Origin of the sequence: Chryseobacterium sp. c4a (assembly GCF_009900745.1) — a bacterium.
Classification (GTDB): Bacteria; Bacteroidota; Bacteroidia; order Flavobacteriales; family Weeksellaceae; genus Chryseobacterium.
This window is the reverse complement of the sequence record NZ_WXVU01000010.1, coordinates 57672-115342: the sequence shown is the minus strand read 5'-3', so window position 1 is coordinate 115342 and position 57671 is coordinate 57672. Positions and strand designations below refer to the sequence as shown.

39 protein-coding genes, 4 tRNA genes and 1 pseudogene (2 of these 44 cut by a window edge) are annotated in these 57671 nt (G+C 36.3%); 36 read left to right on the top strand and 8 right to left on the bottom strand.

What is annotated here, in order from left to right; genetic code table 11:
- Positions 1-190: the start of a phosphoribosyltransferase gene (locus GTR01_RS14065; RefSeq protein WP_045494079.1), read on the bottom strand. Its footprint begins 365 nt before the window's first position; the window shows 190 of its 555 coding nt (coding positions 1-190); it begins with the start codon at positions 188-190; its stop codon lies off the left edge, out of view.
- A gap of 196 nt (positions 191-386) precedes the next feature.
- On the opposite strand from GTR01_RS14065, the gene GTR01_RS14060 reads away from it, so the two are divergent.
- Entirely contained in the window at positions 387-1976 is a 1590-nt protein-coding gene (locus GTR01_RS14060) for an ABC-F family ATP-binding cassette domain-containing protein (RefSeq protein ID WP_160138456.1), read from the top strand.
- 230 nt (positions 1977-2206) lie between these two features.
- Here GTR01_RS14060 and GTR01_RS14055 read toward each other — a convergent pair whose 3' ends face one another.
- The 6 genes from GTR01_RS14055 to GTR01_RS14030 form a co-directional block, all read right to left on the bottom strand.
- Positions 2207-2725 (bottom strand): HEAT repeat domain-containing protein, encoded by a 519-nt coding sequence (locus tag GTR01_RS14055; RefSeq protein ID WP_160138455.1) that lies wholly within the window; start codon positions 2723-2725, stop codon positions 2207-2209.
- Positions 2726-2736: 11 nt separating this feature from the next.
- The gene (locus tag GTR01_RS14050) at positions 2737-3000 is read right to left on the bottom strand and encodes a zinc ribbon domain-containing protein (protein ID WP_160138454.1); all 264 of its coding nucleotides are present in this window, start codon (positions 2998-3000) and stop codon (positions 2737-2739) included.
- A 244-nt stretch (positions 3001-3244) separates the two neighbouring features.
- Positions 3245-3925, bottom strand: a complete 681-nt coding sequence (locus GTR01_RS14045) for a helix-turn-helix transcriptional regulator (protein ID WP_160138453.1) — start codon at positions 3923-3925, stop codon at positions 3245-3247.
- A gap of 228 nt (positions 3926-4153) precedes the next feature.
- Positions 4154-4708: an AAA family ATPase gene (locus tag GTR01_RS14040; RefSeq protein WP_160138452.1), complete on the bottom strand. Its 555-nt coding sequence runs from the start codon at positions 4706-4708 to the stop codon at positions 4154-4156.
- A gap of 34 nt (positions 4709-4742) precedes the next feature.
- Positions 4743-5675: an alpha/beta fold hydrolase gene (locus GTR01_RS14035; RefSeq protein ID WP_160138451.1), complete on the bottom strand. Its 933-nt coding sequence runs from the start codon at positions 5673-5675 to the stop codon at positions 4743-4745.
- A 21-nt stretch (positions 5676-5696) separates the two neighbouring features.
- Complete coding sequence (locus GTR01_RS14030; RefSeq protein WP_160138450.1) at positions 5697-6287, bottom strand: hypothetical protein; 591 nt, start codon at positions 6285-6287, stop codon at positions 5697-5699.
- Between the two features lie 223 nt (positions 6288-6510).
- Between GTR01_RS14030 and GTR01_RS14025 the strand changes: the two genes are divergently transcribed.
- The 24 genes from GTR01_RS14025 to GTR01_RS13910 all read left to right on the top strand — a co-directional run bounded on the left by GTR01_RS14025 (position 6511) and on the right by GTR01_RS13910 (position 25920).
- Positions 6511-7797, top strand: a complete 1287-nt coding sequence (locus tag GTR01_RS14025; protein WP_160138449.1) for an adenylosuccinate synthase — start codon at positions 6511-6513, stop codon at positions 7795-7797.
- A gap of 140 nt (positions 7798-7937) precedes the next feature.
- Positions 7938-8228, top strand: a complete 291-nt coding sequence (locus tag GTR01_RS14020; RefSeq protein ID WP_160138448.1) for a hypothetical protein — start codon at positions 7938-7940, stop codon at positions 8226-8228.
- 196 nt (positions 8229-8424) lie between these two features.
- Positions 8425-9270, top strand: a complete 846-nt coding sequence (locus tag GTR01_RS14015; protein ID WP_160138447.1) for an energy transducer TonB — start codon at positions 8425-8427, stop codon at positions 9268-9270.
- Between the two features lie 163 nt (positions 9271-9433).
- Complete coding sequence (locus tag GTR01_RS14010) at positions 9434-10207, top strand: ParA family protein (RefSeq protein ID WP_045494103.1); 774 nt, start codon at positions 9434-9436, stop codon at positions 10205-10207.
- A 69-nt stretch (positions 10208-10276) separates the two neighbouring features.
- Positions 10277-11167: a ParB/RepB/Spo0J family partition protein gene (locus tag GTR01_RS14005; protein ID WP_068941641.1), complete on the top strand. Its 891-nt coding sequence runs from the start codon at positions 10277-10279 to the stop codon at positions 11165-11167.
- Positions 11168-11806, top strand: a complete 639-nt coding sequence (locus tag GTR01_RS14000) for a DUF5683 domain-containing protein (RefSeq protein WP_160138446.1) — start codon at positions 11168-11170, stop codon at positions 11804-11806.
- Between the two features lie 58 nt (positions 11807-11864).
- Complete coding sequence (gene dapB / locus GTR01_RS13995; RefSeq protein ID WP_160138445.1) at positions 11865-12566, top strand: 4-hydroxy-tetrahydrodipicolinate reductase; 702 nt, start codon at positions 11865-11867, stop codon at positions 12564-12566.
- A 134-nt stretch (positions 12567-12700) separates the two neighbouring features.
- Positions 12701-14350 carry a signal peptidase I gene (gene lepB / locus GTR01_RS13990; protein WP_160138444.1) on the top strand — a complete coding sequence of 550 codons (1650 nt, stop codon included), beginning with the start codon at positions 12701-12703 and terminating at the stop codon, positions 14348-14350.
- 57 nt (positions 14351-14407) lie between these two features.
- Positions 14408-15025 (top strand): WbqC family protein, encoded by a 618-nt coding sequence (locus GTR01_RS13985; RefSeq protein ID WP_410492601.1) that lies wholly within the window; start codon positions 14408-14410, stop codon positions 15023-15025.
- Between the two features lie 80 nt (positions 15026-15105).
- Complete coding sequence (locus GTR01_RS13980) at positions 15106-16779, top strand: S8 family serine peptidase (protein ID WP_160138442.1); 1674 nt, start codon at positions 15106-15108, stop codon at positions 16777-16779.
- Positions 16780-17005: 226 nt separating this feature from the next.
- Positions 17006-17497: a lipocalin family protein gene (locus GTR01_RS13975; protein ID WP_045494128.1), complete on the top strand. Its 492-nt coding sequence runs from the start codon at positions 17006-17008 to the stop codon at positions 17495-17497.
- Positions 17498-17521: 24 nt separating this feature from the next.
- Positions 17522-18211 carry an OmpA family protein gene (locus tag GTR01_RS13970; RefSeq protein WP_160138441.1) on the top strand — a complete coding sequence of 230 codons (690 nt, stop codon included), beginning with the start codon at positions 17522-17524 and terminating at the stop codon, positions 18209-18211.
- Positions 18212-18319: 108 nt separating this feature from the next.
- Positions 18320-19207: a decaprenyl-phosphate phosphoribosyltransferase gene (locus GTR01_RS13965; protein WP_160138440.1), complete on the top strand. Its 888-nt coding sequence runs from the start codon at positions 18320-18322 to the stop codon at positions 19205-19207.
- Positions 19204-20523: an FAD-binding oxidoreductase gene (locus GTR01_RS13960; protein WP_160138439.1), complete on the top strand. Its 1320-nt coding sequence runs from the start codon at positions 19204-19206 to the stop codon at positions 20521-20523. Before GTR01_RS13965 ends, GTR01_RS13960 begins: the two co-directional genes overlap by 4 nt.
- Positions 20523-21248, top strand: coding sequence for an SDR family NAD(P)-dependent oxidoreductase (locus GTR01_RS13955; protein ID WP_160138438.1), 726 nt, complete (start codon positions 20523-20525; stop codon positions 21246-21248). The genes GTR01_RS13960 and GTR01_RS13955 overlap by 1 nt, the downstream gene beginning before the upstream one ends.
- Before the next feature lie 3 nt (positions 21249-21251).
- The gene (locus tag GTR01_RS13950; protein WP_160138437.1) at positions 21252-21839 is read left to right on the top strand and encodes an HAD family hydrolase; all 588 of its coding nucleotides are present in this window, start codon (positions 21252-21254) and stop codon (positions 21837-21839) included.
- Positions 21840-21863: 24 nt separating this feature from the next.
- Positions 21864-22340 (top strand): hypothetical protein, encoded by a 477-nt coding sequence (locus GTR01_RS13945; protein ID WP_160138436.1) that lies wholly within the window; start codon positions 21864-21866, stop codon positions 22338-22340.
- Positions 22341-22342: 2 nt separating this feature from the next.
- Positions 22343-23518, top strand: coding sequence for a cysteine desulfurase family protein (locus tag GTR01_RS13940; RefSeq protein ID WP_160138435.1), 1176 nt, complete (start codon positions 22343-22345; stop codon positions 23516-23518).
- An 83-nt stretch (positions 23519-23601) separates the two neighbouring features.
- The gene (gene trxA / locus GTR01_RS13935; RefSeq protein WP_027374941.1) at positions 23602-23919 is read left to right on the top strand and encodes a thioredoxin; all 318 of its coding nucleotides are present in this window, start codon (positions 23602-23604) and stop codon (positions 23917-23919) included.
- 131 nt (positions 23920-24050) lie between these two features.
- Positions 24051-24124 (top strand) — tRNA-Asp (locus GTR01_RS13930).
- Positions 24125-24157: 33 nt separating this feature from the next.
- Positions 24158-24231 (top strand) — tRNA-Asp (locus tag GTR01_RS13925).
- 33 nt (positions 24232-24264) lie between these two features.
- A tRNA-Asp gene (locus GTR01_RS13920) sits at positions 24265-24338 on the top strand.
- Positions 24339-24370: 32 nt separating this feature from the next.
- Positions 24371-24444, top strand: a tRNA-Asp gene (locus GTR01_RS13915).
- 252 nt (positions 24445-24696) lie between these two features.
- Entirely contained in the window at positions 24697-25920 is a 1224-nt protein-coding gene (locus GTR01_RS13910; protein ID WP_160138434.1) for a site-specific integrase, read from the top strand.
- A 24-nt stretch (positions 25921-25944) separates the two neighbouring features.
- On the opposite strand, the pseudogene GTR01_RS24620 reads toward GTR01_RS13910, so the two are convergent.
- A pseudogene (locus GTR01_RS24620) lies at positions 25945-26490 on the bottom strand (integrase core domain-containing protein); the annotation flags it as partial.
- Between the two features lie 370 nt (positions 26491-26860).
- Between GTR01_RS24620 and GTR01_RS13900 the strand changes: the two are divergent.
- The 11 genes from GTR01_RS13900 to GTR01_RS13850 form a co-directional block, all read left to right on the top strand.
- Complete coding sequence (locus GTR01_RS13900) at positions 26861-27367, top strand: UpxY family transcription antiterminator (RefSeq protein WP_160138432.1); 507 nt, start codon at positions 26861-26863, stop codon at positions 27365-27367.
- A 226-nt stretch (positions 27368-27593) separates the two neighbouring features.
- Positions 27594-28409: a class I SAM-dependent methyltransferase gene (locus GTR01_RS13895; RefSeq protein WP_160138431.1), complete on the top strand. Its 816-nt coding sequence runs from the start codon at positions 27594-27596 to the stop codon at positions 28407-28409.
- A gap of 189 nt (positions 28410-28598) precedes the next feature.
- On the top strand, positions 28599-29465 hold the full coding sequence (locus GTR01_RS13890) for an SDR family oxidoreductase (RefSeq protein WP_160138430.1): 867 nt from the start codon (positions 28599-28601) through the stop codon (positions 29463-29465).
- A 146-nt stretch (positions 29466-29611) separates the two neighbouring features.
- Complete coding sequence (locus tag GTR01_RS13885) at positions 29612-30301, top strand: 4'-phosphopantetheinyl transferase family protein (protein ID WP_160138429.1); 690 nt, start codon at positions 29612-29614, stop codon at positions 30299-30301.
- 182 nt (positions 30302-30483) lie between these two features.
- Entirely contained in the window at positions 30484-31077 is a 594-nt protein-coding gene (locus GTR01_RS13880; protein ID WP_160138428.1) for a hypothetical protein, read from the top strand.
- Between the two features lie 192 nt (positions 31078-31269).
- The gene (locus GTR01_RS13875; protein ID WP_160138427.1) at positions 31270-32559 is read left to right on the top strand and encodes a cytochrome P450 family protein; all 1290 of its coding nucleotides are present in this window, start codon (positions 31270-31272) and stop codon (positions 32557-32559) included.
- A 151-nt stretch (positions 32560-32710) separates the two neighbouring features.
- Complete coding sequence (locus tag GTR01_RS13870) at positions 32711-33382, top strand: MBL fold metallo-hydrolase (RefSeq protein WP_160138426.1); 672 nt, start codon at positions 32711-32713, stop codon at positions 33380-33382.
- Positions 33383-33895: 513 nt separating this feature from the next.
- Positions 33896-37189: an ACP S-malonyltransferase gene (gene fabD, locus GTR01_RS13865; RefSeq protein WP_160138425.1), complete on the top strand. Its 3294-nt coding sequence runs from the start codon at positions 33896-33898 to the stop codon at positions 37187-37189.
- Between the two features lie 144 nt (positions 37190-37333).
- Positions 37334-37924 (top strand): chorismate pyruvate-lyase family protein, encoded by a 591-nt coding sequence (locus tag GTR01_RS13860; RefSeq protein ID WP_160138424.1) that lies wholly within the window; start codon positions 37334-37336, stop codon positions 37922-37924.
- A gap of 6 nt (positions 37925-37930) precedes the next feature.
- Positions 37931-46210, top strand: a complete 8280-nt coding sequence (locus GTR01_RS13855; RefSeq protein WP_160138423.1) for an SDR family NAD(P)-dependent oxidoreductase — start codon at positions 37931-37933, stop codon at positions 46208-46210.
- Positions 46211-46619: 409 nt separating this feature from the next.
- Positions 46620-57671, top strand: partial view of an SDR family NAD(P)-dependent oxidoreductase gene (locus tag GTR01_RS13850; protein WP_160138422.1) — the 5' portion only. It continues 6714 nt past the right edge of the window; 11052 of the gene's 17766 nt are visible here — the first part of the coding sequence; it begins with the start codon at positions 46620-46622; its stop codon lies beyond the right edge, outside the window.

Genomic DNA, 57671 nt, shown 5'->3' with positions numbered 1-57671 from the left:
ATTCCCCAGGATAATATTTTAAAAGATCTGAGAAGAACATGATTACCCCATTCAGAACACCAATGAAAACAGGAACTTCGTCTTTGTAATCTTCATAAATTCTTAGCGCTGTCTCTTTTACAATTTCCTGAATTTCGGCATCCTTTAAATAAGGAACGAAAGTTTTGTCGTGAACTTTAATACTTTCCATAAAAATTTTTAGTAGGCGGCAAAGTTACGGATTTTTGATTTTTCATTAAAATCTTTTTGTGTTTAATCACAGATTTGTCCTATATTTGTTCTTTCAAAACCCATAAATACAGACATGTAGGATATAATTTCTTTCAGATTCAATGAAGCGGTGACCAATGAGTTGCCGGTGTTTAACCTTTATTAAGAAAGAAATCATGATTTTACTGCAAAATATATCCTTTGGGTTTCCGGGAGGAGATCTCCTTTTTAATTCTATCAATTTAACAATACCATTTCATACCAAATCAGCTTTGGTAGGAAGTAATGGCATGGGAAAATCTACCCTGCTGAAAATTATATCAAATGAAATACAGCCATTAAGTGGCACCATAAACGTACAAGGCGAAATTTTCTATGTCCCTCAAATGTTCGGAAATTGTAATCATTTAACCATTGCACAATGCCTGAATATAGATCAAAAGCTTTCTGCTCTTGAAAAAATTACCAATGGAGAAGTAGATGAACAATATTTTGAAACTCTGAATGACGATTGGGACATTGAAGAACGTTGTCAAAGCGCATTACAATATTGGAATCTTCAGGATTTTGATTTAAACCAAAAACTAGAAGATCTGAGCGGTGGTCAAAAGACCAAGGTTTTCCTGGCCGGAATTCAGATCAATCAACCCGATATTATTGTTTTGGATGAACCTACCAATCATCTTGATTTAGAGGGACGAAAGCTGCTATATGATCTTATTGAAAAAGTGAATGCAACCGTTTTGATGGTGAGCCACGACAGAACATTGCTGAATCTTGTAGATACAATTTTCGAACTAAGTAATCAAGGGATTGCTGCATACGGGGGAAACTATGATTTCTATGCAGAACAGAAAGAAGTGGAAGATGAAGCTTTACAAAACGATATTCATGCCAAGGAAAGAGCATTAAAAAAGGCAAAAGAAAAAGAACGAGAAACCATTGAACGTAAGCAAAAGCTTGATGCCAGAGGCAAACAGAAGCAGGAGAAGTCCGGTGTGGCCAGGATTATGATGAATACACTTCGGAACAATGCGGAGAAAAACACTTCAAAACTGAAGAGTGTGCATACTGAAAAGATCACTGGTATTTCAGGAGATCTGAGAGAATTGCGTTCTGCTGTAAGAAATTCCGACCAGATGAAGGTTAACTTTAATGATTCCGGGTTGCATTTAGGAAAAGTTTTAATAACAGCAGAGAACATCAACTTTAGCTATGGCGCAGAAAGGCTCTGGAAAGAAAATCTTGATCTTGAAGTACGAAGTGGCGACCGAATTTCCATTAAAGGAGCAAATGGATCAGGAAAAACAACTTTGATAAAAATGCTGTTGGGAAGTATCAATACGACTATTGGAGATGTCAATAGAACTGAATTTAATAGTATTTATATCGATCAGGAGTACTCCTTGATCAATAATGATCTGACAGTTTATGACTTTGTACAAACCTTTAATGACAGTGCGTTACAGGAATCGGAAGTGAAGACATTACTCTCACGATTTTTGTTCAGCAAGGATACATGGGATAAAAAATGTGGAGTTTTAAGTGGTGGAGAACGTTTAAGGTTACTTCTGTGCGGACTTTCCGTAAGCAATAAAGCTCCGGATATGATCATCCTTGATGAACCTACCAATAATCTGGACTTGCAGAATGTGGAAATTCTCACAAACTCTATTAAAGATTATAAAGGAACACTGTTGGTGATTTCACATGATGAAATTTTCCTTGAAGAGATCGGAATTGGTAGATATTTAATGTTGGAATGATTTATTTCTCGCAGATCACACAGATTTTGCAGATGTTTACGGATAAATTTTATCTGCTGGATCTACAGAATCTGTGAGAGATAATATTGGATATATATATAAATTCAATAGGAGCGGGCTTTAGCCCGCTTTACAATAAAAAATCAAAATTCAATGGGCTTTAGCCCAAACCTAAAAAATAAACTCCTGGAGATTGCTTCCAGGAGTTTTAAGTTTATAATTTTCAATAATTATTTCTTTGTTTTCTTAATCGCATCCAGATAAATCTTCTTGATGCTGTTTTTCTCTTCTTTTTCACTAATGTTCTCAAGGGCTGGAAGAAGAGTTTTATTATGAGGTGTTTGTAATTTCAGAATTTCTCCCAATGCAAAAGCAGCACTCCAACGAACAACGGTTCCTTCGTGTTCCGTGTTTGCGATGAGATTGGTAATGGCCAGATCCAGATGAGCTGGAAATAGCTGAGCCGTATTACCAATCACTTTGGCACTTTCCCATTTTATTCTAGGAGCTTTCTCGGTAAGAGTATTGGTAACAAATGTGAATACGGTTTCGTCTGCCAGGTGAGGATTTTGCTTGGTAGCATATTCCATAGCCTCTATACAGGTTCCTTTTACCGGATCTTTGGCTTTCTCGGCAAAGGCAATCAGTTCATCTGTTGGTAATGAAGTATCAATAATCCATTGGCTGATAATTGCTGTTTTTTCCTTGGCTTTGGTGGCTTTGTCTTTAAAAAGTTCTTCTATAGTCATGGTATTTGATTTTAATTTTTCCAGCGTTCTAATTTAGGAATTCCTTTTGAAAATAAGCCGGCCAGAAAACCAGGAAAGCCCATATCTTTCATTTTGTTTTTTACAAACTCCTGCATCTCTTTTGATGTAATGTCTGACTGTTTGAATTGTCCTTTTTCATAACAATAATCACAATACATTGTACTGATAGAACCGTCACTATTGGTTCCGCCTCCATTAGGTGATTTTTTCAGAGGCATCCCGCAGCTCTGGCAATTTTTGTATACTTTATCCATGTTATATTATATTTTAGACAAAAGTAAATGAGGCAACTGTCAACCCTATGTCAGTCTGTTTTTTTATTTAAAAGTTAGGAAGCTGGGGGCTGGGAGAGGGAAGTTATGGTTGTCGGGAAGGTTTTTTGCAGTTTATTGATTAATTTTTTAAGGATATAAAAATAAAAATAGCAATTTAGAATGATTTTCAGAAGTAATTGGCCTTAGAGAAACTTCCAGCATCCCTCTTCCAGCTTCCAACCCTCTACGTCAAAGAATTAATATATTCCTCAAGCGTAAAATGTACTTCTTTTTTAAATGGCTGAGCAGTATTCCTTAAATCCTGAATCTGTAAAACTTTAAAATCCCGGTATTCCTTTCTTTTCCAGCACCAGGCGATCAGATGCCATTGGTTGGTATAAAAGCTCATTCCGATAGGTTCGATTTCCCTTTCACTGACTTCATTGGAATTGTTGAGATAATTTATTTTTAAAATCTGCTTATTAACAATGGTATGTTGTATAATGGTCAGATAATCTTTACTGTGATCTGTTTCAGGGGAAACATAGATGCCAATTTTCTCCTGTAGCTGATCCGCTTTTTCCTTTTCGCCATATCGTAAGACCGATTTTATCTTGTCTATGGCATTGGAAACATTCTTCTGGGTCGTTTTGTCTGTATACCGCTCAGAAAGTTTGGATATCATAATTAAAGCATTGGCTTCATCACTTGTTAAAAGAACAGGGGGAAGGAAGAAACCCTGTAAAACGGTATAGCCTTTCTGAGGTTCATAATCAATAGGAACTCCAATTTCACCTAACGCTTTAATATCTCTGTAAACGGTTCTGATACTGATCTCATATTTATCAGCAATATAGTCAGCAGTTACAAACTTTTTAGATTGCAAAGTAGTAAGCACGGAAATCAGTCGGTCAATTCTGTTCATTGTTCTAAAACATGAGTCTCAAAAATATAAAATTATTAGGAATGTGACAGCCATTGCGAGTGAAGCGAAGCGAACTCAACATAGAAAAGCTCTCACAGATACTTTTCGTATAATTTTGAATCTGCTTAATCCGCAAAATCAGCGAAAGCTTATTAACAAATATCTATAGAGGGGAAAATAAGAATTTGAAAGAACTTTCACCCCATTGAATTATTTAAAGTTCTATCATTACAGCTGCAAACCTAGCTGTTTTATCTTATCTAAAATAGCTTTGATTTTATCCGGAACAGTATAATCACCTGAGATCTCAAGCAAAGGAATGTCAGTATTGGAGAGCCATTCCAGATGAGCTTTCAACGTTCTGTTGGCAATACCTGTATTATGATCATAATCTTTAGACCAATTCATAAATTCCTCAAATTTCTTTGCTCTTTCAGGATTGAGAATAATTTCGTCACCATATCTTTCATATTCTCTTTTCTTCAGTCTTTCCAATCGTATTTCTGAGGGTAAATAGAGAAATACAATCAGATCGAATTTCGGAAATACATCATCACCCCAATGAATGATGGAGCCTCCGAAAACCCAGTTTTGGGTTTGGTGAAGAATATCAGATGCTTTTTGATTCCTGATTTCTGGGTTTTGCTTTTCTGTAAAAGGAATAGAGGTTTTAAGCCAGAAAAAATCATCACTATCAAAATAATCGAGATTGAGTTGTTGAGATAATGCTTTTCCTAATGTAGTTACTCCAGAACCTGATGCCCCGAAAATATGTATCCTCATTCTTTAAAAATTAACTGTAAGAGAGTAATGAAACCTATTTGGAGTGTATTGATATCCATTCGTCAATATCTTTCAACACTTCCTCGCGTATCTCTTCATTTAAAATCTCATGACGCATTTCCGGATAAATATTGGTATCCACATCCTGAAATCCATCAGCCTTTAAATTATTGACCGTCACCATTACTCCCTTACTGAAATCACCAATCGGATCATTTTGACCGCTTACAAACAGAAAAGGAAATGAAGTAGAAATAGAAGTAGCCCAATTTCTTGAAGTTGCTCTTTTATAAACTGTAAATAAAGTATAAAAAGCATTGTGAGTAAAAGGAATTCCACACAATTCATCATGTTCAAAAGCTGTTCTGTTTTTAGGATTAATGCTGAGCCAGCTTGTATCACCAAAATCTTTATCCTTCTTAAAATGCTTATTATTCACCTTAGTAAAAACAGAATTTAAAAAAGTACGATGTCGTGGTGCGATCATATTAGCTAATGATAGATAACCTCTTAGTATATCAATTCCAGGCAGAGGCCCGCCAGTTCCGGTAATGATAGCTCCTGTAAATTTTTTACTGGCTTTCTGAAGCAAACAACGGGTAATAAAAGATCCCATAGAATGCCCCAAAATAAAATGAGGAACATCCGGATATTTTTCTGCAAGATGATCTGCCATCATTTCCGCGTCAGCAATCAATCTTTCATCCGGTTTCTCAAGTTGAAAGAAACCTATATCCTTTTTCTCTTTTACAGATTTTCCATGTCCAAGATGGTCATAGGTCAGTACTGCAATGCCGTGGTTTGCAAAATACTCAGCGATTTCAGCATATCTTCCGCTGTGTTCCTGCATGCCGTGAACGATGAGAAGGGTAGCTTTTGCGGTTTGTGGAGAGAATAAGGTGTGGAAAAGCTGGGATTTGCTGTTTGTATTCGATGGCAGGAATGCTGATTTTTGAGATGTAGTCATTAGATGTGTTTATATTTTATACTATTTTATCTTGATATCAGGAAGTTTGTAACTTCCTGCAGCTTCAATCAATTGATTAGGATTCGCTTTCAGGTTTTTGAAAAATTGATCCATATTTTCTTTATATGCTCTTTGACTTATTGCGAAAAGTAAAAGCCCATTGGTTGTACTATTGGTAATAAGTTTATAACGATAAACATTTCTTTCAGCAATTAATATTTCCTTTCCATCTTTTGAATTTTCACTAATCAGAAAATCTAAAATATATTCTCCATTATTTTCAAGAACTTGATAATTAACTATCGGATTAATTTTTTTCATTTCATCAAGCTCAGCTATTTTGTGGTCAATTACTTCTTTAAGTTTAAAATCCCCTTTTATAAAGTCAATCAAGACCATGCTGTTATATTTGTTCACGTTTTCCTTGGGTTCAATATATTCTTGTTTGAAGTAGACATCATTGGGATGTGAACTCCAAACCAAATTATAAGTCTTTTGTCCTATATTAATAGGGCCAGGTATTCCTAAATATTCTTCTACTTTATTCTTGCTTTGTGCTTTTAAATAAAACATAGGAGTGATCAGAAATAAAAATAGAATTTGAAACTTCATGTATATAAATTTATGGTATAGTAAATATAGACCATTTGGAACAAACATAAAAAAGGAATTTATCTTCTGAATGAATAATTCTGTGTTAACTGCGAGTTATCTATACTTATTTCAGGTTTCCAACTCCATGATTTTCACCCAACCCAAAAATAAGTTTCCATATAATTTGGCTGTCATTTTTTTTAAAAGTAATTTTGCACGAATCTTAAAACAAAAGTAAAATATGTCAACTTATGTAGTTGTAGGTCTTCAGTATGGAGATGAAGGTAAAGGTAAAATCACGGATGTTTTATCTGCAAAATCAGACTATGTAGTGCGTTTCCAAGGAGGAGACAACGCAGGTCACACGGTTTATGTTGGTGAAGAAAAATTCGTTCTACACCTTCTTCCTTCAGGAGTTCTTCAATGCAAAGGGAAATGTATCATTGCGAACGGAGTAGTGGTAAACCCTAAGTCTTTTATTAGAGAAGTTGGTCAGATCGAGAGCAAAAACTTGAGAACAGATCACATTTTTATCAGCAGAAGAGCGCATGTTATCATGCCTTACCACATCCTTTTGGATACTTACCGTGAAGAGGAACACGGCGGAACTCAGATCGGAACAACCAAAAAAGGAATCGGACCTTGTTATGAAGATAAAATCGCAAGAGTCGGAATCAGAATGGTTGACCTATTAAACCCTGAGATTTTAAGAGATAAAATTGAGAAAAACTTAAAAGTTAAAAACTCTCTTTTTGAAAAATATTACGGAAAACCAGCTTTAGATGTTGAAGAAATCTATAACGAATACTTAGAAATCGGAAAACAACTTCAGGATAGAATCGTTGATACTGAATTAGAGTTAAACGAAGCGATCAGAGACGGTAAAAACGTATTGTTTGAAGGAGCGCAAGCTTTAATGCTTGATATCGATTTTGGTACTTATCCATATGTAACTTCATCTTCTCCATCTACAGGAGGTGTTTGTTCAGGAGCAGGAGTTCCTCCAACATCACTTCAGAACTTGATCGGTGTAGCAAAAGCATACTGTACAAGAGTAGGAAATGGGCCTTTCCCATCTGAATTAGATAATGAATTAGGCGAGAAAATCAGACAGATTGGAGGTGAATTCGGTGCTACTACAGGAAGACCAAGAAGAACAGGTTGGTTAGATCTTGTTTCTTTAAAGCATGCTTGTATGATCAATGGAATCAACAATCTTGTTATTACTAAACTTGACGTTCTTACAGGAATTGAAAACCTTAAAATTGTTACACACTACAAAACTGAAGACGGAAAAATTATCGATTACTTTACTTCGTCAACAGAAAAGTTATACAACTATGAGCCAATCTACCAGGATTTACCAGGTTGGACGGAAGATATCACAAAAGCTAGAAGCTATGATGAACTTCCAGATAACGCTCAGAAATACATCGAATTTATCGAAAAATACTTGGGAATTAATGTATACTTAGTTTCTGTAGGTCCTGAAAGAAGTCAGAACATCATCAGAAAAGAATTATTCTAATATTCTTAGAACATACATATAAAGAGACTGTCAGTTTTGATGGTCTCTTTTTTTGTCTAAATATTGACATGGATGATAGTATGCTCTTAAAATGTTGGTATTATTGAAATCCTTATCTTTAATTTTTAATTTTGAATCAGATGGAAAAGAATAAAGAGCCCCAGCGTTTTCTAGACAATATTGTAATTAGCTTATACTGTACCATTGCATATGCTGTTTTACTAGGTGTTTATTTAGGCTTTCCAATAAATATCCATAGTGATTTTCTGCTGATGTTATTTGTTGTTTGTAGTTTGCTGTTGAGTGTTGCTGCAATATATTTTGCTGCTAAAAGCTATAAGGAGGTGAAGATTAGCTCAATCATTCTCATGCTGATCAATGCACTGGGATTATTAATACCATTGATAATGTTACTGATGATTTTTACGTAATCGAATACTTCTGTGGATTTTAGATGTATATTTTCAATAGTTAAAATGTTAAATTTTAAACATTTTCATAAAATTTTATAATATTATGTTGTTTTGCTAAAATTCTGGCAGATCTTTTGATATTGAAACATTGCTTATCGATAAGAACTAATAAAACTAATAATCATATTTTTTAACAGTTTAAATAGTAATAGTGATGAAACACCAGAATCAAAACCAGGAATTTCGTTTTAACGAAGTTCTTTTTGAGCACCGCAATAAAGAATACGGTGCCTATGTATTAAGAAACGAATCAGATAGAATATTAACCAAAGCACTTTTTATAGGAGTAAGCCTAATGGCTGCAGTTTCTATTACACCAGCTGTAATTTCTGCATTTAAATCAGACGTACCTGTCCAGAGAACCGGTGATGACGGAAAAAGAATCTTTCATGTGGTTGATGTACCAGAGAAAGATCCACCTGTAACCATTACACCTGTAAAACCAGCTACCGCTCCTGATACAAAAACATTTGACAGTACAGTGCCAACACCATCAAGAGATGCTCAGGATAATGTAAAGAATGATCCCATTCCAGATGACGCTGTAGCTGGCTTTAAAAATGATTTTAAAGGCGATGTAGTACCTCAAAATACCTATGTACCAACAACAGCACCTACTGGGCCGGTAATCAATACTCCACCGCCAGCCATTCAGGATCCTGTAGATAAAACTAAGATTGTAGACGCAGGCGATCTTGGAGTAGAAGCCAGCTTTAAAGGAGGTATAGACTCTTTCAGAAACAAAGTGATGAACAACTTCGATGGTTCAAGTATTGAATCAGAAGAACTAATAAAAACTACGGTTACATTCATTGTAGAAATGGATGGAACTATCTCAGGGGTAAAAGCTAACGGAACCAATGCCGATTTTAACAATGAGGCAATCAGAACAGTGAAGGCAATTTCAAACAAAGGAATCTGGATTCCTGCCAAAAATAAAAAAGGTGAATTTGTGAGAAGTTACTTCAAGTTTCCAATCTCCATGAAGTTTGATAATTAATATCAAAAATCAATTTTTAATAGTTATCCACAAAGAATTTTTTTTGTGGATAATTTTTTTTATAGTTAAATTGCTTATTAACAATATTTTAACTCAATTTTGATTTTCCCCATCTATCGGGAGCAAAGAAAAAAGTGTATTTTTGAAACTTAAAGTTCTAATAATGGCAAAAATCATAGGTATTGCTAATCAAAAAGGTGGGGTAGGAAAAACTACTACCGCTGTAAACTTAGCAGCAGCATTAGGAGTATTGGAAAAGAAAATATTGATCATTGACGCTGACCCTCAGGCCAATGCTACATCTGGCTTGGGAGTAGAAGATGTTCAGTATTCCACATATAATCTACTGGAGCATAGTGCAGATACAAGAGCTTGTATCAAAAGAACGGCAACGCCGAATTTGGATATTATTCCATCACATATTGACCTGGTAGCAGCAGAGATCGAATTGGTAGACAAAGAAGATCGTGAATATATGCTGAAAAAAGCTTTAGCCAGTGTAAGAGATGATTATGACTATATCATCATAGACTGTGCACCGAGTTTAGGTTTGATTACAGTAAATGCACTTACAGCAGCAGATTCTGTGATTATTCCGATTCAGTGTGAGTACTTTGCATTAGAAGGACTTGGGAAACTTTTGAATACTGTTAAAAATGTTCAGAAGATCCATAACAAAGATCTTGGAATAGAAGGTCTTCTTCTTACCATGTATGATAGCAGATTAAGGCTGTCTAATCAGGTAGTGGAAGAAGTAAATCTTCACTTCCCGGAAATGGTTTTTGAAACCATCATCAGCAGAAACGTAAGATTGAGTGAAGCTCCGAGCTTCGGAGAAAGTATCCTGAACTATGATGCAGAAAGTAAAGGAGCAGTTCAGTATATTCAGTTAGCTGAAGAAGTTCTTTTAAAGAACGAAAACTTAGTAAAGAATTAAATTAATAATAAATGGCCAATGAGTGATTGCTAGCCATCACTTACCAAACATCATTTATCAATTATATCTATGAAGGACAAAAAAAGAGCTATGGGACGCGGCTTGGGCGCCATTTTAAGTGCAGAATCCAAAGCAACTGTCAACTCCGCTACAGATGAAGGAGCAGATAAGTTTGTGGGAAATATCGTAGAAGTTGCGCTTGAAGATATATATCCGAACCCGACGCAGCCGAGAACTTATTTTGATGAAAAAGCATTAGAGGAATTAGCACAGTCTATTAAAAACTTAGGGATCATTCAACCGATTACCCTTAGAAAAGACGGTGAAAAATTCGAGATCATATCCGGGGAAAGACGTTACAGGGCAAGTAAAATTGCCGGTTTAACGACGGTTCCTGCGTACATCCGTTTGGTGAATGATCAGGAGCTTCTTGAGATGGCCCTGGTTGAAAATATCCAAAGAGAAGATCTTGATGCCATCGAAATTGCCCTTACGTATCACAGGCTTTTAGAAGAAATAGGTCTTACTCAGGAAAATCTGAGCCAGAGAATAGGGAAAGATAGAAGTACCATTACCAATTCAATCCGATTGTTAAGATTGAATCCGGATATTCAAAATGCAATCAGAAGCGGTGAAATTTCTGCAGGACATGGTAGAGCAATCATCAGTCTTGAAAGTGAAGAAAACCAACAGATTTTATTCGATCTGATCATTAAAGAAAAATTGAATGTGCGTCAGGCTGAACAAGCTGCTGCTGCATTAAAAAATCCAAAATCTCCGGCAGCTAAAAAAGCAAACGCCGAGTTATCCAATAACTATAAAAGAGCTCAGAAGACCATTGCAGACATCCTGGATGTAAAAGTGGAGATCAAAGCTTCTGGAAATGGAAAAAAAGGTAAAATTGTTCTGGACTTCAAAAATGAAGAAGAGCTGGAATATATTTTATCCCATATTAAATAAATGAAGAAAATATTTTTCACATTTTTCTTGTGTATCGCTGTATTGGCTTATTCACAAGTTGCACCTATTGACACTGTTCGGGTACAGACACCTCCGAAAGAGGAACTCCGTTTGATTAAACCAACCAAAACAGAAGCAAAGATCATTGAAGATCTGGAAAAAGCCAATGGGCCTACTAAAAAAACGATAAAACTTAATCCTACCAGAGCAGGGTTGTATTCCGCTGTATTTCCGGGATTAGGGCAGTTCTACAATAAGAAATACTGGAAAATTCCCATTGTTTGGGGTGCAGTAGGAGCCGGAGTAGGAATTGCTGTATGGAACGATAATCAGTACAAGAAATACCGCGAATATTACGTAGCCAAACTGAATGGTACTCCTAATGAATTTGTGGATGCTCGTCCTTGGTTAGATAAGAAAGCATTAGGGAATGCGCAAGACAGGGCAAAAAGACAAAGAGATTATGCCATTGCGATTACAGGATTGATTTATATTCTAAATATTGTAGACGCAGTAGTGGACGCTCATCTTTATGAAAGCCGTCATGACCCTGACCTGACTTTTAAGCCGTCTGTAATTCAGGATCAATATGGTTTTGATTCTCCAAAAACAGGATTCGCTTTAAGTTATAGATTTTAATAGATAATACATACAGAGAACCGAAAGGTTGAATGTAACAATAAATAAAAAAGATTACATGAAAATAGCATTAGTTGGTTACGGTAAAATGGGTAAGATCATTGATGAGATCGCACAGAAAAGAGGTCACGAAGTTGTAGCCCGCCTGAAGGAAACCCCAACTGCTGAAAATCTTAACAATCCTGATGTTGTGATTGAATTTTCTCTGCCGGAAGTTGCATACGACAATATCAAAGCTTGTCTTGAAAATAAAATCCCTGTAATTTGCGGAACTACAGGATGGCTGGAGAAAAAAGCTGAAATAGAAAAGCTGGCGGTAGATCATGACACTGCATTTTTATATGGCTCAAATTTTAGTTTAGGCGTGAACTTATTTTTTGCTTTAAACGAAAAATTGGCTGATCTGATGAAGAATGTAAATGAATACTCTTGCCAGCTGGAAGAAATTCACCATATCCACAAAAAAGATGCTCCAAGTGGAACTGCCATCTCTATCGCAGAAGGAATCATTAATAACAATCCGAAATTTGATGCCTGGAAACTGGAAGAGACGGAAGGAACTCAACTTGGAATTTTCGCAGTTCGTGAAGATGAAGTTCCTGGAACCCACAGTGTTTTCTATAGAAGTGAAGTGGATGAAATTGAGATCAAACATACCGCATTCAACAGAAATGGCTTTGCATTAGGAGCTGTAGTTGCTGCCGAATGGATCAAAGGCAAAAAAGGAAACTTCGGAATGAAGGACGTTTTAGGGCTTTAATTGTAACAAATTCTGTAAATTGCAGACCAATAACAGAAAAATGATGAATAGTAAATTGTAAATAGCACGCCGCTGTAATCATTTATTACTCATCATTTATCATTTATATCATAAGAATAGGCACAAAAAAAATTATGAATTATTTTTTAACGTATACAGTGTATGTCCTCATTTTATCAATATTAATGGGGATTTCAACATGGAAGTTGTTTAAAAAAATGGGGTATAGTCCTTTATTTGCATTTATACCTTTCTATAACTATTTCATTATCCTAAAAGAAACAAAACATCCGAAATGGTGGGCAATCCTTTCCTATCTTCCGATTGTAGGGCCAATCATGATGTCAGTTTTCCATCTTTATTTAGTGAAGAAGTTCGGAAAAACACTTTTCAAAGATCAGATCCTTACTGTGATTCTTCCATTTATCTACATGGCAACGATCAATTATGCTAAAGATGTAGAGCTGGAAGATGAAAATGCAAATGACCTGTATCTTACTGATGAAGAAAAAGAAGCTAAAAAGAAAGATACATTTTTGGGATCTATTACTTTCGCAGTTGTATTTGCAACCATTATTCACGTTTTTGTAACACAGCCTTTCGGGATTCCTACAGGTTCCATGGAAAGAACATTATTGGTAGGGGATTTCCTTTTCGTAAATAAATGGAGCTATGGTTACAGACTTCCAATGCGTCCTTTAGCAATACCTTTCCTTCAGGGAACGATTATGGATACAGGACAGAAAGGAAATCCAAAAGATGACCCAAAATCTTATGTAGACGGAGTAAAATTACCTTATACAAGAATTTTACAATTCAGTAAACCAGAGAAAAATGATGTAGTTGTTTTCAACTATCCGCAGGATTCAGTTCATACAGCTATTGATAGAAAAGATCCTTATGTGAAAAGATGTGTGGCTACAGCTGGAGATACTTTTGAAATGAGAGCTGGAAGACTTTTCGTGAACGGAAAACCGGAAACGGTTTTAGGAGATCAGGAAGTACAACATAGGTATATTGTAACGACTGACAGCCAGTTAGACATTCCTACGCTATATAAAGCTTACGGATTTTTACCAGTACAGGAAGTACAGCAGAATAACGGAGGGTTTATTTATGGCTTCCAAGGTCTAACAGACAAAATTGCTAAAGATATCAAAGAACTTCCTCATGTAATTGACATGAAAGAAGATGTTTCCGTGAAAGGAGAAGCAGCAATCGCCTATAGAGATGAAGCCAGAACAAAAATTGATACAACCCAGTCTATATTTCCTGTCAATAAACCATGGAATCAGGATTGGTATGGCCCAGTAAGAATTCCTAAGAAAGGAGACGTAGTAGCCATCAACAATGAGACACTTCCAATGTTCCAGTGGATTATTTCTGAATATGAGCATAACAGTTTAGAAAAGAAGAACGGGAAAATCTTTATCAACGGAAAAGAAGCTAACCAATATACTATTCAACAAGACTATTACATGATGGTAGGGGATAACAGAGATGCTTCTTTAGATGCAAGATTCTTTGGTTTCGTTCCGGAAGAAAATATCGTAGGAAAACCAATGTTTACATGGATGAGTCTTCAGGGAGCTTTTGCGGACAGCAGTTCTACGTATCAAGCGCCATTCAAAATCCGTTGGGATAGAATGTTTAAGGCAACAAACACAGGAGAAGCTAATAAAACTTCATACTGGTGGATTGCCGCAATGATTTTAATATTATTCTTCGGTTGGGAGTATTTTGTGAAATTATTCAAAAAGAAAAAAACAGAAGACGAGTTATAAATAAAATTAAACTTAAAATAGAATGAAGTATTTGAAAAAATACTTCATTTTTGTATTATGAATATGAAGAATGTTTTATTGCCGGTTTTTTATATGCCACCGGTTTCATGGTTTTCAGTGTTTTTAGATGCTGAAAACGAAGTTGTATTTGAGCAGTTTGAAAACTTTCCAAAGCAAACCTATAGAAACAGAGCGAATATCTATGGAGCTAATGGAAAATTGTCTTTGATTATTCCTATTAATCATAATGGGAAAAGAGAATTTAAAGATATTGAGATTTCTTACAGAGAAGATTGGAGAACACTTCACTGGAAATCCATTCAAACAGCTTATCAGAGTTCGCCTTATTTCGAATATTATGAAGATAAGCTCAGGAAGATCTTTGATTTGAAAGAAAAGTTTCTTTTAGATTTTAACCTTAAAGGGCTAGAAGTAATCCAACAGATACTGAAAACAGAAAAGGCACACTCTTTGAATGAAGAATATATCAAAAATCCTGAGGGAATCAATTTCAGAGAGAAATTTTCTGCAAAACATCCTTCAGAATTTGAAATGGAAAGCTATTATCAGACTTTCTCAGACAAATTAGGGTTTTTGGAAGATTTATCGATTCTGGATCTTATTTGTAACAAAGGCCCGGAATCACTTGTTTACATAAAAAATATAAAACATTAATATAGAATCGTCACTATTAGAATTTCATTGTAAATAAAACAGCTGACGATTGTATATGACTTTAAAACAAATATCAGTATATGAAAAAGGTATTATTAGCTGCAGTTTTTTTGACCGGTTTTGGATTCTCCTTTGCACAGGAGTCAAAAGCTAAAAGTATTGACCCCAATGAAGATAAAAATCTGATGATGTGGTATCACAAAGATTTTGCTACTTCAAAAATTTATGGAGTTAATACTGAAAATGCATATAAATATTTAGAGTCAAAAGGATTAAAACCTAAAACAGTAATCGTTGGAGTTTTAGATAGTGGCGTACAGGTAGATCACCCGGGATTGGTGAAAAATATGTGGACTAACCATAATGAAATACCTGGAAATGGAAAAGATGATGATGGAAACGGATATATCGATGATATTCACGGATGGAACTTTATAGGCGGTAAAAACGGTGATATAGACATCGATAATATGGAAGTAACAAGAGTTGTTGCTAAATATAAACCTCTCTTTGAAGGTGATGATTCTACAAAGAACAAAGCCAATCAAGCTAAAATGCCCGAAGAGTTTGCTATGTATATGAAGGCTAAAGATCTTTTCACAAAGAAAAGTATTGAAGCTCAGCAAAACTTCAGAACCTATTCTATGATCAATGAACTGATCCCAAGTATGGTAAAACTATTAGGAGGGAAGCCGGTGACAGCTGAAAATCTTGCCGTGATTAAGAAACCCGCAGATCAAAAAGAGGCCATCGCTTTGGAGGTTTTAGGACAGGTTTCCCAAAGTCCGGATTTTAAAGGAGTATCTGCTGCAGACTTCGAGAAAAAAATGAAAAAGGACATGAAAGAAGCTATCGATCATTATGCACCGGCAGCAAAGCAATATGACCTTTCATATGATCCGAGAAAAGAAATTGTAGGAGATAACTACGATGACTATTCTGAAAAAAATTATGGGAATAACCACTACGAAGGGCCCGATGCAGAACACGGAACTCACGTTGCCGGAATTATTGCCGGACTTCCACAAGGAAAGGAGATCCAGCATGGTATTGCTTCAAGAGTAGCTAAAATCATGACGGTAAGAGCAGTTCCTAACGGCGATGAAAGAGATAAAGATGTTGCCAATGCCATCAGATATGCAGTAGATAATGGTGCTAAAATTCTGAATATGAGTTTTGGTAAACCCGTTTCTCCAGGTAAGAATGTAGTTTGGGATGCCTTCAAATATGCAGAGGATAAAGGTGTGCTTTTAGTGAAAGCAGCCGGTAATGAAAATGAAGATGTAGCAGAACATCTTGCTTATCCTACCAACTATAAAAATGTGAACGATGAAAAACCATTCGTGAACAACGTAGTAGTAGTGGGAGCAAGTACAAATAATAACAATGCGCTTAGAGCAAGCTTTTCCAACTTCAATAAGAAAATGGTAGATGTTTTTGCTCCGGGAGAAAGAATCTATTCAACAGTGAAAGGAAGTAAGTATGAGTATTTAGATGGAACATCCATGGCTTCTCCGGTAGTATCTGGAGCCGCAGCAGTTCTATTAGCTTATATGCCTGAGCTAAAACCGGATCAGATTATTGAGTCATTGAAGAAATCAAGCAATTTAAGTACGGCTAACGGTTTTACAGACTTTTCTGCAGCCGGAGGAGTGATTGATGTAAAAAAAGCAGCAGAATACGCTTATAATAACTTTTATAAAGGAAGCAAAACCACCGTTGTAAAAAAAGCAATTAAAGCTGTTAAAAAATAATTATTCATAAATGATTATGATATCCATTTTATAAATGAATGATAAAGTGTTCTAGGGGATAAAATGCGATAAGATACTGTTTTATTATCTTCAAAGAAACAGTTAAAATATTCATTTTTAAATAGCTAATAAAAAAGTCCGAAATTTTTCGGACTTTTTTATTTTTTAAATACAATTTTGGCACGGTTTTTTGTAACTTTATTGTAACAAAATAATAAACAACAAAATGAAAAAGTTACTACTTGCAGGGATGTTAGGAACATCACTTTTTGCAGTGTCTTGTTCCTCTGTGAATAACGCAGCTACATCTCAAAATCAAAGAGCCGATTTTCTTAAATTAAAAGGAGACTGGCAGATTGTGAGCATAGACTACGACAAAGGGTATAAAATTAAGCCTTTTGATGAAGGTGCAGATGCACAATGTTTCGTGGGAAGTCATTGGAGATTAATTCCTAACAACTGGACAGGAGCTTATACTCTGAACGGAGGTGGAAGCTGTCCAGCAATTACACAACCTATCAAGTTTGAAATAAAAAACGGTGATACATTTATGTTTAAGAAAGTTCTTGCAGGAACAAAAGCAAAACAGAATGTTGCTGGATATACTTTATCAGTAATCAACCAAAGCACAGATCAGTTTTCGCTTCAGCAAGACGTTCCATTTGAAGGCGGAAGTGTAAAAGTTGTTTACAATTTCGAAAGAACTGGAATGAAATAATTAAATAACATAAAAGATAAAAAAATGAAATTTACAAAAACATACGTAGGAGCTCTTTTCTTGTCATCAGCATTATTATTGACAAGTTGTGAAGCCGTTCAAAATTCAAATCACCAACAAAGAGGTACAGCTGTAGGAGTAGCTTCAGGAGCTGTATTAGGAGGAATCCTTGGGAATAATGTAGGAAGAGGTGGAAACGGTGCTATCGGTGCTGTATTAGGTGGTATTATCGGTGGTGTTGCAGGTAATGTTATCGGTAACAAAATGGATAAGCAGGCAAGAGATATTAAAGAAACTTTACCAGGTGCTCAGGTAGAAAGAGTAGGAGACGGTATTAAAGTTACGATGAATGAAAGTATCGTAAACTTTGCTTTCGATTCATCAAACCTTACTTCTGTTGCACAGAGTAATTTAGATAAATTAGCTAAAGTATTAACTGATAACCCGGATACTAATATCAATATCTACGGTCACACAGACAGCGTAGGTAAAGATGCATACAATATGGCGCTTTCTCAAAGAAGAGCTGATGCTGTAAAAGCATATTTAGTGAAAAGCGGAATTGCAGGAAGCAGAATGTTCACTAAAGGTGAAGGTAAAAATATGCCGGTTGCCAGCAACGATACAGACGAAGGTAGAGCTAAAAACAGAAGAGTTGAATTCGCTATTACTGCCAATGAAAAAATGATTAACGATGCCAAGCAAGGGCAGTAATTAATTTAACATATAAATATTTTCGTAAAAGACCGCCCCGGCGGTTTTTTTTGTATTTTTATGCCTGTCAATTTTTAATTTATTATTTTTGTAATCGAAATAACGTAAATGAAGAAATATTTAAAACTGCTTCGTGTGGAGCAATGGGTAAAAAACCTTTTTGTATTTGTCCCTCTATTTTTCTCTGGTAATATCACCAATCTGGATCTACTTACCAAAAGTATCTTTGCTTTTATCATTTTCTCGTTTGCAGCAAGTGTTGTTTATATTCTTAATGATTATAATGATATTGAGGCAGATAGGCAGCATCCTGAAAAAAGAAAACGCCCTCTGGCAAGTGGAGCTATATCAAAATCTACAGCGATAGGAATTCTTATAGGACTTGTGATTGCAGATATTGCTTTTGTAGGTTTTGCTCAGGTGTATTTTCAGCAGCCACTATGGAAATTTGCTACTATTATTGCTTTTTATGTGGTAATGAATCTTGCGTATACATTTAGACTGAAGCATGTTCCGATTATTGATATTTTTATCATTGCCATAGGATTTGTACTGCGTGTTTTAGCAGGTGGTTACATTACAGGAATCAGTATTTCACAATGGGCAATTTTGCTGACTTTTGTTCTGGCATTAGTGTTAGCTATCGGAAAAAGAAGAGGTGAGCTTATCAATGCTCAGGTTTCAGGAAAAACAAGAAAAGCTTTAGATGGGTATAATGTACAGTTTGCAGATATTGCCTTATCTATTTCTATTACATTGGCTATTGTTTGTTATCTGATGTTTACCCTTTCACCGGAAGTTCAGGCAAGATTCCATGAAAGAGTATTTTATACAGTAGTTTTCGTTGTATTTGCTCTTTTAAGATATCTTCAGCAGACATTGGTGTACAACAGAACAGAATCTCCCACAAAAATTGTGTACAGAGACCGTTATATACAGGTTACTTTATTACTTTGGGTGGCCGCATTTTTAATTCAAATTTACTTTAAGAAATGAAGCCGAATTTCACACAGAAAGTTACAAACTGGGGTAATTACCCGGTTGTAGAAAAAGAAATGAGATCTGAAGACAGCTTCAAAAACATAAAAGAATTCGTACTCAATCACAATGAAGTTATTGCAAGAGGAAACGGAAGATGTTATGGAGATGCTTCATTGGGAGAATCGATATTTTCTACCAAGAAATTAAATAAATTCATCAGTTTTGACCGTTTGAACGGGATTATAGAATGTGAATCCGGAGTATTGCTTTCGGAGGTACTTGAAGTGTCAGTTCCGCAAGGGTACTTTTTGTATGTCACTCCGGGAACAAAATTTGTTTCCATTGGAGGAGCTATTGCTTCCGATGTACATGGAAAAAATCACCATGCAGAAGGTTGTTTCTCAGAATATGTGATAGAATTTAAACTGATGATTGAAAACGGGGAAATTATAACCTGTTCAAGAGAAGAAAATTCAGATAAGTTTTGGGCTACCATTGGTGGAATGGGACTTACAGGAATTATTCTTACTGCAAAATTTAAACTTAAAAATATAGAATCTGCTTATATCCGCCAGGAAAGTATCAAAGCAGAGAATCTTGATGAAATCTTTAAACTGTTTGACGAAAGTGAAAGCTGGACGTATACCGTTGCATGGATCGATTGTCTTCAGAAAGGGAAGAATATCGGAAGAAGTATTCTAATGAGAGGAGAGCATGCTTTCCAGCACGAATTGCCTCAGAATATGGCTAAATCTCCTTTAAGATTAAAAGGGAAATTACAACCGACAGTTCCTTTTTATTTTCCAGGATTCGTATTGAATGCCCTTACAGTAAAGATTTTCAACTGGCTGTATTATAAAAAGCAATCCAAAAAAGAAGTCAAAAACTTTATTGATTACGAAACATTTTTCTATCCTTTGGATGCCATTAATGAGTGGAATAAAATCTATGGAAAATCCGGTTTTATCCAATATCAGATGGTGATTCCAAAAGAATCAGGAAAAGAAGGGATGAAAAGAATTCTGGAAACCATTGCCAATAGTGGAAACGGCTCATTCTTAGCCGTATTAAAATTGTTCGGAAAGCATAATCCGGAAGCTTACAACTCTTTCCCTGTAGAAGGGTACACACTGGCATTAGATTTTAAAGTAAATTCAAAACTGAAAAAGCTGGTAGATCAGTTAGATAGTATTGTTCAGGAATTTGGAGGAAGAATTTATCTTACCAAAGACAGTATGAGCAGATCCTCACTGACCAATTACCTGAAAAATATTAGAAGTCCTAAATTTGTGTCTTTACAGCACAAAAGAATCTTAAACAACAACTCATAATGATAGTTCTGGGAAGTACATCTGAAGTGGCACAGGCTTTTGTGGAAAAAGCACTTCAGGAAGGAGAAAAATTTGAAAAAATCTATCTTTTTACCTCAAATAAAGAAACCACAGAAAGGTTTGCAAGACATATTGATGTGAAATTTCTACAACAATCTGAAGTGATAGAATTGGATCTGATGAAAGAAATAGATTACAACAGATTTGATTATATCAATTCAAATGTATTATTTTGCGCCGTAGGATACTTGGGTGAAGGAACAGAGGAAGGATTGTATGACAATAAAAATACCGAGCGTATTATCAATATCAATTATTCTAAGCTGATTCCGGTAATGAATTATTTTGCTCATAAATTTGAAAGCAGAAGATCGGGAACGATTATTGGTCTTTCATCAGTAGCGGGAGACCGTGGAAGACAGAGCAATTTTATTTACGGAAGTGCAAAAGCTGCTTTTACTGCGTATCTGAGTGGACTCAGAAACTATCTTTTCAGTAAAAAAGTACATGTACTAACAGTAAAACCTGGATTTATGGCGACTAAAATGACAGAAGGTCTGCCTTTAAACCCTAAACTAACAGCAACTCCTAAGCAGGCTGCAGCTTGTATTTATAAAGCGTTCAAAAAACAAAAGAACGTGGCATATGTTTTGCCGATTTGGAGTATTATTATGATGATTATCAGGAATATCCCTGAATTTATATTTAAAAAGTTAAAGCTTTAAAAAATGAAAAAATTGTATTGTTTTGATTTTGACGGAACCCTTACGTATAAAGATACTATGTTTATGTATCTCAAATTCTACGACTCTACAAAATATAGAATACAATTTTTAAAACATGTACCGCTTTTCATTTTGCTCAAGCTGAAACTGGCAGAAACAGAAAAAGTAAAGAAAAGTTTTATCGGTTCCATTCTAAAAGGACAGAGTCAGGAAAAAATAGAATTGAAGTCTAAACAGTTCTTTGAATTACATTACCCTAAAATTGTAAGGGAAAATGCGCTGGATTTTATTCAAAATATCGATAGGAATAATACACAAAGTTTATTGGTAACTGCTTCTTTGGATATCTGGGTAAAACCTTTTGCTGAGGTACTGAAAATGCAACTCGTTTCTACAAGAGCCGAGTTCAAGAACGGTGTTTTCACAGGAAACTTCATTGGAAAAAATTGCAATGGAAAAGAAAAACTGGTGAGAATAAAGGAAGAAATCCACGATTCCAGGTATGATAAAATTATCGCATTTGGGGATACTTCCGGGGATAAGCCGATGTTGAAATGGGCAAATGAGGGACATTACCAATTTTTTCACTAATTTTGGGTGATAAAAGTGTAAAAAATGAAAAGTTTGTTAATGGCATGTACAGCTATCCTGATGAGCTGCGCAAGTACAACATCTTCCTCACAAAAAATGCCTGATATGCAGCAAAAAGCAGAACTTCTTGTATCCAATTCTCAAGGAGGTACTGAACTTCCCGGCTTTAGGATCATTAAAGATGAGAAAGAATATCTTGCTCTGGGAAAAGGAAGTTTTGAACTTGTGGAAGAGGGAAAAGCCCCAATAGCTAACTATCCGAAGTTTCCAAAAGACAAAAAGGTTGTTCTATACAACCTCGGAGGTTTCAGATCAGGCAGTCACACCATTAATGAAATTAAAGGAGTATCTGTAAAGAACAATATTCTGTATGTAGAAGTCCCGGATAGAATGTCTACTCCTGGCGGTATGGAAATTCAGGTTCTTTCCAATCCTTGGTTTATTTTTACCGTTCCCACAGATTACCAGTTTACCTCCGTAGAATTAAAATATTCAAAATAACAATGGACAAAATATATTTAGATAATGCCGCAACCACTCCGCTTGCAGAAGAAGTTATAGACGCAATGGTTGGTACGATGAAGATGACCTTCGGAAACCCATCTTCCACTCATAGCTTTGGACAGGAAGCGAAAATCCTTATTGAAAATGTAAGAAGACAGGTGGCAGACTATCTTCATGTAACTCCTGCTGAAATCATTTTCACTTCTTGTGGAACAGAATCCAATAATATGATTATCAAATCCTCGGTAGAACACCTTGGAGTAGAAAGAATCATCAGTTCACCTTTGGAGCATAAATGTGTTTCTGAAAGTATTCTGGATATGAAAGCAAGAAAAGGGGTAGAAGTAAGCTATATTCGCCCTAATGAAAAAGGAGATATTGATCTTAATAAACTAGAGGAATTATTACAATCTTCAGATAAAAAAACATTGGTAAGCTTAATGCATGCCAACAACGAGATAGGAAACCTTATAGATCTTAAAAAGGTAGCTGAGCTTTGTAAGAAGCATAATGCTCTTTTCCATTCGGATACAGTACAGACGATGGCTCATATGCAGCTTGATTTATCAGACATTCCTGTAGATTTTGCATCTTGCAGTGCGCACAAATTTCATGGGCCTAAAGGAGCCGGTTTTGCTTTCATCAGAAAAGCAACAGGTTTGAAGGGAATCATTACGGGAGGGCCTCAGGAAAGAAGCCTGAGAGCAGGAACTGAGAATGTTTGTGGTATTGTAGGTCTTGGAAAAGCATTGGAACTTGCTCTGAATAATATAGAGGAGTATACCAACTATATGCAGGATATTAAAGACTATGCTATTGAAAGGTTATCAGCTGAAATTGAAGGGATAAAATTCAATGGAAGAAGTGCTGAAAAGGAAAATAGTCTTTACACTGTATTAAGTGCTTTATTACCTTATAAAAACCCATTGATTGGTCTTCAGTTGGATATGAAAGGAATTGCCATTTCTCAGGGAAGCGCATGTTCTTCTGGAGCATCTAAACCTTCAATGGTAATGATGATGGTACTTTCTGAGGACGAAATGGATCATTGTACGCCATTACGTATTTCTTTCAGCCATATGACTGCCAAAGCTGATATAGACGCATTAGTGGAGGCTTTAAAAGAGATTTCAAAGGATTATACTATAGAAAAAACTAATGTTGAGCATAGATAGTCTTATGATGTAAAAGTTGTAATTTTGAACACTCAATAGAATTGAAAAAGAAAAATAATATTAATTAAAATAAAAGAAACAAAATGGCTTTAGAAATTACAGACAGCTCATTCCAGGATACCGTATTAAAATCAGACAAACCAGTTTTGGTAGATTTCTGGGCAGTATGGTGTGGACCTTGCAGAACTTTAGGACCAATCATCGAAGAAGTTGCATCAGATTTTGAAGGAAAGGCAGTAGTAGGGAAAGTGGATGTAGACAACAACCAAGAGATTTCAATGCAGTATGGTATTAGAAATATCCCTACAGTTCTTATTTTTAAGAACGGAGAAGTAGTAGATAAATTAGTAGGTGTAGCTCCAAAAGAGGTAATCGCTGAAAAATTAAGCGCGCACTTGTAAAAAAATAAGTTTGATAATGAATGCCTTCCATGATTGGGAGGCATTTTTTTTCAAAATAATTTGCAGGTAATAAAAAAAGGTGTAATTTTGCAACCACGAAAAAGAAACGACGTTCTTTCACAAAAAACAATGATCCGGTAGTTCAGCTGGTTAGAATGCCGCCCTGTCACGGCGGAGGTCGCGGGTTCGAGTCCCGTCCGGATCGCAAAAGTTTTTCAATTACTTTTAAAATAAAATTGATCCGGTAGTTCAGCTGGTTAGAATGCCGCCCTGTCACGGCGGAGGTCGCGGGTTCGAGTCCCGTCCGGATCGCAGAAGTTTTCTCAATTTCTTTTTAAAAAAATTGATCCGGTAGTTCAGCTGGTTAGAATGCCGCCCTGTCACGGCGGAGGTCGCGGGTTCGAGTCCCGTCCGGATCGCAGAAGTTTTCTCAATTTACTTTAAAAAAATTGATCCGGTAGTTCAGCTGGTTAGAATGCCGCCCTGTCACGGCGGAGGTCGCGGGTTCGAGTCCCGTCCGGATCGCAACTATTCAATCAAAATAGTACAAAAAGCTTTAAAACAGATGTTTTAAAGCTTTTTTTGTTTTGTGCCTGTTCCAAAAGGAGCTAAAAAATCACAATATGAAAGTGACCTATTCAGTGACCTGTTGAAAAGGTAGAATAGAGGTCACTAAAAAGTAAGAAAAAAGCTTGTTCATGGGCTTATTCAGAAATTGAACATCTTGTGGAACGTTTTTAAAGAGTTTAAGTTTAAAATTTTTAAAAGCAGCATAAAATGAATAAGACATTCAATCTACTTTTTTATCTCAAAAAAGCTAAAGCCAACACTAAGGGAGAAGTACCTATCTATATGAGAATTACTATTGATGGCAAAATTTCTGAGCTAAGTACAAAACGAACCATATTACCTTCGAAATGGAACTCTCAAGCTCAAAGTGTGAAAGGATCTTCAGAAGAATGTAAATCTCTTAATTTCTATCTTAAAACGTTTGAACAGAAAGTTTATGATACCTATCACAAAATGATAAGGGATGGAGAGTTAGTAAGCAGCGAGCTCCTTAAGAACAAACTATTGGGAAAAGATCAAAAGAATAGGATGCTGGTTACTATATTTCAAAATCATAATGATAGAATGGAGAAGTTAGTGGGGAAGGAGTATGCTAAAGGAACATTAACTCGTTATAAAACTTGCTTAAGCCATACCAAAGAATTTTTAGATTGGAAGTATAATATTTCTGATATTGATATTAGAAATATTAACTATGCTTTTCTCAATGATTTTGAATTTTTTCTACGAACTGAAAAATCTTGTAGTAATAATACGGCTGTAAAGTATATTAAGAATTTTGGAAAGATTATAAGGATTTGTTTGGCACACGGTTGGGTGGAAAAAGACCCATTTATAAATTATGATTCAAAATTTGATGAAGTAACAAGAATATTTCTTAATGATCAAGATCTTGAAAAGGTTTTCGTTAAAGATTTCAAAAATGATCGGTTATCATTAGTTAGAGATATTTTTTTATTCAGTTGCTTTACAGGGTTGGCATATATTGATACAAGACAGTTAACTATCAACAATATCAATATTGGACTCGATGGAGCTCGATGGATTTTTACCAAACGACAAAAAACGAAAACAACCTCTAACATTCCATTGCTTGCTCAAGCCGATTACATTATTGAAAAATATATAAATCATCCGTCTTGTATAAATAGTGGAAGGCTACTTCCTGTTCTCAGTAATCAAAAAATGAATGCCTATTTGAAAGAAATTGCTGATCTATGTAGTATCAACAAAGAATTAACCTATCATATAGCACGCCATACTTTTGCCACAACAGTTACCTTGTCAAATGGAGTTTCTATTGAGAGTGTGAGTAAAATGCTTGGTCACAAAAATATAAGAACAACTCAGCATTATGCCAAAATTCTGGATAAGAAAGTAAGTGAGGATATGATATTATTAAAACAGAAATTTATTAAGAAAGGATGTTAAATTGTAAGTATTATATAGATACTTTCAATTTCTTAAATCCATTTGATAATCTTGGATCTGAATGCGTTCCTGAAGAGGATTATACAAATATTCTACTTCATCAGAGAAAGGAATCTTATTACTCAGTTCAGAAATTATATCTATCTGTGTTTTCCCCTTTAAAGAGCTATGAGGCCTCTCCCAATTATAAAAATGCTGCCAATAGCCCAATTCTTCCCTAAGATTGATTTTTTTTAATCGTGATCGGCATAAAATTCCTGTAAATCATTTTTTGTACTCTTTCCACTTTTCCATTCAAATGGTGAGAACGAGGTTTATTAGGTCCGAATTTAATACAATATTCCATTAACTTTTGAACCTTTACAGCAAATAATTCATCCCCTCTATCGGCTTGTATTCGTTGAATAGGAAAATGCATTTTCTCTATTATACTTTATCAATAAACTTCAATGTATTAGTAGATGTTCTTCGGGGATAAATATTTATAACTTGATAGCGGGAACAATCATCAATGGCTGCATATTGATAAATACCGGGAGCTATTTTGCACGTATCAAACTGGACTCGGTCTATTGTATATGTTGAAAATTTTAATGTAAATCTATAGGGAGTGAAAAAAAAAGACTTTTTTTTCACTCCCTATAGATTTAATTCTTATATTTACAAACGTGGATTAGTTGAGTAACTACTGCAAGAAGAAATGAGAATAGCTAAATGTGATTCGCAGTGGCGGAGCCCTATTCTTTGTAAAAGAAATAGCCTCAGGTATTAGTTTGGCAAAACTATTGAATACCTTGTTAATACCTTAAATTTGAGATGTCTTTTATGAAGCATTTTGAATAAACTATTCACATCATTCTACACTTGTAACAGTTTCAAAGGCGTTAGGTGTTAAATGTTAAGAAATTTATATTTTGAATTAATTTAAAATATATTATATATGGCACACTCGTATCTAGGATGGTATGTTTTGTATGTGAAATTTCAGCACGAGAAAAAAATAAACCACCTACTAAGGGAAATGAATTTTGATTCTTTTTTACCGACATTTGAAGTTTCACAAAGATGGTCAGATCGTAAAAAGATAGTTAATAAGCCACTATTTCCTTCATACGTGTTTCTCAATGTGCGTACGAAAAATGAATTTTTTAAAGCTCTCGAAATAGATGGAGTATTTAATTATATCAGTTTTGGTGGTAAGTATGCGAAAATACGTGATAGTGAGATATTAACTATCAAAAAATTTATAACAGATAGTGGTATTTCGAACGTAGAGACCTCTGTTAATCTTCCAAAAGTTGGTGAATTAGTTAAAATTAACTCTGGGGCTCTTGAAGGTTTAACATGTGAAGTAATAAAGATTGAAAACGAAAGAAGGATTTTTGTATACATTGAATCTTTGAAACTAAATATTAGTGCTATTGTTCCTTCAAATTATCTTATCTAAGAAATTGAGATAATAGTAACATTTATCCAGCATTTTTGTAGGAAAAATGTATTAAAGCTTGTGATTTTCCCATTTAGATCCCGCGGTTTATCAAAATCATTTTAGTAGTCTTATTTCTGTATTCTTTAAGATTACTATATTTGCATTAAGTAGTCTTTTTATAATGAAATGTATTAATTTTATTTATGCATTACAAGTTTGATTTTGAATAGTTTAATATGATAATATGAAAAGTAAGAGTTTAATTAATAAAGAAATTGATGATTTTTATTCGAAAACTTCTGAAGAAACTAGGCTTCAGATAGGACTTGGACCGCTCGAGTTCGAAAGAAACAAAAATCTAATTAGTCGATTTATTTCTCAAAAGCCATCTATTGTTTTGGATGTTGGCGGCGGACCTGGTATCTACTCGGAGTGGATGGCAAAAAATGGACATTCGGTTTATTTAGTAGAGCCTGTATTAAAGCATATTCGGCAAGCTCAAAAAAGAGCCAAAAAAGCGAAGTTTGAATGCATTCAAGGCGAGGCGGGAAACTTAAAATTTGAAAATAATTTTGCTGATATAGTTATTTTGCATGGGCCATTGTATCATCTTCAAGATGAAAAGAAGCGCAATGACTGTTTAAAAGAAGCTAGGCGTGTATTGAAACCTGGGGGGATTCTTCTTGGATTTGCAATAAACTACACAGCCTCGACCATTGCTGCCTTAATACAAGGAGTGATTGGACATGACGAGTTTTTCAGCATGTGCCGAGAAGAGTTAACCAGTGGTATTCACGATGCTCCTAAAAATATACCAGGAATGCTACCTCATGGTTACTATTATAAACAAGAGGATTTGATAAAAGAAGTAAAAGAATGCAGTTTTGAATTTTTGGATATTTTTGCCGTTGAAGGTTTTATCTGGTTAGATAAAAATTATTTCGAATCTCAGGCGAATCCTTCAAAACGAAAAATTCTAATGGAGCTACTTAAACTAACGGAGAACGATAAAAATCTTATTTCCTTTAGTCCCCATATGATGATTGCTGCCAAAAAATAGATTTAATGTAAATCATCATATTGTTGATAGATATAAATTCCCAATTTTGAAATGATACATGAACAGTTATTCACAAACCTTGAAATACAACATTTTGTAGAAAAAGTTGTATTGCTGTTAGAAAATTGTTTTAAGATATAATGATAAGACGACAACCGCTTTGTTTTTAAATTTTAAGTTTTAAATAATATGAAAACAGTCCTTATTACAGGAACATGTAGAGGAATTGGGCTTGAAGCAGCCTTAAAGTTCAGCCGAGGAGGATATAAAGTATTTGCTACCATGCTCAACCTTGAATCAGCTTCAGCGTTGAAGAAAAAGATTGATGATGAATCTTTGGATGTAACCATTTTAGAAATGGATGTTGATTCCGATGTTTCCGTTAAGCAATGTATGAACTCCGTTATTAAGCAGTGTGGTTCGCTGGATGTTCTTGTTAATAATGCTGGAATTGAGCGACATGGATCAATTGAAGAATTGGAAATTGCCGATTTTCAAGCAATAATGAATACGAATTATTTGGGAGTATTACGGTGTATTAAAGCCGTATTGCCCCAAATGAGGAAAAGCAAGAAGGGCAATATCATAAACATTTCATCTGTGGCGGGTCGTATGGCGAATAGTCCATTAGGAGCCTATGGAGCAAGCAAGCATGCTTTGGAAGCTATTAGCGAAGTTTTAGCACAAGAGCTAAACCCCTTTAATGTTAAGGTCTCGATTATTGAACCCGGTATTATTGATACGCAAATGGCTCGCAATCTGACTATACATAAAGAGTCCATTTATCCACATTCGAAACGTGTTTCGATATTTTACAACGAATCACTAAAAAAACCAACGCCTCCCTGTCTTGTAGCAGATAAGATTTTTGAAGTTGCTGAGAGTGACGATTGGAAATTAAGACATCCGGTAGGTGACGAAGTAGAACAGTCTATTTCCTGGCGGAATGCTATGAGTGATGAGCAATGGGTAGAATGGAATGCCATTGACGATGAAGGCTGGTACAAGAGGATGGAAGTATATTTTGGAGCCAATGCAATGAAGCAAGATAAGTAACGATTTAATTTCGTTGGTTTTATACAAGCACAATGCACTCAGACTATAAATGAGCAATAACTAAAACCGAATAGCCATATTATTATAGCATACGATTCGTTTTTTAGAACTTTTTTAAGTCTTTCTTCTAACGGAAAAGACATCGCATGAAAATAATAGCGCTCTCTGTAAAAAATGGTATTTCTAAAGCCATATATACTGAATTTATCCAGTTAATTACAGCGGAAAAGAAAGAATCCTTGACCAATTTTCTTTTTAAACGAGATGCTGAACGGACATTGATTGCTGAATTATTGGTTAGATTAGTAGTTATTGAAAATTTCGGAATTAAAAACCCAGACATCCAATTTGGTTATGGGGTATTTAGAAAGCCATTCATCATAGGGCTACCCGATTTTCATTTTAATTTATCACATTCCGGAGATTGGGTAATTTGTGCTTACGGCAATGAGGAGATTGGCATTGATGTGGAGTTAATTAACGATAAGTCAGAAAGCTTTATTGAATATTGCTTTTCCAATAACGAATATCAAAAATATCTGGATAGCAATGAATCGGATCGGTTGCTTTTTTTCTATAAAATTTGGACCTTGAAAGAAAGTTATTTGAAGCTTACTGGCAAGGGGTTTTATCATGATTTAAAACTGAAAGATATCTCTTTTATATCAAATAGTTTTGAATTTCAGTTACATAATAATTTTGAAAATGTGAACGTTTTTTCAAAAACACTCTTGTTCAATGAGTACTACACTTTGGGGGTTTCTTCTTATTCAGAAATTAAAATCGATATCTGGGAAGTTATTGATTTAGAAGAGCTTTATAGTCGGATAGTATAAATCGTAAAGATTCCCAGAGATACTAAGTAATACCTTTGAGCCTGAAGGTATATTGCCCCAATACTCAATTCGATATAGGTAATGCTATCGTGATGGTTATTTCATTGCTTTTGGGTTACTGAAAACTAAATAAAATTCAAAAATAAGTTGTCTGTGTAGTTTATAAATCTAAGCTAAATAAAATGGAAGAATATTTTATAGAGGAGTATAATCCTTTGGAAAAAGATAATTTTTGGTTGTATTTGAAAAATAATAAAACAAAACTAAGCCATTTAGTGGTTGAGGATGTTTTTTTTAATGGTTTAAATCTTCAAAAAGTAGAGTCATCTGATGGTTCTGTCGTCTTGTTAGAATATAAAAACGGGTTGAGTACGCATGTCATTAAAAAGAAAGCCGGTAAAATGGTTTATAATCCCCCCTTAACTCTTTCGCCCAAGGTAGTAGCAATAGGGGGAGTATATGGTTACACCTCAAAAGTGATATTTTCTATTTTCAATCTCAATTTTAATTTCGGTGAGATAAATGGAAGTAGTACATTACTTGGTTTCGAAGATGTAGAAGTGCCCGCCGGTACTTTTAAACAATGTCTAAAGATAAAATCAACAGCCAGTAAAAAGGGCTTGTTCCCAATCAATCACAGCTTAATAATTTGGTTTGCTAAAGGAGTAGGTGAAGTGAAATGCGAGTTCAGCACAAAAATCGCCGGTGTGAATACCCATGTTAAGAAAGAACTATTAGAGGCAGTAGTTGCTGGAAAGAAGTTCCCGCTTATTTAATTGATGCCGCTACTAAATACGTGTAAATAGTTTCTGTTTCTACTGGAACTAGTTTGCTAGCTGAAAATTCTGCTTGTTGGTATATCGTGTATTATTACTGCCAATAAGGAATTTGAACTGTTTTGATAGGTATACACGGCTGTCCGCTTTTGAATAAAGGTTAATAATTGATATAGTTAATTTAAAAATAGTATGGAAACAAACAATGAAGAAAAAGGTAAATGTCCATTTGGAAAAGATGTTCAGGTACCCAAAGTTGATTTCACTAATCCCGAATTTATACAGAACCCTTTTCCTGTTTATGCTTATATGCGAGAAAGATCACCGATTAAAAAGGTCAGTTTTGGGAACGGTCAAGCCTTTTGGATGGTAACTAAATATGAGGATGCCATACAAATATTTAGGAATCCGATTTTTGTTAAAGACATACGTAAAGTAACGCCGCAAGAAGGCAAGGAGTCTGCAATGAACAGTAGCATGCTGTTCAGTCACCATTTACTTAACATGGATCCACCTGAACATACAAAAATGAAACGGCTGATTCAAAAAGCATTTACTCCTAAACTAGTGGAAAAGATGCGGCCTCAGATTCAGAAGATGGCCAATGATCTGATCGATGTTAAGGTAGCTACCGCTAATAGCATGGATATTATCAGTGAATATGCCTTACCCTTACCAATAAGCATAATTTCGGAATTATTAGGGATACCTTCGAAAGATAAGGAGTTGTTCAGACGATGGGCAAATATTATATTGAATATTGATTCAAACGTTTCAGCAGAAGAACGCATGGCACTAATTCCAAGTGCTATTCAGGGCTTTACAGAATATCTTCATCAAATTTTAGATGAACGACGTAAGCAGCCAAAAGAAGATCTGATAACGGCCTTGTTACAGGCGCAAGAAGAAGACGAAAACCTAAACGAACAGGAATTATTGTCGACTATCTTTTTGCTATTTGCTGCGGGATATGAGACCTCTGTGAATCTGATCGGAAATGGAATTTTGTTGCTTATTGAAAATCCTAGCCAATTAGATAAGTTACGACAAAATCCTACTTTAATTCACAGCGCTATTGAGGAAATGCTTAGAAAAGATCCCCCTGTATTATTGGCGAGCGAACGATATCCAATAGAAGACACAGAAATAAATGGTACATTAATTCCTAAAGGGGAGCTTGTGCTGATTTGTATTGGTTCTGCAAATCACGACGAATGTAAATTTATGGAGCCTGATAAATTTGACATTGAAAGAAAGGATAATAAACATTTATCGTTCGGAAGTGGAATTCATTTTTGTACAGGTGCATCGCTTGGTAAAGTTGAGGCAGAAATAGCCATTTGTACTCTTTTGGAACGCTTTCCCCATTTCTCCTTAGCTGAAAATACAGTGTTAAAATTTAAAATGAATAGTATCATGCGTGGTTTGGAGAAACTACCAATAGTGTTTACTACAGCCGATCATTCAGTTTTAGAAGTTTAGGTTATCCTCCTTTGGAATAACAGGGATATTTAACAAATAACTTACCATAAATTGTCATATTAAATATTTAATAAAGTACTTTGTGTATTGAGGAAAAGATAGTACTGCTGCAAATAAAATGAATATGGCATTTAATAGGAAATATGATCGGATGAATACAATCACATATGTTTTTAGAATGTCGTTCGGTTCCATCGTCAATTATTCTTATATAATTCAATTCAAGGGAACCAAGGAGATACTTCTAATCGACCCTTCCTGGGAAATTAGTGTGCTGAAAGATTTTGTACAGTCTCATAATTTTGAAGTTGAAGGAATTTTGCTCACGCATTCGCACTTTGATCATACAAATCTGGCTGATGAATTAGCGAAATTCTACAATTGTAGCATTTACATCACAGCTGTTGAAGCACAAACCTATAATTTTACTTGCAGTAACCTTATTTATATCCATACAGAAGATGAGCTGGCAATTGGAAGTTTTCTGGTTAAACCCGTTTTTTCTCCAGGGCACACGAAAGGCAGTTGTTGTTACTTAATAGATCATTCCTTCTTTTCGGGAGATACTTTGTTTATTGAAGGGTGTGGAATTTGTACCGAAAGAGGAGCAGATCCGGTAGAAATGTATTTCAGTCTTCGGAAGATTAAGTTAATGTTGCATGCAAACGATAGGATATACCCGGGGCATAGATTTAAAAAGGAGGTAGGTTTACTTTTTTCGGAAGTGTTAAAAAACAACATCTATTTGCAAATTGACGATTTAAAATACTTTGTGGATTTTAGAATGAGACCGAATCAACCTGGACTTTTTAATTTTTCTTGACTTTAAATTGAAAACTTCGTAGTAAATACTGAAAATTCTTAACATTTTCACTGTTATTAATAAGACGATTTATTTTATTATTTGTCAAAATAGGTGTACTATTTTCAGGTTATTCCGCATTATTCTTTTATTCGAACATGATTTTCTGATTAGTGTGTTCAGAAGTTTGTTTTTGTTTGTCGGGATTTCTGAATTCAGATGAATGAATCTATGGTTTGTAATTACTTTAATGTTAAAAACATCCAATAAATAATCAATTAGTTGTTGCTTTTTTGCGTGAATTAAATTGGATTTTCAATCTAAAGAGTGAAGGCTAGGATTGCAAATCCTGGCCAACAAAGAACCCTTTAAGTAAGTTTTTGCCTCATGTCCGGAAGGCGTAAAGCAATCTAATATGCGAGGTAAAATGGTTCGTTTCAAAGCAGGTAATATAGATTCGGACGTGCCTCCTTGCAATGATGAAGTATATCTTAATTTTTCCTTTTCAAGTTCAATCAATATGCTAGTGATGCGATGAATAATGAAATAGTATTTATGTATTCAGGTCAGGGTTCGCAATATTATCATGCAGCGAGCGACTTGTTTGTTGAAAATCAGGCCTTCAAAAAATGTATGCTGCAACTAGACACAATGGCGCAGGATTATGGTATACCATCGGTTGTAAAAGAATTGTATAATCCGCAGAAGAAGATAAGTGATCCATTTGATAAACTTCAAATTACGCATCCTGCAATTTTTATGCTGGGCTATTCAATGACCCAAGTTTTAATCGAGAAGGGAATCGAGGCCAATTATTATTTAGGATCAAGTTTAGGTGAATACATCGCATTGGTAACATCAGGACGGTGTTCGGAAGATAAAATGCTGCACATGTTGATCGAAACCGCGAATTTAATTGAAAAAGAAAAGTTGGAAGGCGCTATGCTGGCAGTATTGGATAAGCGAAGCTTATTTGATGAAGAGCCAAGCATATTTGAGGATTGCGAATTTGCTGCTGAAAGTTTTGAAAATCACTTTGTAGTTTCAGGTGATAGGAAGGCTATTTTGAAGCTCGAAAAGGAACTACAGATAAGAGGGAAAAATTTCCATCGTCTTCCAGTAAATACAGCATTTCATTCATCGTTAATCGATCGTTTTGAACAGTCGATAAAAAAACTGTTAAACCAAATACCTCTCAATAATAGTAACAATGTACTTGTTTCATGCGCACATAAAACAATCAATCCAAAAGTGACTGTGGATTATCTCTGGGATATTGTGAGACGTCCGATTTGTTTTAAGAAAACAGTGACGATGCTGGAGGAAATAGGTAGTTATACGTACATAGATCTGGGCGCAAGTGGTACCCTATCTAGTTTTGTAAGCAATTGTTTAAGCAAGCAATCTCTTTCCAAAAATTACACAACCATTACTCATTTCGGAGAAAATCAAAATAAGATTGATAATCTGATTCATAAGTTGTCGCACACAAAAAAGCAATACACTACGAACTCAATAAAAAGTAAAACAATGAAAGCGTTTATTTTTCCTGGGCAAGGATCCCAGAAGGTTGGAATGGGAAAGGGGCTTTTTGAAGAATTTCCAGATATTATGGAGAAAGCCGATGAAATATTAGGTTATTCAATTAAAGAATTATGTCTGGTTGATCCGCATGGAGAACTTGTTCAAACGCAAAACGCACAAGTGGCTTTATTTGTGGTTAATACTATGCACTACTATAAACAATTGAATAAAACTCAGCCTCCTCATTTTCTTGCTGGACATAGTCTGGGAGAGTTTAATGCCTTACTTGCAGCAGGGGCTTTTGACTTTAATACCGGTTTAAAATTGGTGAAGAAGAGGGGAGAGCTTATGGCCAAAGCAAATGGTGGAGGAATGGCCGCTGTTATTGGTTTAAATAAAGAGGGGGTTGTTAAGGTACTAAAGGATAATGATTTACTTACATTGGATGTTGCCAATTACAATACGCCATCTCAAATTGTTATATCAGGGCCTAAAGCTGATGTATTGGCAGCCAAGCCAGTTTTTGAAAAATCAGGAGCTAGTTTATACATACCTCTTGCCGTTAGTGGGGCATTTCATTCTAGATATATGAAAGATAGTGCAGATGAATTTGGGCAGTTTTTGAACAAATTTCAATTCAACGATTTAAGCATTCCGGTAATATCGAATGTAACGGCTAGGTTGTATGAGGCGGACAAAATAAAGGAGTCATTGGAGCGTCAAATGGTTAGCTCTGTAAAATGGCAGGAATCTATCCAATATTTAATGGGAAAAGGGGTGGAAGAGTTTAATCAGGTCGATGGAGGTACGGTTCTTATGGACATGGTTAAAAAAATAAGGGTAGAGGCGGAAGTATTACTAATTGAAGAGAGTCGAGAGAATTCGGAACAAAAGGAAGTGCCAATAGTTCTGCCAAAATCAGACATCGATTTTCCTGAAAAACTTAATCCGACAGCTGCTGGGAAAACAATAATAAAAGCTATGGAGCTGGGTTCGGAATCTTATAGGAAGGCTTACCAAGTAAAATATGCGTATGCTTCCGGGGCAATGCATCATGGCATTTCATCCCCAAAAATGATTGTTCGCATGAATAAGGCAGGGATGATGAGTTATTATGCAACTTCAGGCCTTTCATTAAAAAAAATAGAAGAAGATATTTTAAAAATCAGGCAAGAATTGCAAGGGAGTGAATCTTTTGGGGTTAATATAGAATATGACCTCAATAAGCCTGATTTTGAAAAAGAGTGCCTTAGTTTATTACAGGCAAAAAAAGTTAAGAATATAGAGATTGCAAACTATTTTCAACCTACTGAAGCAATTGTAAGCTTTCGTGCGCAAGGATTGAAAAGAGATCATAGTGGTAAAATTGTTTCCGAGAATCGGATTCAGGTGAAAGTATCACGCTCTGAAATTGCAGAGCTGTTTTTGAGCCCGGCTTCGGATCAGCTTATACAATGTTTGTTAGAGGCTAACAAGATAACACCTCTTCAAGCCCAACTGCTTCAGTTTGTTCCTGTGGCTACTGATATATGTGTAGTGTCGGATGGAGGGGGAAATTCCGAAAATGCTGCATCGATCGTCCTACTTCCTTTGATGATTAGATTAAAGAAGCGATTGGCTGAAAAATACCATTACCAAGAAAATATCCACCTAGGTGCGGCTGGTGGTATAGGCACGCCAGAGGCTGCTGCCTGCTCGTTTTTTCAAGGAGCTGATTTTATTGTTACCGGCTCTATTAATCAATGTACTGTAGAAGCGCAAATTGGCGATACTGTTAAGGACATGATTGAAAAAATAGGGATTCACGATATGGCTTATGCTCCCTCTACCTATTTGTTTGAATTAGGATCTAAGGTACAGGTACTGAAAAAAGGGGTATTTTTTCCTGCCCGAGCGAATAAATTATTTGAGCTTTATAAGCAATGTAATTCTTTGGATGATCTTGATATTCAGTTGCGTAAAGAATTGGAGAATAAGTATTTCAAGAAATCGATAGAAGAGGTTATTTATGAATGCGAAAGAAAATGCAACAGCGAAGAGTTACAAAAAATAGCTGATCATCCTAAATTTAAAATGGCGATGGTATTTAAGTGGTATTTGGAGCAGGCTACCCAGGCAGCATTATCAGATAATGTTTCAAACAAAATTAATTACCAAGTGTATTGCGGTCCCTCGTTAGGAGCATTTAACGAATGGGTGAAAGGTACAGAACTTGAAAAATGGAATAATAGAAATGTAGATAATATAGGGATCCGTATTCTAGAAGCTGCAGCCGATTTTATAAATAAAAAATACTTCGGCTAAATCGATAGTACGCTCCTCAATCTTAAAGTAAAAACTATTGTTTTCTTGCGCATGACATGCGTTCTATTTGATCAATGTATCACTTGTTGAAAATCATCTTGTCAAAATTTATAAATAAGTTTGGTCATATAAAATGAAATCCGTATGGAAAATATTGTTAATCAAATCGGTAATACTAATGTGCCGAATGCACCTTGGACACTTTATGATGTCTCATTAAAACCATCTTTAAACCTTTCTGTTTTGAAAAATAATTCATTAAGCACTTTTCAGAAAGTAATGATGAAAACAGATGGGACCGTTACAGATCTTGTAGCCTTGTATACAGGAGATATAATTACAGTAAATGTACTCCGCCAGCAAAGAATAAGCGAAGTGCCCACCTTCCTTGATCTTTCTTCAGGAGATTCGGTACTGCGCAGGATTGTTTTATTGCAAGGCAAAGCGCATAATTATGTGTATGCTGAATCGCTGTTCGTGTTTAACCGATTATCGGATTATGTCCAACAAAAGCTTGTGGAAAGTGATTCGCCGATTGGACTCTTATGGAAGCAGGAGAAGTTTGAGTGTTATCGGGAAATATTGGATGTAACACTCGAACGGAATGATAGAGTTGCTAACTATTTTAATGAATCCAGCGACTCAGAGATATTGTCTAGGACCTATGCAATATACACGGGGAAGCGTATTTTGGGTATTATTACAGAGAAGTTTCCGATCTCAATCTTTAAATAAAGGAATATGAATGTTCAGGAAAATAATAAGATGTTTCTTTTAGATCATCTGCTTGAGGTCTGTAGAAAGAATAAGGAAAAGGAACTATTTCGTTTTGAAAGTAAAGAGGAAAGCGTAGTGCTGACCGGAGAAGACTTGCAAACGAAAATCCTAATAAGAGGAAGCCAATTGAAAAGCAGAATCTTACCTTCACAAAGAGCTATTCTCTGTTTACCTCAGGGCTCTGAATATTTACTTACTTTTTTAAGCTGCCTGTATGCAAATATAGTGGTCGTTCCTACACCAATACCCGAGTTATCTTCGCCCAAATTGATAATAGATAAACTTCAGTCGGTACTTTCAGATTCAGGAGCAACTACGATTCTTACCATTGGGGCATTTAAAGCACATTTTGCTTTGGAGGATGCCTTCCCGAATTGTCACATTATTTGTGTTGATAAATTGGGATATTCAGCGGTCGATATTCTAGTGGGTGAAGCGATTCAAGGTGACGATCTCGCTGTTTTACTCTATACATCTGGTTCGGTTTCAGTACCTAAAGGAGTAATGATTACCCATACTAATTTATTGACCCAAGCAAAAAATGGTGCAGAACAATGGGAGATGAATAATAAAAGTATCGTAGTATCTTGGATGCCTCAATTTCATAATTTTGGACTTTTTTTTAATTTACTCGCACCTTTATTGCAAGAAGCTACAAGTGTTGTTCTTTCCCCAGCTAGTTTTCTAAAAAAGCCGGAGATGTGGCTATCTAAATTGCATGAGCACCAAGCTACACATACAGCTGCACCTAATTTTGCTTTTGATTACCTATGTTCAAACGTTGATATCAGGTCTTTAACTTCATTTTCTCTTCATTCAATTACTAACATCGTTTGTGGAGGGGAACCCATTCGAAAGCAGACGTATGAGAATTTTGTTGGGAAATTTGAAGTTTTGGGTCTACGGAAAGACGTTTTTTGTCCGCATTACGGACTATCGGAAATAGGTTCGGTAACCACTTGGAAATCTGGAGCAGTCCCTCATTTTCTTTTATTAGACAGGTCCGCGTTCATTCAGAATGAAATAAAAATTATAGATGATGAACAAGACGGTAAAGCTGTAGTAAGTTGCGGACAACTGTTTGAAAAAAATCAGGTACGTATTGTCAATCCAAATTCTTTAATTCCCTGCAAGGATGGTGAAATGGGTGAGGTGTGGGTAAAATCATCCGCTGTTGCTGCCGGATATTTTGACCTGTTGAAAAATAATGATATCCGTTTTTTATCAACTTTAAATACAAGCGGAGAGGAAGGGTTTTTCAGAACGGGTGATTTAGGCTTTGTTGATCACGATAATTTATTTATATTGGGTAGAATTAAAGAGATTATCATTGTAAATGGTAAGAATTATCATCCTGTCGATATTGAATGCTGTATTCGAAGTAATTTTCCGAAATTAACTTTGCCGCTTACTGTTTTTTCAGAAGAGGTAGATACGTACGAAAGGATACACATTGTTCAGGAGATAAACGGAGTGCTCAGTGAAGAAGAATACTTAAAGGACAGTATTTCAATGGCCGAAGTTGTTTCCGAAAACCTCGGTTTACCTGTTTACGCAATTAACTGGGTTCAACCTGGAAGTATTCCCAAAACCAGCAGCGGTAAAATAAAGCGAATTGACTGTAAAAAGCTATATATAACTGGCAATTTATCCCTCGATTATCAATATATCCAATCGAGAGAAGGAAGGCTAAGAGATCCTACCCTCAGTCAAAATATTGAAGAAGAAAGTGTATTCAGTTTTCTGAAACATGAAATTTTCACAGATAATTTAGGAAGCTCGAAAGAGGCGATGTCCGATGAGTATATGCTTTCAATAGCAGGGTTTAATTCCATTGATTATGTTCGTTTTGCTGGGAAAATCGAGGAAAAATTTCAAATGGATTTTTCCCCGAGTCTGTTTTATAAATATCGGAATATTCACGAATTGGCTGCATACATTATGACCTTGGTGTCTGGTGTTTCTGCATCACATAAACCAGTTGAAGAGAACATAGATTACAGTACTTCTCAAAAAGGGAATGTTGCCATAATTGGAATGAGTTTTAATTTCCCGAATGAAGTTAGCAATGAGGATCAGCTTTGGGATATTTTAATGAATGGCAAATCTACCCTGAGTGATATTCCAAGGGATAGAGATGAATTTTATAAAGGAATTGGAAAGGATGAATCTTTTCCAAAGTTCGGTGGTTTTTTAAATAATATTTCTCATTTTGATGCTAATTTTTTTGGTATTACACCTCTTGAAGCAGAGTGTATGGATCCACAGCAAAGAAAGACATTAGAATTGACTTGGAATGTAATTGAAAATGCAGGATACAATCCGAAAGATTTAGCAGGAAAGTCTGTGGGCGTATTTATAGGAGTCCATAATAACGATTATGCAGAGATTATTTCTTCGAATCCGAAATTGTCTAATGTGTATGGTGGCTATTTAGATTCCGGCTTACATGTTAGTATGATTGCGAACAGGGTTTCAAACTGGTTCGATTTTCAAGGACCAAGTGAATCAATCAACACGGCTTGCTCCAGTTCTTTAGTTGCTTTGCATCATGCTATTGCTGCTATGGAACGGGGCGAATGTAAAATAGCTATTGCAGGAGGTATAAACCTAATTTTATCGCCTCGAGTACATATAGCGAGCTATAAAGCGGGCATGCTAGCGCCTGATGGTCTTTGTAAAACCTTTGATGAAACTGCGAATGGTTTTGTTAGGTCTGAAGGTTTTGGGGCAGTTATGCTTAAACCATTGGCAAATGCCATTGCAGATCAAGATACTATTTATGGTGTAGTTAAAGGAGTAGCTATTAACCACGGGGGCCGATCAAATTCCTTGAGGGCTCCAAATTTAAATGCTCAAAAGCAATTAATCAAGAACGCTTATCAGCAATCGGGAATACCACTTGAAACCATCGGCTATATAGAAACACATGGTACTGGTACAGCATTAGGTGATCCTATAGAAGTGCAAGCTTTAAAAGAGGCCTTTAATGAAATTAATCCGCAACTTCGTCCATACACCTGTGGTTTAGGAACTATTAAAACGAATATAGGGCATTGTGAATCTGCGGCAGGTATTGCCGGTTTTATTAAGGTATTGCTCTCTATGCAGTATAAAAAGCTTCCCGGTATCTTGCATTTTAAGAAAATCAACCCTTTTATCAACCTAGAAGAAAGTCCCTTTTACGTTGTGGATGAAAATCAAGAATGGAAGACTAAGCGGGATATCGATGGAAAAGAACTGCCAAGGAGAGCAGGAATAAGTTCTTTTGGTTTTGGAGGAACCAACGTACATTTAATTGTAGAAGAATATCTTCAAACTAATTTTCAGCCGACAAAACCGATTTCTGGAGTTCTAGTTCCTTTATCGGCTAGAACACCTGAGGCATTATATCGGTTAGCGGAACAACTTTGCCGATTTTTAGCAAGACACCAAGAAGACGATCAACTATTCATACAAGATATTGCCTATACCCTTCAAGTTGGGCGAGAAGCTTTCTTAACACGAATAGCATTTGTAGTTAAGAGTAAAGAGGATCTTTTGATTCAATTAAAGGAGTACATCCGAACGAATAATCTTATCGATAAGTCGTTGATAACCAAAGTGAATAAATTAGGTGGTATTATTGATGATGAGGATTTTCGTGTTTTGTACGCCAAATGGAAGAAGGAAGGCCGAACAGATAAATTGGCTAATTTCTGGATAAATGGAGGATCCATCAATTGGCGAGATTTTTATTTAAATGGAGAATGTAGACGTATTCCCTTACCTGGCTATTCCTTTGCTGAGGAGCACTTTTGGGTACAAGAGGAGTTTAACTCGCTCAGCCAAATTGGAATTAATGATAGCCCTACTTCTTTTCATCATCCCTTACTGCATACGAATACGTCAAACTTAAATGAACAAAGTTTCTCTTCTTCTTTTACTGGTACTGAATTCTTTTTTTCGGATCATCAGATTAACGGAAAGGCAATTTTACCTGCGGCAGCTTACCTAGAAATGATTCATGCAGCTATACTTTCGGCGCAGGTTGAAGAAGAAAATCAGAATAAAGTGGTGGTCATAAAAAATATTTATTGGATGGATCCACTAATGGCCACTAATCAAGGTTGCCAATTACATATCGTTCTTCAGCAATCTCAGGATAAAACAATTGTCTTTGATATTTACTCACTTAATGATGCTAATGAGATAGAAAATATCTATGCACAAGGGACGGCTTTATTGGAGAATAAAACTGATTCGCTCGGATGTACGATATCGGAACTATGCAATGCATATCAATCAAATGAAATAGATGCAGAACAATATTACGCTTATTTTAAAACGAAGGGAATAGAATATGGTCCCTCATTTAGATGTATCAATAAGATGTATGTATGCCAAGAGCGGGTGTTAGCTGAATTAGTTTTGCCAAATTCTTTACTGAACACGCTCCATCAATATACTATACATCCCAGTATTTTAGATGCTGCACTTCATGCTTCCATTGGATTGATGGATTTGGATGAAGGGGATAAATTAAAAATTCCTTTTTCACTGGACGAGGCCGTCCTCCTGCAAAGATGTCAACAACGAATGTTTGCGCATGTTAAAAAAATCAAAGAAGATGAAAAATCGCTCTATGTTGATATTGATCTTCTTGATGAAAACGGTCTGCTATGTGTTCAATTGAAAAAGCTGATGCTTCGGAGTATAAGCGGACAATTGTTTCAGGAGTCTCAAAATCAAGAGAATGAATTGTTGCTGTTTGCAGCAGATTGGAAGGCTCAATCGCTTGTAACACCTGTAGCCACCAAAACATATACAAGAAAAATAGCAATCCTCTGCGAACCAGAATCAGACATGTTCAGAGAGTTAGAGGGATTAGCAGATAATCAAGATTTACTAGTGCTGAATTTTGGTGGTGAGAGTTTGGAAAATAGGTATATAGCGTATTCGGAAGAACTGATTATATACATTCAGAAAATGATTAAAGCGGGTGTAAATGGAGATGTGCTATTTCAATTGGTTGTCTCGAATAAAAAGGAAAAGCAACTTTTTAAAGCTTTAGGGGCCTTGTTGAAAACAGCTTGTATAGAAAATCCATCATTTTATGTGCAGACTTTATTGGTAGATGATTTTAAGACGATTTGCGAACAAGTATCAAATCATCCTAAACCAATAATTACAGAGGATATTGTAGGACAAAATGTTGTGTGCGAGTGGAATAAATTAGATGTTAAGAGGAATAATCTAATTCCTTGGAAAGAGGATGGCGTTTATTTAATTACTGGAGGAATTGGCAATTTAGGGAAGTTGACGGCCCAAGAAATAACCAAGACTGCGCCATTGGCGACCATAATCTTAACAGGAAGGTCTGATGAAAAATTTGCTGAGGAAAAGTTGTCGGCATATTGGAACACGGACGATATGCGTATATTTTATCGGAAAAGTGAAATCACAACAGAAGATGGTGCACAAAATTTGATTAATGGAATCATCGATGATTTTGGAAAATTAAATGGAGTTATACACACTGCGGGCATTAAACGGGATAATTTCATCTTGAAAAAAAGTGCCGAAGAGGTTAGAGAGGTACTTGAGCCTAAAGTTTCTGGCTTATTCTATCTAGATGGTGCTACCAAGTTATTAAACTTAGATTTTTTCATTTGCTTTTCTTCAATCGCCGGAAGTTTTGGAAATATTGGTCAGGCTGACTATGCGGCTGCCAACGCATTTATGGACGAGTATATGCACTACAGAAACCAATTGGTGTTAGTTAACCAACGTTTTGGCCACTCATTGTCTATTAACTGGCCCTTATGGAAAGATGGAGGTATGACATTGGATGCCCATGCGCAACAGTCAGTTTGGGAAACGATGGGTATGGCCCCTATGACAAGCTCTAATGGCTTTTCAGCGCTTTACCAGTGTATGGAAAATAAGCAGGAGCAGGTGCTTGTTATTGAGGGAACTAAAAAGCGGATACTCGATTATATATCAAAAATTAATCATCAGGATCGTTTTTATTCTTTGAGTAAAGATAATATTGAAACGGAAATGCTTAATTTGGATTTCCAGGATGATAAGCGGCTTGCAGAGCTGAAAAGAATCGTTGCTTCGGTAACAAGACTTTCTGTAGATCGGATAGATGTGGATGCTCCCATGGATAAATACGGAATAGATTCGGTAATGATCATTGAGCTGACTGTTCAGTTGGAAAAGATATTTGGACCACTATCTAAAACCTTATTTTTTGAGCACCAAAACCTACGATCACTAAACCATTATTTGAGGAAAAAAAATCCTCGTTATTGGTCGGAGAGTCCTCAGCAAAAGTACAATGCCATTCAAACACCAATTAATAATGGGAGGTCCTTATCCTTGCTTACCAAGCAGAAAGCAACACCAAACCAGACGCAAACGGTATCAAATGAAAAGAGTGAATTAAATTCTTCTTCGAAGGATTCAATTGCCGTTATTGGCCTTTCGGGTAAGTATGCAAATTCCGATAACATTATAGAGTTGTGGAATAACTTAAAATCTGGCAACAATTGCATCACTGAGGTTCCTGAGGATCGTTGGGATTGGAAAGCAAATTACAGTACGCAGAGAGGTAAGAAAGGGAGCATTTACACGAAGTGGGGAGGGTTTATAAAAGACATCGATAAATTTGATCCTCTTTTTTTTCGAGTATCACCCGTGGATGCCGAAAAAATGGATCCTCAAGAACGGCTGTTTATAGAACAATCATATGTTGCTATTGAAGATGCGGGCTACACAACAACCAATGTATCAAAAAATAGAAAAGTTGGTGTATTTGTGGGGGTAATGCACGGACTTTACTCCACAGAGCCTAGATATTGGTCTATTGCTAACCGTGTTTCGTATTTGTTTAATTTTCATGGGCCAAGTATGGCTGTTGATACGGCCTGCTCTTCTTCCCTTACCGCGATTCATCTAGCGATGGAAAGTTTAAGGTCAGGAGAGAGTGAATGTGCTATAGCAGGAGGAGTAAATCTAATTGTAGATCAAAAACATTTCGTCGGATTATCTGAAATGACAATGGTTTCATCATCAAACCAATGTAGGTCGTTTGGGGAACATGCAGATGGGTTTGTAGATGCCGAAGGTGTTGGGGTAGTGTTATTAAAGCCCTTGCAGAAGGCTATTGCCGATAAAGACCATATTTATGGTGTACTCAAGGCTAGTTCAATAAATTCTGGTGGTAAAACCAATGGTTATACGGTGCCTAATCCAGTTTTGCAGGCTGAACTTGTAGCTAACACACTAGAAAAGGCCAATATTGATGCCCGTTCAATAAGTTATGTGGAAGCACATGGTACCGGTACTGCATTAGGCGATCCGTTAGAGATAGCAGGTTTGACACGTGCTTTTGAAAAAGATACGTTAGAAAGGCAATATTGTGCTATAGGGTCTGTAAAGTCAAATATAGGCCATTGCGAAAGTGCTGCAGGAATTGCAGGACTCACTAAAGTACTTTTGCAAATGAAGTATAAGCAGTTAGTGCCTTCCCTCCATGCAGAAACGTTAAACCCGAATATCGATTTTAGTAATTCTCCTTTTCGTGTTCAACGTAATTTAGAGCGATGGGAACAAGCCCGATTAGAAATTAATGGACAAGAGACCACAATTCCGCGTCGAGCGGCACTATCTTCTTTTGGAGCAGGTGGTGCCAATGCCCACCTCATTATAGAGGAGTATGTTCCTAATAGCGATGACTCAAATTCTGATGAATGGATCTCTCCTTATGCAATTCTTTTATCAGCGAAAGATGCCGATAGACTGGATGAATTAGTGGTTCAGTTTTTACTGGCGGTTGATGAACAAGAGTTCAATGAATTGAGGCTTCCAGCTGTCGCCTATACGCTCCAAACGGGCAGGGAGCACATGGAAGAACGATTGGCATTTGTTGCATCCTCTTTCGAGGAGTTGAAAGAGACATTAGTTTGTTTTCTAGGCAATGAACCAAGTAAGCTGTTTCATGGGAATATTCGAACTAAAAAAGATACTCTTATTGAATCGCAAGTAGATGAGCGAACGGATAAACAAAATATTGACCAACTAATAGAAACACGAAATTATTCAAAACTATGTGAACTATGGGTAGAAGGCCTTGAAATAGATTGGAGTCAGTTATACACGAATCACAAACCTGTAAAAGTAAGTTTGCCAACATATCCATTTGCGCAGAATAGATATTGGGCGCATTCTCAAATAGGAATGTTTGAAATCGAATAGTTTTTTGTTAATCGGGATTTCCGAATCCAGATTAATGAACCAAGGATTTTTAGTCCTTTAAGTAAATTATTGCCTTATATCCTGCGGGCCATCATGGTTTAGTAGAAACCTTTTAAGGTCATATATTTGTGTAGGAGGTGTGAAGCAATCTTTCATGCGAGGTAAAAAGGTTTTGCTTCAAATTAGGAAAAACTGTTTCGTTATGCCTCCTTGCAATGACGAAGTATATTTAGAACACCATAAGATTTCGAACACTCCAAATTCTCAAACCTTTCCAGTAAAGTTGAACTTCGCAAGGAAGGCGACTATAATCAGTAAGAACAGGCTGGCAAATTGAGGAGAAAATCGGTACAACTAGTGGCGGCCTAAATGAAATTAAATATTCACTTGATTAATAAGAATTCATGAAATGAAAGATTACTTGCAATACATTTTGGATGAAATTAAAGGAAAACGTATCAGCAAATCTGAGGGAATTGATTTGATGCGTAAATATAAATCGGATGATAAAAGTGCTACCCAACCGGTCGTTGCCATAGATGAATCTACAAAAGGTAATATAGCGAGCGATCAATTGACAATTACCGGATGTTGGCATATCATCGAACCAAGTGATGATACGTCTCGGCTTTCTATATCCGACAATGTGCTAGTCGTTTGCCCACCTGACAAGCAGTATAGTAATCTCCTAAATAAATTCAAAAAGCTTCAGTATCTTTTTATTAATCCTGGCGATACAATTTCGAGTATCCAACAAAAGCTTGAACAACTTAGCCCGATAGAGCACATCATTTGGATTGGTTCTAATAACCCTCTTTCCAAAGCAACAGATGAATTGATTATCACAGGGCAGGAAGAGGGAGTAATCGCGATATTCAAATTGATTAAAGCACTTCTGGAAATGTCATATGGGGGGAAGGCTTTAAATTGGACCGTAATCACGACCAATGCTTTAGCCGTTAATATAACCGATACAGTCAATCCAACCCATGCCTCTGTTCACGGATTTGCAGGTGTAATGTCCAAAGAATACCCGAATTGGCAGGTTCAATTGCTCGATCTTGAAAAAGAAAGTGACCTAGCGCATATCGATATTTTTAGTTTGCCACTGGATGGGGCAGGGCATGTGCTCGCGAATCGTCATCAGCGATGGTACAAACAAGAATATTATCCTTGTATGTATCAAAAAAATAACGACAATAATTTGTATGAACATCAAGGTGTTTATCTAGTTATCGGAGGTGCAGGCGGAATAGGCGAGGTATGGACTAAACACATGATTGAAAAATATACAGCACAGATTATATGGCTGGGGCGGCGAGACATTAATCAAGAAATTGAAGCACAAATAGATGGCTTAGAAAAACTTGGTCCAAAGCCCATATACTATAAAGCCGATGCTACAGATCTCACTCAATTGCAGTTCGTTGTTAACGATGTGAAACGCCAATTTAAAAGCATTAACGGTGTCGTACATTCTGCACTTGTTGTCTCGGATAGAAGCCTTGCAGATTTGAAGGAAGATGATTTAAGAAAAGGTCTTGCAGCAAAGATTGACATTAGTGTTCGACTCGCTCAGGTTTTTGTAGATGAGCCACTGGATTTTATGTTATTTTTTTCTTCAATGGCTTCTTTGACCTGCGAGCGAGGGCATAGTGTTTATTCGGCGGCCTGTGTTTTTAAAGATACTTTTGCACAATATTTTGCCAACTATTGTAAATACCCAATAAAAATTATTAATTGGGGGTATTGGTCATCCGTTGGAGCTGGAATGTTAGTGCCGGATTCTTTTAAAAAGCGATTAAATTTATCTGGTGTTGGATCTATTGAACCTTTAGAAGCTATGGTTGCGCTGGATACATTTTTAGCGTCTAACTTGCAACAGGTGGCCTTTACAAAGTCTATGAAGCCTAAAAATATTGAAGGATATCAAGACAAATATACTTTACAAGAATATTCTGAACAGATACCTTCCATAGTTTCAGAGATACCGAAGTCATTTCCCATGAAGGAGTCGCTTATGCGGCAAATTGATTCTGAAGTGGAGGATCCTATGAACCAAATGCTCCCATTGTTATGCAAATTACTTTTTGGGCAATTGCATAAAATAGGCTTCTTTCAGAGTCGGTATGTAGATGTTGAAAAAGAGAAACAGCAGGTTGGGCTAGTGAAAATGTACGATCGTTGGCTCAGCGAAAGTTTAAAAATTTTAACAAATGCCCATTTGTTAACACCGGATAAAAACGGATATAGAATCGAAAATAGGATGTCCATCGATATTAATAGTATTTGGCGAGAGTGGGAAGATAAAAAGACCGATTGGTTGGCTAATAATCAGATAAAAGATAAAGTTGCGATTCTGGAGATCTCCTTAAAAGCACTACCGGATGTATTACTAGGGAAAAAGCTTGCCACTGAAGTAATCTTCCCAAATTCATCTATGAAGCTGGTAGAAGGGATCTACAAATTTAACGTGGTTGCCGATTATTTTAATGAAATTCTTGCCAATGTTGTATTAGAATATGTAAAGAAGCGAGTTGAAGACGACAATTTTCAAGGAGTTAGAATTTTAGAGATAGGGGCCGGTACCGGTGGTACCAGTGATATGGTTTTTAAAAAATTAAGACCATACCAAAAGTATGTAAAAGAGTATTGTTATACCGATCTTTCTAAGGCGTTTCTAATACATGCAGAAAAGGAATTTGGTGCAGATAATCCTTATCTCATGTACAAAATATTTGATGTTAGTAAGCCCATAGAAAGCCAACTATTTGAGCATGATTATTTCGATTTGGTTATTGCTACCAATGTATTACACGCCACAAAAAATATACGACAGACGCTGAAAAACACGAAAGCCACGATGAAGAAAAATGGCTTGCTGTTGCTAAATGAGCTCAGTAGTAATAATATGGTTAATCATTTAGCATTTAGTTTATTGGAAGGTTGGTGGTTAAGTGAAGATGAAGAATTGAGAATCCCGGGATGCCCAGGCCTTTATCCTGAAATGTGGGAAGAAGCATTAAAAAATGAAGGGTTCAGTTCCAACTTTTTTCCTGCTGAAGACGCCCATCGTTTCGGTCAGCAGATTATTGTTTCGGAAAGTAACGGCTGTGTTATACGAAAAGTCGAGAGCGAATTAGAAAAGCCTTTAAAAAATATCAGTAACGTTCGTTACAAAACAGAAGCATCGGAGACTAGTCCTAAGGCTCAGAAGCATGAATTATTAGGTCAGATAAGGCATAGTATCATCCTAACATTGTCTAAGTCCTTAAAAGTAGAGGTAAATCAAATTGGAGTTGAGGAACCTTTCGCTGATTATGGTTTGGATTCTATAACCGGGGTGCACATGATGGAACTATTGAATGAGAAGTTAAAACTCACGCTACCGACAACCGATCTATTTGATTATACCTCTGTGAATAAGCTGGCTACCTATATTGTAGAGCAACACGCCAGTAAATTGGAAGATTTGTTTGCCGAAAATGAACATAGTTTACAAGAAGAATCTATCTCCATTTCGTCTCCCGAAAGTTCCGTGTCAAATTTGCTCTTAACTCAAGGAATAAACACAGAAAATAGTGCAATAGATAATTTCAAAGTTGGGAAGGAATCTATTGCAATAATAGGCATGAGTGGTAGATTTCCACAATCGGAGAATGTAGAAGCACTTTGGGATCACCTCAAACAAAGTCATGATTTAATAGAAGAAATAACACGTTGGAATGTTGCAGAAGATTTTAGAGAAAAGAAATATTGTACCCGAGGGGGATTTTTGAAAGATATTGACCGGTTCGATCCATATTTTTTTAATATTTCGGAATTAGAGGCTCGTTATATGGACCCACAACAACGAATTATATTAGAGGAGTGTTGGAAGTCTTTGGAAGATGCAGGCTATGCGGGTATTGATATAGATGGACATGCTTGTGGTGTGTATATTGGTTGTCATTCAGGCGATTATCAAGATTTAATCGATGATGTATTAGATGCTCCAGCACAATCGATGTGGGGAAACGCAAGCTCAATGCTGCCTGCACGTATTTCTTATTATTTAAATTTGAAAGGGCCGGCAATCGCAGTAGATACAGCCTGTTCAAGTTCCTTGACGGCCATTCATTTGGCTTGTCAGGGACTTTGGAACGGAGAGACTAAGATGGCGCTAGCGGGTGGGGTATTCGTGCAAAGCACTCCTAAGTTTTATATAGCGGCAAATAAGGCGAATATGCTGTCTGTTTCAGGAGCAGTTCATGCTTTTGATTATAGAGCAGACGGATTCATACCAAGTGAAGGAGCAGGCGTAATCGTATTGAAAAGATTATCGGAGGCTCTGGCAGATAGAGATCATATTTATGGAGTTATCAAAGGTCTGGGGGTTAATCAAGACGGTACCACTAACGGCATAACGGCACCAAGTGCAATTTCACAAGAAAGGCTAATACATCAAGTATACAGCACTTTTAATCTTAACCCAGAGAATATACAGTATATAGAAACACACGGAACGGGCACTGTTCTCGGTGACCCTATTGAATTTGCTGCCTTGACCAGAGCCTTTGGCAAGTTTACAAATAAAACCAATTATTGTGCCCTTGGTTCTATTAAAACAAATATAGGTCACACCTCGGCTGCGGCGGGAATTGCAAGTACGTTAAAAATATTGTTATCCCTTAAGAATAAGAAAATTCCGGCATCGCTGAATTATGAAAAAGCAAATCCCGCGATAAATTTTTTAAACGGTCCTTTTTATGTCAACACTGAACTCAAGGATTGGCAGGTACCCGAAGGAAGTAGGCGATGTGCTGCGGTGAGCTCTTTCGGATTTAGTGGAACAAATGCCCATATGGTTATCGAAGAAGCACCCGTATTGGAAAACCCTTCGGTAAAGATGCCTGCCTACCTAATCTTGCTCTCTGCAAGGACTAAAGAACAGCTGGAACAACAGGTTCAACAAATGCTCGTTTACGCAACTACTGCAACATGCGATCTCGGAGATTTCGCTTATACGTTGATTTTTGGTCGGAAACATTTCCGTCATAGGTTGGCGTGTGTTGCCCATAGTATGGAAGAATTAAGGGGTATTTTTCGAAGCTGGTTGATAGAAGGAGCGCATCTTCGGGCGGTGTCGGGAGAAATTGAAAGAAATACCGAGAAGGGGGATACTGACTTTATAAAACAAGGAAATGACTGTTTAGACCTATGTGAAAAAGAAACTTCTGAAAATTGCTTTAATCAGCACTTATTAACCATAGCAAATTTATTTGTCAAGGGTTATCAGCTCGATTTTAATAAGTTATATAGGAAAGGGGCTTTTTCTCGCTTGTCATTGCCTGTTTATCCTTTTGCATTTGAGCAGTATTGGATTACAGTGGGAAAAAAAAGAAATCAATCTGAGGACAAGAGCCAAGAGAATACCATATTAAAAAATATCAACCATCCTTTATTGCACAAAAAAATAGTTTCCTTTAAAGACTTTGAAATTCATACACAACTAACCGGTAAAGAATTGTTTATCTCCGATCATAAGGTGAATGGAATGTCTATATTACCCGGAGCGGTTTATCTGGAACTACTGTGTGCTTCCCTTGCCCAAAAAGCAGATTTAAATAACATTGATTTTCAATTACGTAACATTAATTGGCTGCGCCCTTTAGTGGTGGAAAGGAAAGTTTTAGTACATACCCGAATATTCACAGATGATAGAGGCAATCTGAGTTACGAAGTTTTTACGGAGTCAGAAGGGAATAAACTGATACACTGTATCGGAAATGTATCGAAAAAAAAATCAAAGGATGTAGATAAGTATGATATTGCTGAAATTATAAACACACCTTGGCAAAACGTTTTCTCTGCATCAGCCTGTTATAGTTTCTTTGAAAATAGTGGACTTCAGTATGGTCCCTCACATCGATGCATTGAAACGGTATATAAAACTTCTGATCGAGTGTTGGCGAAATTAGTTTTGCCGGAAACTGAATCTTGCCTATACGATGGATATAAGCTTAATCCCGGCTTACTGGATGCGGGTTTGCAATCGGCAATTGCCTTGGATAATGATTTGCTCAATCCTTTAGGAAACTCAGGAAAACTCATGCCATTTGCTTTAGATGGTTTCACTATGTTGAAGCCTACATCAACAAAAATGTGGGTCGTTATTCAACATAGTCCAGATAATGTTAAAGGCGGAAATGTAATAAAGCTAGACATTGATATCTGTAATGAGTATGGTGAAGTAGCGGTACGTTTGAATGGCTTTTCGGTGCGAAGACAAGAGCAAAATCAATCAACTGAAAGTGGATACACCGTTTCAATAGCGAATAACAATTCCCATTCAAACCAAGCGACTTCCATTAATTATAATATGTTGACACCAGTATGGAAAACGATTTCAATTAAAGAAGGTAAAATCGATAATATAACTACTGAAGACGTTGTTATTTTTTGCAAGGAACATATGGCGAATAATATGTTCAGTAAATATTTTGCACAAGCGAGAACTATATTTTTAGATAACAACTTTACTATTGACTTGATTGCGGAGAAGTTAACAGCCATAGGTAACATAAAGAATATCATTTGGTTGGTTCCAGATTTTGAGTTGGGTTCAGTAACAAGCAATGAAGTTATCGAAGAGCAATACACAGGCGTTGTACCGTTTTTTAGAGGGATAAAGGCCTTTTTACAAATAGGTTACGGCTCACAAGAACTAACATGGACAGTTATCACCAATAATTCTCAACCTATTTATCCAACCGATCAGGTGAATCCAACCCATGTGAGTATTCATGGCTTAGTGGGAACAATGGCTAAAGAATTTGCGCTATGGAAAGTACGATTAGTGGATATAGAAGAAAAGGCCGACCTATCTATACAGCAGATATTTCAAGTACCCTTTGATAGCAAAGGAGATGCTTGGATCTACAGAAGTGGACAATGGCATCAACGTGAATTGATTCCCTGTGAGATAGAGAAACAGAAAATACTTAATAAAAGAAGAGGAGTTTACGTGGTTTTAGGTGGAGCAGGGGGAATTGCAGAGGCTTGGAGCGAGTATATGATAGAAAATTTTGATGCACAAATTGTATGGATTGGACGTAGAGAAAAGAACGCCGAAATACAAGCCAAACTCGACCGATTAGCTACCAAAGGGAACGCTCCAATGTATCTATCTGCCAACGCTACCAATGTGGAAGCACTGGCGGGTGCATACGAGGAAATTAAAAGGCGATTTGGTAAAATAAACGGAATCGTACACGCTACAATCGTTTTGAAAGATAGAGGATTGATACGAATGAATGAAGACGATTTTATGGAAGGTCTTTCTGCAAAAGTAGATACGAGTGTATTAATGGCTCGAATTTTTAAAGCAGAATCTTTGGATTTTGTGCTTTTCTTTTCAGGAATAATGTCTTTTACAAAAACGGCAGGGCAAGGAAATTATGCTGCAGGTTGTGTTTTTGAGGATGCTTTTGCTCATCAGTTAAGACAGGAATGGAATTGTCCGGTTAAGGTGATGAACTGGGGATATTGGGGCAGCACAGGAATTGTGGCAAGTCCCGAATATCAAAGCAGAATGCAAAAAATGGGCATTGTTTCTATTGAACCTCAAGAAGGAATGCAGGCCTTAGAAAAGTTAATGTTCGGCCCCTTAGATCAAGTGGCTTTTGCTAAAACTACGCGAAAATTAGTCACCGACAACACCCGTTTAGATGAATACGTCGTTAGTTACCCTGAGAAACTGCCTTCGGTGTTTAACGACGGTATTTTAAATAATCAGGTGCAGGCCGGTGAATACGAAGATATTTTGCAGGAAATTATTGGAATTACCAGCCAAATATTGGAGGTAGACCCAAATGACCTGAATGCAGCGACAAACTTAATGGATTTTGGTCTGGATACATCCACACGTGAGCGCCTGCTAAAACAAATTGCTGTGCGCTTTGAAATGGAATTTCCGATTAGTTCCTTTTTGGAGTATGAATCGCTCGAGAAAATTACCGATTGGATTGCTTTAAACTATCGGATAATCAATAGAGCTACTGATTTTAAGAAAGGAAGCGATTTAAAGGCGCAAAAGATTCGAGCGGAAGTTTTACCGCAAATACTGGACATGGAAGCCTGGTTGGCAAAATTTGTTTTAGTAACGTTGAAATCTTTTGGTTCGTTTGAACAGACAATTTTTTCTATCAAGGATTGTTTAATCAATACAAATATCTCATCAAATTTTGAGCGATGGTTGGAAGAAAGCTGTCGGGCACTAACAGAGCATGGATACCTAAAATACGATGGAATTCGATATCGTGTAGAAGACCTTTTGTCGATTTCGCACAATGAACTTTGGAAAGAGTGGAGTACTAAAAAAACGAAATGGTTGGAGAACTCCACATTAAAACCCAGAGTTCTGCTGCTCGAAGAAACATTAAAGACCTTACCGGATATTTTAACCAATAAGATAGCGATTACATCGGTACTTTTTCCAAACTCTTCAATGGCAATGGTGGAAAGTATTTATAAAAATAATATGGTGGCCGAATACTTTAATGAAGTGTTGGCAGACGCTATTATTGGATACATTGATGCAAGAAATAAAATTAATCCGAATGAAAAGATCAGGATATTGGAGATTGGAGCAGGTACAGGTGGAACAAGCTATTCTATATTTAAGAAGCTTAAGGAGAAGGAAAGTTATATCGACGAATATTGTTATACCGATTTGTCTCATGCTTTTTTGCAGTACGCCGAGCAGGAGTATGGAAAATATGTTCCCTACTTATCGTATAAGATTTTTGATGTCGAGAAGTCGGTAGAAGAGCAAGGTATCCCTTCCGATTATTATGATATTGTAGTTGCAGCAAATGTTCTGCATGCAACACGCAATATACACGCAACGGTAAGGAATTTAAAACAGCTTTTGAAAAAAAATGGTATTATCGCATTAAATGAAATGTGTAATAATCGTCTGTTTGCACACCTAACATTTGGCTTATTAGAGGGTTGGTGGTTATATGAAGACGAGGCTTTACGAATACCTGGCTGCCCCGGTTTGGAGACACAAGAGTGGGAAAAAGTACTGGAAAGAGAGGGGTTTGAAAATACCTATTTCCCTGTCAGCGAATCTAAGGATTTAGATTTTCAAATTATTCTGGCAGAAAGCAATGGAGTGGTTAGAAAGAAAGTACAAGGTTTTAGTGATACTCGTTCCTTTGATAATGAGATCCCGACGATTATTAAAAGCGATAATTTGTCGATGCCAAAGAGCGTAGCACCCGAAATAACAAAAAGCCAGTTGATAGACTATTTGAAGAACCAAATTACTGAGAGTGTGGCAGAAGTTCTTCAATCATCTGTCGATAAGTTTAGAAATGATGAAAATTTTTCTAGTTACGGTATCGACTCCATTATTTCGGTCAACCTAATTAACCATATAAATAAGCGATGCCAATTGAATTTGCAAACGGCCGTATTATTCGATTATACCTCTGTAGATACATTAGCCGATTTCATATTTGATACCTACAAGAGTGATCTTTTCAAGGATTTAGAACAGGACGCTAACGATGTGGACTTTCAAGAAAGTGAAAGAATGGATAGCCACATACCAAAATCCACTTTATCGAATGAAAACGTTGCTGCTCAACTAACCGTGAATCACATTCGTTCAGTGGTTTATGCTTGTATTGCAGATATATTGGCCATGCCTGAGCAGAGAATTGAAGACGAAAAAAACTTTTCAGAGTACGGAGTAGATTCGCTAATTGCAGTCAGCTTAATCAATGCAATTAATAAAGAAACGAAGCTTAACCTCCAAACTTCAGTACTTTTTGATTACAATAATGTTAACCTATTATCCAATTATATTCTAAGTACTCAAGCTGCCTTTATCGAAGCAGAGTTGCAGATTTCTTCGAATAAAAAATCTCCGGAAATTTTAACCACTTCTGTTGTAATGCAACAACAAGATCAAGATGCTGCATACTATTCGCGGTATGTTATTGAAAGTTCCGGAACGATTGATGATTTGAAAAGGGTTCTGGAAAAAGTACCTGATATTGGAGCAGACGAAGTGCAAGTATCGGTGAAAGCTTTTTCACTAAATTTTTCAGATTTGCTTTGTGTTAAGGGCTTGTATCCCAATATGCCGCCGTATCCTTTTACGCCCGGTGTCGAAGCAAGCGGTATTGTCACGAATATTGGTGGGAAGGTAACTTCGGTTTCAATTGGCGATTCGGTAATGGTTACGATTGGCGAAACAATGGGTGCCCATGCTACCTGTATCACGTGTAAATCGAAGTATGTGCTTCCAATGCCTGAAAACCTAAGTTTTGAGCAAGCTTGCGCATTGCCCGCTTGTGCACTTACCATGATAGATGCTTTTGAAAAAGCACGGATAAAAAAGGGTGAAAGTATATTGATTCATACTGCTACGGGTGGTACCGGATTAATTGCGTTGCAACTCGCGAAAAAATATGGTGCAGAGATATACGCTACAGCAGGATCAGAAGCCAAGCTCGACTTTTTACGGGAATTAGGTGTTCGCCACTGTGTAAATTATAGAAGTACTGATTTTGAGATAAAAATCAATGAACTAACGCAAGGAAAAGGGGTAAATGTAATTATTAACACCTTGTCAGGGGAGGTTATTCAGAAAAATATGAGGTGTTTGGCGAATGGAGGGCGGTACATAGAATTGGCCATGACAGCGCTGAAATCAGCTAAAGCAATTGATCTATCCGTTCTTAATCAGAACCAAACTTTTTTTAGTGTCAATTTAGCACAATTGGCTATTGATGATCCGGAGTTAATGGACGGGTATAAGAAAAAAATGATTGAGCTAATGAAAGATGAAACCATTAGCGCTACTATTTATAAACAATTTAGTTTTAACCAATTAAAAGAGGCTTACCGATGCCTTGAAGATAGAAGTAATATCGGGAAAATAGTGGTAACTACCTCAGAAGAACACTTATCGATTGGATCAGGTGTAGATAATCAGGTTAAAACCAACGGGCTAAACGAAAAAACCAGTATAGAGCCAATTGCGGTTATAGGAATAAGCGGCAAATTTCCACAATCAGATAATTTGAAACAGTTTTGGCAACATTTGGCCGAAGGAAATGATTTAATAGTACCGGTTTCACGTTGGAAGAGCGAAACGTATTCCGCTACCAAAGCAGAAGGCAGCTATTGTAATAAAGGCGGATTTTTAAACGAAATTGATCTGTTTGACCCCTTATTTTTTAATATTTCGGGGGTAGAAGCTACCCATATGGATCCTCAACAGCGACTTTTTCTAGAAGAATCTTGGAAGGCTTTAGAAGATGCAGGTTACGCCGGAAATACCACAGAAGGTACCTCATGCGGCGTGTTTGTGGGTTGCCATGTAGGCGATTACCAAAGTTTGTTAAAAGACGATTCTCCGGCGCAAGCAATGTGGGGAAATGCAGGATCGGTTATTCCAGCA

Excerpts from the sequence above, each read along its gene's own strand:
- GTR01_RS14060 (WP_160138456.1), top strand. The coding sequence starts at position 387 with ATGATTTTACTGCAAAATATATCCTTTGGGTTTCCGGGAGGAGATCTC.
- GTR01_RS14055 (WP_160138455.1), bottom strand. The coding sequence starts at position 2,725 with ATGACTATAGAAGAACTTTTTAAAGACAAAGCCACCAAAGCCAAGGAA.
- GTR01_RS14050 (WP_160138454.1), bottom strand. The coding sequence starts at position 3,000 with ATGGATAAAGTATACAAAAATTGCCAGAGCTGCGGGATGCCTCTGAAA.
- GTR01_RS14045 (WP_160138453.1), bottom strand. The coding sequence starts at position 3,925 with ATGAACAGAATTGACCGACTGATTTCCGTGCTTACTACTTTGCAATCT.
- GTR01_RS14040 (WP_160138452.1), bottom strand. The coding sequence starts at position 4,708 with ATGAGGATACATATTTTCGGGGCATCAGGTTCTGGAGTAACTACATTA.
- GTR01_RS14035 (WP_160138451.1), bottom strand. The coding sequence starts at position 5,675 with ATGACTACATCTCAAAAATCAGCATTCCTGCCATCGAATACAAACAGC.
- GTR01_RS14030 (WP_160138450.1), bottom strand. The coding sequence starts at position 6,287 with ATGAAGTTTCAAATTCTATTTTTATTTCTGATCACTCCTATGTTTTAT.
- GTR01_RS14025 (WP_160138449.1), top strand. The coding sequence starts at position 6,511 with ATGTCAACTTATGTAGTTGTAGGTCTTCAGTATGGAGATGAAGGTAAA.
- GTR01_RS14020 (WP_160138448.1), top strand. The coding sequence starts at position 7,938 with ATGGAAAAGAATAAAGAGCCCCAGCGTTTTCTAGACAATATTGTAATT.
- GTR01_RS14015 (WP_160138447.1), top strand. The coding sequence starts at position 8,425 with ATGAAACACCAGAATCAAAACCAGGAATTTCGTTTTAACGAAGTTCTT.
- GTR01_RS14010 (WP_045494103.1), top strand. The coding sequence starts at position 9,434 with ATGGCAAAAATCATAGGTATTGCTAATCAAAAAGGTGGGGTAGGAAAA.
- GTR01_RS14005 (WP_068941641.1), top strand. The coding sequence starts at position 10,277 with ATGAAGGACAAAAAAAGAGCTATGGGACGCGGCTTGGGCGCCATTTTA.
- GTR01_RS14000 (WP_160138446.1), top strand. The coding sequence starts at position 11,168 with ATGAAGAAAATATTTTTCACATTTTTCTTGTGTATCGCTGTATTGGCT.
- dapB (WP_160138445.1), top strand. The coding sequence starts at position 11,865 with ATGAAAATAGCATTAGTTGGTTACGGTAAAATGGGTAAGATCATTGAT.
- lepB (WP_160138444.1), top strand. The coding sequence starts at position 12,701 with ATGAATTATTTTTTAACGTATACAGTGTATGTCCTCATTTTATCAATA.
- GTR01_RS13985 (WP_410492601.1), top strand. The coding sequence starts at position 14,408 with ATGAATATGAAGAATGTTTTATTGCCGGTTTTTTATATGCCACCGGTT.
- GTR01_RS13980 (WP_160138442.1), top strand. The coding sequence starts at position 15,106 with ATGAAAAAGGTATTATTAGCTGCAGTTTTTTTGACCGGTTTTGGATTC.
- GTR01_RS13975 (WP_045494128.1), top strand. The coding sequence starts at position 17,006 with ATGAAAAAGTTACTACTTGCAGGGATGTTAGGAACATCACTTTTTGCA.
- GTR01_RS13970 (WP_160138441.1), top strand. The coding sequence starts at position 17,522 with ATGAAATTTACAAAAACATACGTAGGAGCTCTTTTCTTGTCATCAGCA.
- GTR01_RS13965 (WP_160138440.1), top strand. The coding sequence starts at position 18,320 with ATGAAGAAATATTTAAAACTGCTTCGTGTGGAGCAATGGGTAAAAAAC.
- GTR01_RS13960 (WP_160138439.1), top strand. The coding sequence starts at position 19,204 with ATGAAGCCGAATTTCACACAGAAAGTTACAAACTGGGGTAATTACCCG.
- GTR01_RS13955 (WP_160138438.1), top strand. The coding sequence starts at position 20,523 with ATGATAGTTCTGGGAAGTACATCTGAAGTGGCACAGGCTTTTGTGGAA.
- GTR01_RS13950 (WP_160138437.1), top strand. The coding sequence starts at position 21,252 with ATGAAAAAATTGTATTGTTTTGATTTTGACGGAACCCTTACGTATAAA.
- GTR01_RS13945 (WP_160138436.1), top strand. The coding sequence starts at position 21,864 with ATGAAAAGTTTGTTAATGGCATGTACAGCTATCCTGATGAGCTGCGCA.
- GTR01_RS13940 (WP_160138435.1), top strand. The coding sequence starts at position 22,343 with ATGGACAAAATATATTTAGATAATGCCGCAACCACTCCGCTTGCAGAA.
- trxA (WP_027374941.1), top strand. The coding sequence starts at position 23,602 with ATGGCTTTAGAAATTACAGACAGCTCATTCCAGGATACCGTATTAAAA.
- GTR01_RS13910 (WP_160138434.1), top strand. The coding sequence starts at position 24,697 with ATGAATAAGACATTCAATCTACTTTTTTATCTCAAAAAAGCTAAAGCC.
- GTR01_RS13900 (WP_160138432.1), top strand. The coding sequence starts at position 26,861 with ATGGCACACTCGTATCTAGGATGGTATGTTTTGTATGTGAAATTTCAG.
- GTR01_RS13895 (WP_160138431.1), top strand. The coding sequence starts at position 27,594 with ATGAAAAGTAAGAGTTTAATTAATAAAGAAATTGATGATTTTTATTCG.
- GTR01_RS13890 (WP_160138430.1), top strand. The coding sequence starts at position 28,599 with ATGAAAACAGTCCTTATTACAGGAACATGTAGAGGAATTGGGCTTGAA.
- GTR01_RS13885 (WP_160138429.1), top strand. The coding sequence starts at position 29,612 with ATGAAAATAATAGCGCTCTCTGTAAAAAATGGTATTTCTAAAGCCATA.
- GTR01_RS13880 (WP_160138428.1), top strand. The coding sequence starts at position 30,484 with ATGGAAGAATATTTTATAGAGGAGTATAATCCTTTGGAAAAAGATAAT.
- GTR01_RS13875 (WP_160138427.1), top strand. The coding sequence starts at position 31,270 with ATGGAAACAAACAATGAAGAAAAAGGTAAATGTCCATTTGGAAAAGAT.
- GTR01_RS13870 (WP_160138426.1), top strand. The coding sequence starts at position 32,711 with ATGAATACAATCACATATGTTTTTAGAATGTCGTTCGGTTCCATCGTC.
- fabD (WP_160138425.1), top strand. The coding sequence starts at position 33,896 with ATGAATAATGAAATAGTATTTATGTATTCAGGTCAGGGTTCGCAATAT.
- GTR01_RS13860 (WP_160138424.1), top strand. The coding sequence starts at position 37,334 with ATGGAAAATATTGTTAATCAAATCGGTAATACTAATGTGCCGAATGCA.
- GTR01_RS13855 (WP_160138423.1), top strand. The coding sequence starts at position 37,931 with ATGAATGTTCAGGAAAATAATAAGATGTTTCTTTTAGATCATCTGCTT.